Origin of the sequence: Sphingomonas sp. BK580 (assembly GCF_014194975.1) — a bacterium.
Lineage (GTDB): Bacteria > Pseudomonadota > Alphaproteobacteria > Sphingomonadales > Sphingomonadaceae > Sphingomonas.
Genome location: NZ_JACIAY010000015.1, coordinates 1 through 57,671 on the forward strand (window position 1 = coordinate 1; position 57,671 = coordinate 57,671).

The following is a 57,671-nucleotide window of genomic DNA, read 5'->3' on the forward strand; positions in this document are numbered from 1 at the left end:
CCAGCAAGGAGAGCGTGACGCGGGGTGGAGCAGCCCGGTAGCTCGTCAGGCTCATAACCTGAAGGTCACAGGTTCAAATCCTGTCCCCGCAACCACCACGGAACGCGACACGCCGCCCCTCGGGGCGGCGTTGTCGTTCCTGGCCCAGTTCACCAGATCCTCGACTCTGGCAATCACTTCTGCCTCGGCAGAACCGTGGGCGCCGGGATGGATCGTCACGCTCTCGCAGGGCATTCAGCCCAGATCGTTACTTAGGGAACGGTGTCCGAGGTCAGATGTCGGCCCGCCATGCCTCGCCGGCGAGTGGCCGAGAGGGAAGGGTGTGCTTGTCGGTCAGCCTCGCCGCCAAGCCCTGTTGGAACAGCCTCGACCGGTCGCCCAGTGCATCAACATCGAGATGTCGAGCGGTCGGAGTTGGGAGGCGGAAGCGCACCAGGAATCATCGGTGATGAGTCTTCGGCATCAGGTTGCTAGGTGGTGCTTACTCGTCGCGCTGCAGCCCGGCCACGAAGGCCGCGACGTTGTCCCCCAGCTCGGCAGTGGCATAGCCGCCTTCCATCACCGTCACGATCGTCAGTCCGGTCGCCGCGAGCCGCGCGGCCAGCGCGGCGAAGTCGTCGCGGGCGAAGGTGAAGTACGAGATCGGGTCGCTCGCGTAGAGATCCGCGCCCAGCGACAGCACCAGCAGCCGCGTCCCGTGGCGCGTGATCGCGTCGAGGGCGCGCTCCAGCGCGGGTTGGTACGTCGCCCAGCCGGTACCGCGCGGCAGCGGCAGGTTGAGCGTCGCGCCGCGGCCCGCGCCCGTGCCGGTCTCGTCGGCATGGCCCCAGTAGAAGGGATAGTCGGTCGCCGGGTCGGCGTGGATCGAGACGAACAGCATCTCGCCGTCGGCGTAGAAGATGTCCTGCGTGCCGTTGCCATGGTGATAGTCGACGTCGAGGATCGCGACCGGGTCCAGCCCGCGGCGCCGCGCTTCGGCCGCCACGATCGCGGCGTTGTTGAGGTAGCAATAGCCGCCGAGATAGTCGCGCCCGGCGTGGTGACCGGGCGGGCGGCACAGCGCGAAGGCCCGCCGCGTCGCCCCCGCGGCGACCTCGTCGAGCGCGGTCAGCGCGGTCTGCGCCGACCAATAGGCCGCCTGCCACGTCCCCGCCGCGATCGGCGTGCCCGCGTCGTAGCTGTAGCGCCCGAGCCGCGCGTCGATCCGCGCCAGGTCGAGCGCGCGCCGCCCGACCACCGGCCAGGTATAGCCGATCGCGTCGCCCCGCCGCCCCGCCGCGACCCAGTCGGCGTGCGCGACCCGGAGGAAGGTCAGATAATCGGCGTCGTGCACCGTCGCGAGCGGTGCCATGCCGAAGTCGCGCGCGCACGTCGCCACGCCGAGCGCCGCCACGATCGACTCCGCGCGTGCGGGACACTCATTGTAGGCGACCCAGTCGCCGTTGTGCATCTCGCGCGCGGGGGCGTGCGCCAGCTGGCGCGGGTCGAACACGATCGTCACGCGAGGCTCCCGTCGACGCAGCCCTGCGCGAAGGCGTAGAGCCGCGCCATCTTGTGGTTGACCGAGTCGCGCCCGGCACTGCCCTGGTGGCCCGCGGCGAGGTCGGTGAGCAGCAGCGCGGGCGCGCGCGCGGTCGAGGCGGCGCGGACCGCGGCGACCAGCTTGGCCGGCTCCCAGTAACCGACGCGATCGTCCTTGAGCCCGGCGGTGGTGAACAGCGGCGGGTAGGGCGCCCGTCGCACGTTCTCATAGGGCGAGATGCCCAGCATGTAATCATAGTCGGCCGCGCTCGACAGCGGGTCGCCCCAGTCGGGGCGGAACAGCGGCACCAGCGGGTGGTCGGCGTCGCTCATCGTGTTGAGCATGTCGACGAAGGGCACGGTCGCGATCACCCCGGCCCAGAGCGTCGGCGCCAGGTTCATCGCACCGCCCACCAGCAGACCGCCCGCGGACAGGCCGTAGGACACGATCCGGTCGCGCGCCGCATGGCCGGTCACGGCGAGATGCTGCGCGCAGGCGACGAAGTCGGTGAAGCTGTTGCGCTTGCGGTGGCGCCGCCCGTCGAGGAACCAGCGCCGGCCCTTCTCCGCGCCGCCGCGCACGTGCGCGATCGCGTAGGTCCAGCCCTGCTCGACCAGGACGGTGGACGCGACGTCGAACAGCGCCTCGCTCGACACGCCGTAGGCGCCATAACCGTAGAGCAGCAGCGGGGCACGCCCGTCCGCGCGCGCGCCGCGGCGCGTCAGCAGCGTGATCGGCACGCGCTCGCCGTCGGGCGCGGTGGCGTAGAGCCGGCGCACGGTGAAGCGCGCGGGGTCGTAGCCGGCGAGCCGCTGCGTCGCGATCGTCGTCGCGCGCGCGCTCGCGAGGTCGACCGCGATCCAGCGCGGCGGCGCGGCGGGGGTCTCGATCGTGGCGCGGCAGGTCGCTGCGGCATAATCCTGCTCGCCCGGCACGGTCAGCGCGTAGGCGTCGCCGCCGAAGGCGACCTCGCGCGCGGCGCCGCCGGGGGCGAGCAGCATGAGCCGCGGCAACGTGTCGCGGCGCTCGACCCAGGCCAGCGCGCGACGGAATGGCACCAGCTGGAGGATCTGCGTGCCGGCGCGGTGCGGCACCAGCGTCCCGGTCTCGGCGAAGCTGCGGCGATCCAGCCGGGCGACGCGCCCGTCGATCGCCTGCTCGTCCTCGATCAGCGCGACCAGCGCGCCGTCCCACTCGTCGATCGCGTAGCGACGCCCGGGCGCGCGCGGGCGGACCAGCGCGGGGGCGCGCTCCTCCGCGTCGGCGGCGACGAGCCGCACCTCGCTCGTGTCCGGGCCCGAGAGCGTGATCGCGACGAACCCGTCCGCCGCGGTGCGCGCGATCGCCATGAAGATCGCGGGGTCGTGCTCCTCGTAGACCAGCACGCGCTCGCCGCCGGCCACGGGCGTGCGATACACCCGCGTCGGCCGGTTGCGCGCGTCGCGCCAGATCCAGAACAGCCACCGCGACGAGGGCGAGAACACCAGACCGCCATAGCCATAAGCGTCGGTGTCGACGACGACGCGGACCGCCCCGCCGGCGAGATCGCGCACGCACAGCCGGTGCCGGTCGTTGCCGCCGACGTCCTCCGCCCAGGCGTAGAGGCGCCCGTCCGGGCTGACCTGCTGCCCGGTGGTGCGGTAATAGGCCTGGCCGCGCGCGCGCTCGTTCTCGTCGAGCAGCAGCTCGACCGCCCCGGTGTCGGTGCGGCGGCGCGTGTAGCGCGGGTGCGCGCCCGCGCTCTCGTCGACGCTGTAGGTCCAGCCGCCGCGCGCCACGTCGGGCGCGCCGCCGCCCAGCGGCGCGCGCGCGTCGAGCGCGGCGAGGAAGCGGCGCTCCGCGGCGGCGACGCGGTCGAGCACGGCGCCGGCGTACGCGTTCTCGGCGAGAAGATGGTCGCGGATCGCGGCGGGCATCGTCGCGATGTCGCGCTGCCCCTGGGGCGGGACGTATTTGAGCCACGCATAGGGATCGTCGCGCGTCCGCCCGAGCTGGTGCCGCAGCAGCGGCACGCGCGGCGTGACCGGCGGCGTCGGCAGAGCGGCGCCCGCGCGCGCCGGACCTTCCGTCGCGACGAGCAACGCCGTCGCACCCGCGCCGACGAGGAAGCGCCGGCGCGCGCGATCGGTCAGGGGAGAGGGCATGACGGTCAAGGATCCTCGCGCGCTGCGTCGTCGCCGACGCTAGGGCCAGGCCGGCGCGTGCCGCAATGGCGCACGCGCGAATGGCCCGATCGCGACGGCGATCGGCCCTGTCCGCGCGGCCACGCCGCAAGAATCGGCGTCAACTACGATCTTCGACAGCATTGTTGAGAAGAATGGGGGCGGCGATGCGCACGATCGTTTCACAACTCGCGGGGGCGAGTATCCTGGCAGCGGCGGCGATGACGCTCGCGGGCGCCACCGCGGCGGCGCAGACCGCGCCCGCCGCGGCGAACACGGACGCCGACGCGAGCGGGGGCAGCGAGCGCGAGATCGTGGTCACCGCGACCAAGCGTGACGAGGCCGCGAGCGACGTCGCCGGCTCGGTCTCGGCGGTGACGCAGGAGAACCTGCAGCGGCTCAACGCGCAGAGCCTGTCGGACTATATCACGCGCGTGCCGGGCGTGGTCTTCAACGACTATCAGCCCGGCGTCTCCGAGGTGGTGATCCGCGGCGTCGCCTCGACCACCTACCACGAGGCCAATCAGGCGACGACGGGCTATTACATCAACCAGATCCCGCTGGTGGAGCCGGGCTTCCCGCTCGTCATCCCCGACATCGACGCGTTCGACGTCAAGCAGGTGGAGGTGCTGCGCGGGCCGCAGGGCACGCTGTTCGGCTCCTCCTCGCTGGGCGGCGCGGTCAATTACGTCGTCAACGAGGCCGATCCCACCCGGCTGGACGCCGGCGCCGAGGGGATCGTCTCCAGCACGCGGCGCGCGGGCGAGGCGAGCTACGCCGCCAAGGCGATGGTCAACGTGCCGCTGGTCGACGACAAATTGGCAGTGCGGCTGGTGGCGTTGCAGCGCTACGACGCGGGCTATCTCGACAATGTCGGCACCGGCGAGAAGGGCAGCAACGACCTGCGCGTGCGCGGGCTGCGCGGCTCGGTGGTGTGGCAGCCGGGCGCGACGACCAAGCTCGCCGCGCTCGCGATGTACCAGGAATATGACCTCGACGACCAGACCTACGTGCTGTTCGGCGACAATCCGAAGACGTTCGAGCGGAACACCAACGTGGACGAGTATCAGGACACCGAGATCCAGCTGTACAGCCTGCGACTCGACCAGGAGCTCGGCTTCGCCAACTTCACCGCGATCGGCAGCTACACGCAGAAGAAGGCCGATCTGGCCTTCGACGATTCGATCTTTCTCGGCATCGACGCGCGCACCGGCACGCCGCAGCTCTCCAGCTCGACCGGCAAGTCCACCACTTACTACGGCGAGATGCGGCTGGCCTCGAGCGGCACCGGACCGTTCACCTGGCTGATCGGCGCCAATTACACCAGGCTGCGGTCCGACTCGACCGACGGCGCGCGGCTCGACGGCATCGCCGATTATATCGATGCCAACCCCGGCGAGTTCGCCGATCAGCCGAGCAGCGTGATCGCGCCGGGTGACCTGCTGCGCCGCACCGTCAGCACCAACCGCGTGCGCGAGATCGCCGCCTTCGGCGAGCTGGCCTACACCTTCCTCGACCAGGTGACGCTGACGCTCGGCGGGCGCGTCTTCCAATATGAGTCGCGGCCGCGCTTGCAGTTCCTGCCCAACGCCGCGCTGATCGCGCCGTTCGACTATCAGCCCGGCTCGCAGAAACAGTCGGGCTTCGTCCCCAAGGTGTCGCTCGCCTACAAGCCGAGCGATCGCTTCACGCTCTACGGCCTCTATTCCGAGGGCTTCCGCATCGGCGGCGTCAACGTCTACAGCGCCGCCTCGGGCACGCCGCTGACGTTCGGCAGCGACAGCACGCAGAATTACGAGGTCGGCGCCAAGTTCGAGCTGGTGCCGGGCGCGATGTCGTTCGACATCGCCGCCTTCCACATCAAGTGGAACGACATCCAGTCGCGGCTGTTCACGCCCGTCACCTTCGACGCCTATACCGTCAACGGCGGCGGGGCCAAGATCGACGGCGTCGAGCTGTCGCTGGTCTTCCGCCCGACCGCCAATCTGACGTACAGCGCCAACGTCACCTACAACGACGCGCGGCTGTCCGGGCTGCTCCCCGACAGCAGCGCGCCGGGAGGCGGCTATGCCGCGGGCACGCAGCTGCCCGGCGCGTCGGACTGGATCATCGCCAACCAGCTCGACTGGGAGCTGCGGAGCTCGCCGCTGCGGCCACGCATCGGCATCGCGCACCGCTATCTGTCGGCGGCGCCGGTCGCCTTCGGCGCGACGCTGCAGAAGGGCGACTATAGCCTGATCGACCTCAACGCCGCGATCCGGCTCGGCGAAGGCATCGAGGCCGGCGTGTTCGCCAAGAACCTGTTCGACACCTACGGCATCCTCAACGCGCCCTTCTCCTTCGCGGGCAGCGTCACGCGGCCGCGCACGATCGGCGCCAACCTGCGCTTCGCGCTGCGGTGAGGGGCGGAGTGGCCGCCATCGCCGCGAGTCCGCGCTGCGGCCTTGTCCCGCCGCGGCGCGCGTGGCAGCCTCGCGACGATGGAGCAGCCAGCATCGTGACCGGGCCGGGCGGCCGCGCGGCACCGCCGGTGCGCGGGCTCACCGACGAATATGGCGCGGGCTTCGTCGATCCGATGCACGCGCACGACTGGATCCAGGTGCTGTACGCCTGCTCGGGCGTGATGTCGGTGGAGACGCCGTCGACCAGCTTCGTCGTGCCGCCGCAGCGCGCCTTGTGGCTGCCGGCAGGGCAGCGCCACGAGGTGTCCTGCCGCGGCCCGGTGTCGCTGCGCACGCTCTACGTCGACGCGGCGCTCTATCCCGATCCGCCGCCGTGTCGCGTGATCGAGGTGAGCGACTTCCTCAAGGCGCTGATCCTCAAGGTCGTGTCCTTCGGCGCCGAGTATGACGCGGACGGCCATGCCGGGCGCATCGTCGCGGTGCTGCTCGGCGAGATCGCCGCCATGCCGCTGGCGCCCTATGGCGCGGTGATGCCCGCCGACGCGCGCCTGCTGCGCGTCTGCCGCGCGATCCTGGCGCAGCCGGCGGACGACCGTGACGTCGACGACTGGGCGCGCGTCGCGGGGATGGGGCGGCGCACCTTCACGCGCGCGTTCAAGCGCGAGACCGGGATGGGGCTGGCGGTGTGGCGGCAGCAGGTGCGGCTGATGGAGGCGCTGTCGCTGTTGGCGGCGGGGCGCTCCGTCACGACGATCGCGTTCGACGTCGGCTATGACAGCCCCAGCGCCTTCACCGCGATGTTCCGCCGCGCCTATGGCGTACCGCCCAGCCTCTACGCGCTGCCGTGACTCGGCCCGCGCGCGCGCATGATCGGCCCGCGCGGATAGGGGCGGGAGGCAAGACGGTGTGCGAGAGCGGCGGGCGAGAACGGGACAGCGCGACTGGCCGCCAGCGCCCGCGCGAGGAGCAGGACGCATGACTCTCACCACCGAGGCGCTCGCCGCGCACGACGACGTCGACCCCGATATCCGCCGCTTCGTCGTCGCGCTCAACCACGGTTACGGCCAGTTCTCCGACTTCGCCGCGCTGCCGCTGCCCGAGCGCCGCGCCGCCGCCGAGGTGGTGCGCGCGCCGTGGCGCGCCGGCGGGCCGGTCATGGCCGAGACGCGCGACGGCACGCTCGCCGGCTGCCGCGCGCGCTTCCATTATCCCGGCACGAGCCGGACGCCGCGGCCGGCGCTGCTGTACGTGCATGGCGGCGGCTGGACGATGTTCAGCATCGACACGCACGACCGGCTGATGCGCGAATATGCCGCGCGCGCCGACGTGGTGGTGGTCGGGATCGACTACAGCCTGTCGCCCGAGGCGCGCTTCCCGGTCGCGCTCGACGAGGTGGTCGCCGCCTATCGTGAGCTGCGCGGCGCGGCGGCCGCGTACGGCATCGCCGCGGAGCGGATCGCGGTGGGCGGCGACTCCGCCGGCGGCAACCTCGCGGTGGCGATGAGCCTGCGGCTGCGCGAACTGGGCGAGCCGCTGCCCGCAGCGCTGCTGCTCAACTACGGCGCCTTCGATCCGGTACCGACGCCGAGCTACGCGCGCTACGACGGCCCCGCCTATATGCTGACGATCGCGGAGATGGACCAGTTCTGGCGCGACTATGCCGGGGAGCCCGCGACACTCGACGATCCCTTGGTGGTCCCCGTGCGCGCCGACCTGACCGGGCTGCCGCCCGCGTTCGTGACGATCCCCGAGTGCGACATCCTCGCCGACGCCAACCGCGCCATGGCGGAGCGGCTCCATGCCGCCGGGGTCGCGGTCGAGGCCTGCGTCTACCCCGGCGCGACGCACAGCTTCCTCGAGGCGGTGTCGGTCTCGCCGCTCGCCGACGCGGCGTTCGAGGACGCCGCGCGCTGGCTCGCGGCGGTGCTGGGGCACGCGCCGGCGTGAGCTTCGTCCCGCTCTCGCCGGCCGAGATCGGCGCGCTGATCCGCGATCACCCGCTCGCCTGGGTGGTGTCGGACGACCGCGACGCCACGCTGCTCCCGCTCATCGCCGAGTGCGACGCGGACGGCATACCGGTGGCGCTGGTCGGCCATTATCCCCGCCGCAACCCGCAGGTCGCCGCGTTCGAGCGCGACCCGCAGGCGCTCATCCTGTTCCGCGGTCCCGAGGGATATGTCTCGCCGCGGCTGGTGTCGAACCCGACCTGGGGCGCGACCTGGAACTATGCCGCGCTGCGGATCGTCGCCACGCTCGCCTTCGTGCCCGAGGAGACCGAGGACGCGCTGCGCCGCCTCGCCGCGCAGCTCGAGCCCGCCGGCGGGTGGCGACCCGAGCAGATGGGCGCGCGCTTCGACGAGCTCGCGCGCCACGTCGTCGCCTTCCGCGCGCGGATCGTCTCGTGCGAGCCGCAGTTCAAGCTGGGCCAGGACGAGCGCGCGGCGACCTTCGCCGAGATCGTCGCCGGGCACACCGACGCGGCGCTGGTCGCGGCCATGCGGAGGAACCGACCCGACGATGCGAGCTGACGGCACTCCTGCCCCATCGAACGCGATCACGCCCGCGTGCTGAGCGGCCCCTCGGCGCGGATCCTCGCCGGGCTGGTGCTCGGGCTGGTCGCGGGCGCGCTGCTCGCGGGCAGCGCGGCGGCGCCCGCGGTCGCCGGTGTTGCCAAGCCGGTCGGCCGCTTGTGGCTCGATTCACTCACGATGACGGTGGTGCCGCTGGTCTTCTCGCTGCTCGTCACCGGGGTGATGCGCGCCGCCGAGCAGGCCGCGGGCGGGCGGCTCGCGGCGCGCGCGCTCGGCTGGTTCGCGGTGCTGCTGCTCGCGGCGGCGCTGGTCGGCGCCGCGACCACCGCGCTGCTGCTCCAGCTCGCGCCGCTGCCCGCGGCCGCGGCAGCGCTGCCCGCCGCGGTGAGCGGGCCCGGTCCAGCGGTGCCCGCCGCGTCCGACTGGCTCGGCAGCATCGTGCCGACCAACCCCGTGCGCGCCGCGGCCGAGAGCGCGATGGTGCCGCTGGTCGTCTTCGCGCTGCTGTTCGGCCTCGCCGCCAACGGGATCGAGCCCGGCCCGCGCGCCGCACTCGCGCAGGTGTTCACCGGCGTGGCGCAGACGATGCTGCGGATCGTCGGCTGGGTGCTGTGGGTGGCGCCGCTCGGCGTCTTCGCGCTCGCGATCGCGGTCGGGCTGGTGCTCGGCGGGGGCGCGGCGGGGGTGCTGGCGCATTATGTCGCGGTGATCGTCGGCGCCGCGCTCGCCTCGATCGCGCTCGCCTACGCCGCGGCGGCGCTGCTCGGCCGGATCAGCCCGCTCGCCTTCGCGCGCGCCGCGCTGCCGGCGCAGGTCATCGCGGTGAGCACGCAGTCCTCGCTCGCCTCGCTGCCCGCGATGGTGGCGGCGGCGCCGGCGCTGCGGGTGCGCGACGAGGCCGCGGGCGTGGTGCTGCCGCTCGCGGTGTCGCTGTTCCGCGCCACGACCGCGGCCGCCAATGTCGCGGTCGCGACCTATCTCGCCGCGGTGCACGGCGTCGCGCTCGGTCCGGCGACGCTGGGGCTGGGCGCGGTGGTCGCGGCGGCGGTGAGCGTCGCCGCGGTCGGGTTGCCGGCGCAGGTGTCGTTCTTCGCGGTGATCGCGCCGGTCTGCCTCGCCATGGGCGTGCCCGCGACGCTGCTGCCGCTGCTGTTGGCGATCGAGACGGTGCCCGACATCTTCCGCACGCTCGGCAACGTCACCGCCGACCTGGCGGTGCTGCGCATCGTCGGCGTGCGCGACCTCGGCGCGAGATCGTCGCCCGAGACAATCGCCTGACATCCGAGGGGGCCATAAGGTGATAGCGACCCCAGCCACCTCACTAGCGGAGCGCCTAGAGCGACGCCGATAAGGGGGCGACCATCAGATGGATGAACGTCCGGAGATGGAGAGTGGTCGAGGTGGCGCTGTCAGAGCTAGTGCACCTGCGGCGCTCGCCGGGGTAGAGGAGCCGCATGCCCCGCCCGAGGCCAACGTTTATCGGTCCCGAGCGGGAAAGCTACCCTAAGCATCTTCAAGAGCTCACTCGCGTCACACTATCTTAAAGGGTCCCCGATAGCTGGGCGATTGATCCAGGATAAGGGCCTGGCGCTTGGTCGGGGGACATATGCCGAGGGTTCAGACCGGACTGCTGCGTCGTCTGGCACGCAGCCGACGCGGTAACGTGATGATCCTGTCGGCACTCAGCATCATGCTGCTGCTGGGCATGGGGGGCGGCGCTCTGGATCTCAGCCGGATCTACCTGGTAAAGACCCGGATGCAGCAGGGTTGCGACGCGGGGGTGCTCGCGTTCCGCAAGTCGATGCAGGGTACCAACGTCACGCCGACGACCTATTCGACCGCGCTCGCCTACTTCAACGCGAACTTCTCGCCGGGCCGCTACGGCTCCGAGAACACCCTTTTCCCCGCGCCGACCGTGGACGCCAACGTCGTGGTCCATGGAACGGCATCGACCTCTGTGCCGATGTCGCTGATGCGGATCTTCGGCTTCAGGCAGATCGCGCTGACCGCCAAGTGCGACGCGCAGCTCCAGCTGCCGAACACCGACGTCATGTTCGTGCTGGATACGACCGGGTCGATGACCTTATCGAATCCGGGCGACTCCACCAACCGCATCACCGGCCTGCGCAACGCGGTCCTCAACTTCTACAACACGCTGGAGCAGGCGAAGATCGCGGGCACGCAGGTACGCTACGGCTTCGTGCCTTATTCGAACACCGTCAACGTCGGCATGCTGTTGAAGCGCGATTGGATGGTGGACGACTGGACCTACCAGTCGCGTCAATTCGATCGTCAGGAAAAGGAGCAGACCGGCACGGAGAAAGCCGAAAGCGATAGCTACTCCGCTTGGTCGCCGTCCTCACCCACGATCTCGACGAGCTATGGCGACCCCGAAAATTGTGTGGCGCCTGCTAACAAAACGACGACGACGGGTGCGCGTGAAGACGCATGGAGCCCATCAGAAACTGCCGTCCCGCGCACTAAGGTTTACTATCGAACGTTCGGAGGCGACACCTACTCTGCAAGTTCGGACAGCAGCGGTCAGTGCATCATCACGAGAAACAACTATCCGACCACCAATCAGCAGCAGACGCGCACGATCAGCGCAAATCCGAAAGCGGGTCAACCGATCTACTCGACCAGGAATTTCTTCTGGTATCGTCCGACCAGCTACTCTGTCGCCGCCTTCAAGGGCACGGCCGCGAACGGCCTCATGGCGGGCGCATCCAACGTTGCCATGGCCAACGTCAATGCGCCGTCTGGTTCGAACACGACGGGAAGCGATCAGAAGGTCTCGTGGACGGCGTCGAACGCCTGCATCGAGGAACGCAAGACACTGCGCGCCAACGAGGCAGGCACGGCCTGGGACATGGACGTTGACACGGTGCCGACCCCTGGCAACCCGGATACGCAATGGCGGCCGGTGCTCCCGGCGCTGGTGTTCGCCAGGCAGGTCTCGAACCTTAACGCAAGTGCGCCAACCGGCTGGAACGCCGCGGCCGTCAACACGACCAGCGGCTATCCACAGCTCTCCGGCTCCGCCTACACCAACAACCGGGCCGCGTGCCCGAGTGTCGCCCGCAAGCTTCAAAGCAAGGAGGCCGGCCTCACGGCAGCGGCCGTGAAGACCTACCTCGATGCACTCGTCACGCGCGGGCAGACCTACCATGACATCGGCTTCCTCTGGGGTCTGCGTCTCATCTCCAAGGAAGGGCTGTTCAGCAGCGAGAACACGTCGGCGCCGGACGGCAGCTCGATCGCGCGCAACATCATCTTCATGACCGACGGCGATACCGAAACCCGCATCCAGGACTATGACGCCTACGGTCTGTCCGCTCTGGACCGTCGCCGGACCGATCAGGGCTCGCTGCCCACCAACGCCCAGCAGGACACGATCGTGGAGGACCGGCTGCAGCGCTACTGCTCGGTGGCGAAGAACCAGAAGGGCATCACCGTGTGGGTCATCGCCTTCGGCACGAATCTCACGCCCCTGCTGCGGGATTGCGCCTCGCAGGGACGCGCCTTCCAGGCGAACAACAGCCAGCAGCTCAACGAGACCTTCGCCGAGATCGCGGCCAAGATCGCGCAGCTGAGGCTCACGCGATGAGAGCGTCGACACTCGCACGGCTGCTGCGTTCGACGCGCGGTGCGACGATGATCGAGTTCGCCTTGGTCGCGCCGCTGCTGATCCTCATGCTCCTCGGCGGGCTCGAGGTCGCTCACACGATGTACGTGCGCTCGGCGCTGGTCGGAGCACTGCAGAAAGCTGCCCGCGACATCAGCCTCGAAGGGGCGAGCGCTGGGGCCCGTCAGGACGCGATCGCCGCCAGCGTCGCGGACGCGGTTCACCAGATCATCCCAGGCGCCAGCGTGACATTGGGCTCGAAGAGCTACCGTGATTACCGGAATGTGGCCGATCCAGCTGAGGAATATAACGACGCCAATCATAACGGCCGCTGCGACCATGGTGAAGCCTTCGTCGACAGCAACCGCAACGGCAAATGGGACCTCGATGGCTCGGTAAATGGCCGAGGAAACGCGCGGGATGTTGTCCTTCTCATAGCGACGGTCAGCTACACCCGACTCGGGTTGACCACCTTGCTTGCCGCTGCGCCGCGAACCGTACTCACGGCGAAAACGCTGATCCGAAATCAGCCGAACGATCAACAAGCCGATCCGCCGACGGGGACCTGCCCATGACGATTGCCGTCACGCTCGCGGGCAAGCTGAAGCGCGATAATCGCGGGATCGCGCTGCTCGAGTTCGGGCTGTGCCTGCCGCTGTTGCTCATCGTCACGCTGTGGACGTTCGAGTATGTTAATTATTGCATCGTCGTGCAGCAGATCAGCCAGCTCGCTCTGCAGGTCTCGGACAACGCAGCACGCATCGGCACGCAGAATTCTATTCAGACGCAGATCGACGAGAAGCAGATCAATGACCTGTTTCAAGGAGCCGGCCTGCAGAGCGGACCGCTGGCGCTTGCTCAGAACGGGCGCGTCATGCTGACCAGTCTCGAGGTCGATGCTGACCAGCCACACGGTCAATATCTGCATTGGCAGCGCTGCTACGGCGCCTTACACTATCAGTCGAGCTATGGCCGCCAAGGCGCCGGCAAGGGAAACAACGACGTCAACGGCATGGGGCCAGGGAATGCCCGTATCGTCGCGGCGCCGGGCTCACCCGCCATGTTCGTCGAGATCTTCTACCGCTACCAGCCCTTGATCTCCGCTCACTTCGCTCCAGCTGATACAATCCATGAGATTGCGGCGATGATGGTGCGCGACAACCGCGACACGTCTGATCCTGGCGTCAATCCCGTTGATGGCGTCCAAGCGTCGATGTGTTGACAAGAGAGACGTGTTCCCAGGCGCCATCGCGGCGACTGGTGAGGCTGAACTACAATGTCGATACTCGTCGACGCATGCTCCACGCCTACAGGCGTTCGGTGCGGCGAGCCGGTGAGGAGGTGCGCGCAGGGCTTGGCGCTCTTCGAACCCGAACGCTGAGTGCCGGGGCCCTCGCCGTCTCGGGTAACCGTCGATTAGGCGAATGGCAGAGCACTGGGAAGCTCGTTGAGCCTTCAGTTCGACGATGAACTAATGTCGCAAGGTGTCAGGCAGGAAGAAAGGCCTGGGCGACGAGCTCTGGATCTCCGCACAGGAGGGAAGGGGGCGTAAGCCCCTTGCTCCCTGGCGGGCGGCCTCGCGTGATGGCGTGCCTCGTCGTTCGTTCAGCCGGGCCGGCAACGGCGAGCGCGCGCACGCCGGTCAGATCAGGCTCGGGCCACGCTTCTGGCTTCTAGAAGCAGCGGCCGGGATGGCGATCACAAGATGGTCGCAGGGCTCACTTGCGCTAACGCTGGCGGAGGGTCACGGTCAGGCCGCCATCCGCCTTGATCGTCTTGGACGAACCCGCCTCGAGCGGAAAGGTCTCGTTGAACGACACCGTCCGAGACCCGCCGCGACAGTCGGTACTGTCAAGCTGGCGTTCCCATGTCACGCGGGCCGAGACAAGCGATGCGGGTCCATCGCGCATTGACAGGCTGATCGACAATAGCTGGCGATTGCTGTTGTCGTAGCCCCGTTCCGAGGCCGCACATTGAGCGGGCGGCGCATCGGACTGGCGGTGATCGAGCGAGGCGCCGTTTTGCGTCGACACCCGCATCGGTCCGGACCACAACAGTTGGTCGCCGCCGCGCACCTCGACGTCGAAAATTGCCGACCTGACCGGCTCGAGTGGGGAGGCGCTTCGCGAAGGATAGCCGTGAGACGGTGTGTACAATACAACCGGGGGTGGCGTCGTCACGCTGGCGGCTTGCGCCGCGACGATCCCTAACAGTGACGTCAACATCCGCTGTCCCCACAGATCTAAATATCACGGCGGCATCATGGAGCCCTGATGGATAAACAATCATTACCGTCGCCGTTCGCACGCAGGGCGCTCGGGAGCACTTGTAGCGCAGCCGACCTGCCCGCGCGGTTGATCCATTGTTAGAGGGCGATGCTCAAATAAGTGTGTGGTCGGATTAGCAAGCGGCCGGCACATCGATGATCAGACTTGTACTATCTTAAAAGATCACGCGTAGCCTCTATACGAAGCTCCGCAAAGTACGGCGTGCTCGTGCGCTTGTCGTCCTGTCCGGCCAGGAGACCAGCCATCCCCGTACTGTAGAGGCGATTCGTTGCTGACAAGACCGGTTTGCCATCCACAAGGCCAGTCAGGGTCTCGCCTTCCATCCACAGCGTCAGCCGTACCCAGTTATTACCTCCGATCGCAGCCTTGGCATTATCGAGAAGCAACTCACCTCCTTCACCCTCGGACTTGCCCGCAGCAATGAGCCTTCGTTGTTCTGCGTCACCGACCAGCTCTTTAGGATCTTTCTTGCCACGAATGGCTACCAGTCGACACTCGCCTGTATGATGAAGTTCGAGGTAATATCCCCTGGGGATTGAGCCATAGCCGGTGCCCACGTGGTTGATCCGGCCCATGACGCCGGCCGTGTCGCCGGGTTGAAGCCAAACGTCGGCACTGACTTCGTAATCTGACCAGTTGCTGTCACCGATGATTGTGTATGGCTGCCATTCGGGAGCCCAAGAGAGAGTGGGTCTGGGAACCACCTGCCGCAGGCATGTTCCCGGCTTCCCGTCCGGTCGCTTCGAGAGCTCGAAGGCGCCTAAGATGTCCGCCGTGAAGCGAGGAAGATATCCGCTCTCCGCCGGGTCCCTATACGAGCTGAAATCGTCGGAGTAGGGGAAAGGAAAGGGCTTTGAAGGAGGAATGTCGTCAAACTCCCCTCGACGCTGCCCCCTTGTTGTTGACAAAGTATAGATGGTGCCCGGCTCCAGTGTGAGCGTTGCACGCCCATCTTTTACAGTGAGGTCTGACTGTCGAACGAACTGCTCGGTGGCGTCACTCCTCCAAACGGACAAAGGGACGGTTGACAGGCCGCCAGCGATTTCGAGTCGGAATACCTGACGGGCCTTGGCCTCGCGCGTCTCAAGAACGACGCTGAAGTCACCATCACCCGACGCTAAGGTAACGTAGGTCCCGCCCTTATTCAGCTTTCCGCTGCCGCCATCGAGATAAGTCCAGCCAATCTCCGAAAACTGCCCGTAGTGAGCGTATCCCCAAATTGCCTCCCGCACCTTGTAGTGGCCGCTCCACGGCTCCCAAGCAAGCACGGCGGGCGGGTTCTCCGAATATGGTTCAAGAGGGTAGACGCCGCCGATATCATACCAATTGACTATCTTTGTCACGCCGCTTTCTATGAAGTTTCTATTGAAGCAGTTCACTATGCTTATGGCGCAGTCGAAGCCCTTCTTGTAGACATGATCCTCAGTGTTCCAGATCGGCTTGCCCATCCGCCTTGCGGCCTCAACAATGGCCGGGGAGGCGGGTATCTCGCTGAATGTATGGGCGCTTATGACGTCGATCGCGTCGCGCAACTCCTTGTCTTTGAGCATCGCTGAAACGAAGTTCAGCTTGTCAGGACCCCAGTTATCGAAAGCATGCAACTTCACCTTGTCAAAGTGGCGTGAGTTAAGCGCCGCCTTCAACGCTTTAGCGAAGCTGATGCTGGAACCCTTCTCATTGCGGCAGCCAATCGCGTCCAGTTCGAGGCCGTGGACGGAGCGCAGTCCCTCAAGCCACTTGATATAATAGTCCACGGCATCCTGCGACCAGAAATCGGAGTTGTTTCGCTGGCGGGTAGGACTGCCGTTGCTCTCCCCCGCACCGATCCACCCTGGTGCACTCCATGCCGTTGCGTCGAGAGACAGCTTTGGATTACGCTTCTTGGCTTCCTTGAGAACCCACCAGGTGTATCCACGATTGTAGTCGAGGTCGTCGCGGGTATGCATGTGGCTCGGCATCGATCCCTGTGTTGAATTGCCGTCGCCTGGTATCTCGACCAGCAGCGCGCTCACCGACGCGCTGAACTTGGGCCGGTAAAGGAGATCCATGATCTGACTGCGCTGGCGCTCGGGATAATCCTTCAGCAATACCGACGTCGCCCCACCGCCATTGACGACACCGATTCCATCAAACCTCTTCCCGCCCGCTGAGCCGTTGAGCTTCGCTACGTTGAGCGGCGCGGCCGGTGCGGCGACAGCACCGCTGAACGGACCGATCAAATACGCCGCCAGCGCACCACCTCCTAGAAGATAACCTCGCCTTGAGAGGAGAGGGGGCGATAGATCGTGCGCAGGCGATTCAAGTTGTAGGCTGGCAGGGTCACCATGATCCATCGTCGTGCTCCATGAGCTTAGCTAGAGCCTGACTTTACAAATCAAGTCATGGCAAGAAGGGGATTGTTGCCGCTGATGGCTCGCACGTCCGGTCATCGAGGCGAGCGCGAGGGGCGTTTATGGCTTTAGCCGGATCATGGTCACGCCGTGGGGCGCCACCTGACTGGCGAACTGGCGAGAGCTAGAGCCGAGATTCCGGTGGGCCCACAGGTCGCGAACCTTCAGCTTCACAGATGCGGGCAAACCGAGTGCCGCCCACTCGGCCGTGATGCGCGCCGGCGTCTCGCCTCGATTCCACAACGTCACCGCGCGACCGCCGTCCGCGAGCGGCTTCGACCAGACCTCTAGGTCGCCGTCGCGCCGAACACGATGCCCTTGCACCCCGAGTGGATCCTGGTCGACCGCGATCACCTCGCGATTGAGGAGGATGTCGCGGGTGGCCTGCGACATGGCCGCCACGTCGTTGCCCGCGATGAGGGGGGAGGCCATCATAGCCCAGAGCGAGAAGTGCGACCTGTACTCCTCGTCCGTCAGTCCGCCGTTACCGACTTCAAGCATGTCCGGGTCGTTCCAATGCCCGGGGCCGGCGTAGGGCCACATCGGTTCGTTCATGTCGACGATCGAGGAGACGCCCCAGCTGTAGCTGTGCTTGCCCTTCCACTTGTCGGTTATGTCACCGGTGGTGCGCCACATATTGCCGATGTTGGCGGCCCAGAGCCAAGGCTTCGAGTTGCCCCACTCGCACATCGAGAACAGGATCGCGCGACCGCTGGCACGAAGCGCGTCCGACATGAGAGCATACGCCTCCTCGGCGTTCCGCACGCCGGTCGAGCACCAGTCGTATTTCAGATAGTCTACGCCCCAGCGCGCATATTGGAGCGCGTCCTGGTACTCGTGCCCCTGGCTGCCCGGACGACCTCCGCAGGTCTTCGTGCCAGCATCTGAATAGATGCCAAACTTCAGGCCTTTGCCATGAACGTAGTCGGCGAGCGCTTTCAGCCCGGAGGGAAATCGGTCCCGATCCTCGGTGATGAAGCCGTCGGCATCACGTGTGCCATGCCAGCAGTCGTCGATGACGACGTACTCGTACCCGGCGGCCTTCATGCCGTTCGTGGCGATCGCGTCCGCAGTCGCGCGGATCGTCTGCTCGTTCACCTTGCAGGCGAACTTGTTCCAGCTGTTCCATCCCATCGGCGGTGTCTGCGCGAGGCCGTTGGGCCGCCGCTTCGGGTCTTTCGACGGCGCCAAGGTGTTCGGGTCCTGATCGAGAACCTCCTGCCCCAGGGCGGGCGACGTGGCCTGCAGCAGCAGGATGGTCGCTGCGATGACAGATGAGATCTTTCTTGGCATCTAACCCTCCAGCAGCGTCACGCGGGTACGGCTCGCGTGAGCATTCTCGCCGATGCCGCAACGACGTCCGCGGTCGGTCCTCATGATGTTCATTGTGCCTCCTCGGCGAACGACCTGCGTCGCCCGCCACTCGGGTGCGTGCATGAGGCACCTGCGTTGGGGATTGAGCAGGGGCGGCGCGACGTGTGCCGGACGCTGCCGGGATCCGAGATCATCAGCGCCTCGCCCGCGTCGGACTTCCAATGTCCGTATCGCCCATCGTTGGTCACGTCGTAGCGGTTCTCGGCGCGACAGTCGCCGTTGGGTACCATGCCCCAGGACCATGTAAGCCAGCCGATCTGCGCGCGCTGGAGCACCCGCATCGCCCAGCGATACGGCGATGCCCCGCAGTCCCATCCCGACGACGTCGGACCTTCGCCCAGGAGAAAGGGGATGTTCTCCCGCGTCACCCGCTTGACGATCGCGCGATAGGGCGCCTTGCGCTGCTGCTCGGTCCCGACCCAATAGCTATGCGCGGACACGAGGATGGCCCGGCGCGGGTCCGCAGCGTTCAGCGGGGTCCAGCTGTCTAGGAGCATCTCGTACTCCTTACCCCAGTCTGAGCCGTCAATCACAAGCGGCACATCGATGTCGGCCGCGCGGATGCGGGCGATCGCGACGCGGTAACCCGCGACGAACGCGCTTGCCGAGACCTCCGCGCCGGCCTCGTTGGCAATGTTAACTAGCACCCAGCGCCTGTGGCGTCGGACTACCGCGGCGATGTCGGGCCGAGTCCAATAGTCGACACAGTCGCCCAATTTCTCCCACTTGCCGGTAGCGGCGTGGCATTCCGCGATCGGTATCAGCCCGTTGTTGATCGCATTGCGCAGAACCGCATCGAGCGTCTCCGCCGCATAATCGGGTGTGGTCATGATTCTGACCGAGTTGGCGCCGGTCCGGGCGATCTCCGGGAGGGTCCACTGTCCCGTCGGGTCGGGCGAGTGGGCGAACATCTCGTTGACGCCGCGTAGCACCACCCGCTCGCCCGCTGCGGTATAGAGGAAGCGACCGCGGACCGTCATGGTGCCACCCGACTCCCCGGCGACGCCAGCGCCCGGTACGGCACAGGCCAGGGCGAACAAGACGAGGCGGTCGACCCAACGGGACATAGGCGGCGGCTCGCTCATGGTTCCGCCGCCATTCTCGACGGGTCGATCGCTGGCCAACGCACGTCCGGCGATGAGGCATCGACTGCCGAAGCGGCTGCACAGCAGCTGGAGATGTAGTCTTCGTGGAGCGCTAGTTGGTCGGCGGCTCGCCCGAGGGCACTGCGCATCGCGGCCATCTGTGTCGCCAACGAGAGCGCTGGAATCGCATCGGCGGCGGGGTCGTGCGCGTGCGGCATGATGCCCTGGCCTACCATCACGGCCAGCCAGCTGCTCTCGGAGAAGAGTTCGTCGCCCTCGCGGAAGATCCGTCCGGCGGCACGAAACAGATCGAGCCGCCGAGCCAGCGAGTCCGGCACGCGCATATCGCCGCAATATCGCCAGAAGGCGTCGTCGTCGCGCGTGCTTGCCTTGTAGTGAAGGATGAGGAAGTCACGTATTCGTTCATATTCGCTGACACTCTGTCGGTTGAACTCAGCGCGCTCGGCTTGCCAGCCCGCAGCGGTCGGGAAGAGCGTGAGCAGCCGTGTGATGGCCGTCTGGATGAGGTGGATGCTGGTCGACTCGAGTGGTTCAAGGAAGCCTCCCGACAAACCGATGGCGACGACGTTGCGGCTCCACAGCCTTCGTCGATGACCGGCGATGAAGCGGAGACGCCTCGGCTCGCCCACCGCTTCGCCGTCCAAGCCGGCGCGCAGATCCTTCAATGCAGCCTCGTCACTCAGATGCGCGCTGCTGTAGACGATCCCGCTGCCGGTCCGATGCTGCAGCGGAATGCGCCAGCGCCAGCCGCCGCGCACGGCCGTGGAGCGCGTGTAGGGCAGGACCGGGCCGGACCGCGCGGAGGGCAGTGCGATGGCGCGATCGCAGGGCAGCCAATGCGACCAATCCTCGAACGGCTCTGCCATCGCGCGACCGAGCAGCAGCGATGCGAAGCCGCTGCAATCGATGAAGAGGTCGCCGACGATCTCGGTCCCGTTCTCGAGCGCGATGGAGGCGACGGCGCCGTCTCGGTCGGAGCGGCGTACGTCCGTGATCCGGCCTTCGATCCGGCGCACGCCCTTCGCCTCGCTCCAGCGCCGCAACAGCATCGCATAGCGCCCTGCGTCGAAGTGATAGGCATAACTGATGGTCGAGAGCGGGTGGTTGGGATCGGACGAGGGCGTGCCGAAGCGGCCGCGGGAGGCGGCGAGCGCGGCCATGCTATAGTGTTCGAGGCGTTCCTGCTCGGACCTTCCGTCGTCGTGGTGGCGACGCAGCCACAGCTGGTGGAACCGCAACGTCCGGGTATCCCGCCCGAAGGTGCCGAAGGGATGGAAATAGCGGTTGCCGAGACGCCCCCAGTCGACGAATTCGATGCCCAACTTGAAGCTGCCGCCTGTCTCGCGGATGAACTGATGCTCGTCGATCCCCAGCAGGGCGTTGAAGTCCCTGATGGTCGGGATCGTCGCCTCGCCGACTCCCACCGTCCCGATCGCGTCCGACTCGACGAGCGTCACCTCAACGCCCGAGGGCATGAGCAGCCGAGCCATGGCCGCCGCGGTCATCCAGCCGGCGCTACCCCCGCCCACGATCACGACGCGCCGGACGAGGCCCTCGACCGTCATGTCAGGGCCACGGCCGGCATCGTTGCACCGAGTTGTTGTATCAGCGCGCGATGTGGCGGAAGCCGTCGAACCGCGTTGGCCTGTTGCGCGCGGATGTCGGCGAAGGTCCTGCGCGCGTCCTCGAAGAAGCGGTACGATCCAGCCTGGGCGGTCAGGTCTGTCCGGAAGTGCATGCCATATAGCACGTACTGCCAATTCTCGGCGAGGAACACGTCGTGGTTCAGATCCACGTCCATGAAGGCGGGGGCGCGATAGCGCCAGCGCTCCAAACGTTCCCTGAGGCTGTCCGAGATCGTCGAGGAGTCGCGGTTGTCGCGCCAGAACGGGTCGTCATCACGACGGCTGAGGCAGTAATGCAACTTAATGAAGTCGACCACGTGATCGTAGCGGCGCACCATGATCTCGTTGAACTGGCGTGCCGACACCTCCATCTGTCCGTTCCAAGGGAAAATATTGACCAGGTTCATGACCGCGATCTCGGCGAAGCCGATCCCGGTGGCTTCGAGCGGTTCGATGAAGCCGGCGGACAATCCGATTGCGACGCAGTTCTTGTGCCATTGTGCGGTACGATAGCCGGTCTCGAAGTCCAGCCTGCGTGCGTTCGATCGCTCCGCGTCAGGTCCGAGATAGTCGCGCAACGTGCGCTCGGCGTCATCGTCGCTGCAATGATCGGTGGAGTAGACGTAGCCAGTCCCGCGGCGCTCGTGCAGCCCGATGTCCCAGATCCATCCCGCGTGCTGTGCGGTAGCGAAGGTCTGCGAGGGCACGGGCGATTGCGTCGATCGATACGGCAGCTGGATCGCCACCGCCCGGTTGGTGAACAACTCGGCTCGACGCGATCGGAACGGGACGTCGAGAGCCTGACCGATCAGCTGCGCCCGGAAGCCGGTGCAGTCGACGTACAGGCCGGCGCGATGGGTGCCGCTGTCACGACACGCGAGTTCGGCGATGGCGCCGTCATCTGCAAGCTGCACCGAGGTGACCGTGTCGACCACGTGCGTGACCCCCAGCTCCAAAGCTCGCCGCCGCAGGAGTCGGCCAAGTAGAGCGGCATCGAAGTGGTACGCGTAGGCTAGAGGGCCGCGATACGGCGGGTGCTGTGCCAGCTTGGGCGCGAGGCAGGCATCGGCCGCGACCTGTTGCACGGTGTTGGCGCTCGCCCATGCAACCTCGCCGGCGGCACCGAGCAGCCAGTACGGCAACAGATCGAGCCCGTCGTGATCATCGCTGAGCTGGAAAGGGTGGAAGTAATGGTGCCGGGCCGTGGCCGACGGCGCGATCAACCAGTCGTTGAACCGAATGCCCTGCTTGAACGTAGCGGAGCACTCGCGGATCAGCTCGGCCTCGTCGATATCGATGGCCTCCAGCGTCTTGCGCAGGCTGGGGAAGCTGCCCTCGCCGACGCCGATGGGCGGAATGTCGGGTGCCTCGATGACGGTGACACGGACTCCGTCGGGGGAGGCTGAGTTCAGGCGTTTGGCCAGGTAGGCGGCGGCGATCCAGCCCGCCGTGCCGCCTCCCACGATGATGATGTCCCTGACCAGCGCCAACCGACCCTCTCCTACTACGAACCGATCAGAAGCTGAAGTTTATACCCCCTTCCACCCGACGATCCGAGATGAACCAGCTACGCGTCAGCAGGGCGCCGCCCGGATAGCCGCCCATCAGCGTCTTGGTGGTGGAGTTGGTGAGGTTGGTTCCCTGGATGTAGACGCGAAGGTTCTTGATCAGCTCGATGGTCACGCCGGCGTCCAACTGGCCATAGGCCGCGGCGTAGACGGGAAGCGAGGCGCTGACCGTTCTGCTGGCGCCCGATGCATCCACCAGCGAGTAGTTCGGCGTGGTACCGTTGCCATTGGTCGTCTGCAGATACCGGCTGCGCCACGAGTAAGCGACGCGGAGCGAGAGCGGATTACGCTCGTATAGCAGCTGCGCATTCACGTTGTGCTTCGAGAGGCCGACGAGCGGTATGCCGCTCAGCTCCTCGCCGCTGATCCCCCTTGCAAGTGCGCTCGGCGACTTGCTGTCGATGAAGGTGTAGTTTGCCTCCACGCCGATGCCATCGAAGGGCGCGGGCAGTTCACTGAAAAACTTTCGGCCGCCGATCTCGGTCCCAGTGACGAACGACTTCTTGGAGGCGTTGTAGACCTCATTGGCCTGGATGAAGCTGGTGGCGTTGAAGGTCGTGCCGTCCGCTCGCGTGAAGGTCTGCGAGTAGGGTCGAAGTGTTGTTCCATATAGGATCTGGTCGGTCAACGCCTTGTGGAAGACAGCGATATGTAGATTGAGGTCGTTGCCTCTGTAATATTCGGCGCTCAGGTCGAGGTTGGTCGACATGGTCGGCTTGAGTGCGACGTTCCCGCGGTTCGCAGTGAAGCCGTTGAAGATCGGGTTGAACGAGTTGCCACCCGTGTTGTTGGCATTCGTCGCCGTGTTGAGGCCGATGATCTGCGTGGCTCTCGTCGAGATGAAGTCAGGCATCGACAGCGTGCGCGTCGCCGCCAGCCGAACGGCCAGATTCTCGGTTGGGTGAAGATTGATGTTCAGGGACGGCAGGAAGCGGGTCACGTTGAAGCGACCGCTGACCACCGAGGCGCTGCTGGCCTGCTGCACGAAGTTGTTCGCGACGCCGTCGGCAAGATCCGCGTCTGCGTCGGCCTGCGAGAAGTAGAAGCTCGGGGTCGTGATCACGCTGTTGCCCGAACCGTCACGCTCCAGTCGGACGACGCGAAGGCCGACGTTGCCATCGACGCGCAGGTCGGTGCCCCCGGCGAAGCGGGCTTGAACGTAGGCCGCCTTGTTGCGCAGGCGGGTGACGATCAGCCCAGCGCGATCCTGCAGGCCTACAGGGTTGGGTCCGTTGGGATTGGCTGCCGTGTCGTAGCCGTACAGTTGCTGGATCAGGATGGGGTCGTAGGTGCCGAGCAGCGACTGACTCGGCGTGTAGACGCCGGCGGGGACATCGAGATCGCCCTTGAAGAAGTTGCTGAAGCCCTCGAAGTTCGCGTCACCAGGCCGTCCGTCGGCGAGAGTGCGCTGCGGCGAGCCGTTCCAGTCACGCCCGAGAGCGGCCCAATACGTGCCGATCTGATTGTCCCGCTCCCGGCGGTTGGCATAGCGCGCACCCGCCTGGATCTGGCGCACGAAGCCGGTGCCGTCGCCCACGTTCCAGGAGAGATCGAGGTTGACCGCGGTCTCGTTTGCCCGGTTCCGATCCGGATTGAAGGCGAAGCTCTGCCATTGGTAGGCTGAACGATCGCCGAAGGAAGTTGCAGGAGTGGCGGTGAAGAGCGGCAGGTCGCCCGTGGCGTCGAAGCCGAACGAGCCCAGCGTCGTGCCGATCGACGAACTTTCGGCGTCCAGGTTCGAGAAGGAATGGATGAACTGCACCGCGCCGGACAACCGCAGCTTCGAGCTCACGTCCCAGGTGAAGCCCTGGCTGAAGTCACGCGTCTCGTTCTCCTGGCGGCTGGCGGTGCCCGACGTCGAAAGCGAGCCTTGCGTGAAGTTGGCCTGTGAAGCGGGAGTCAGGCTGCTGGCGCTCACCAGGATCCCGTTCGAGTCGTAGGCTGCGTCCGCGGAAGGATTGGGGAAGAGCGTGGCATCGGTGTTGCTCGGCACCGCGAACACGACGCGTTCGGTCCGATCGCTTCGATAATTGGATATGAAGCTGGTGTGGAAGAAGCGCAGCCCCTCGGTCGGCTCCCACTGGACCGCGCCGTAGAAGCCCTGACGACGCCGCTCGAAATCCTCCTGGCCGAAATCGAAACCGCCGGGGATATAGCGCTGCTCGCCGGCGACGATGCGGGGGTAATAGGGCTCGGCGCGCGCGAACGAGCTGCGGCTCCGCAGCTTGTTGTACGCGACGTCAACCAGCACGCCCAGTCGGCCGATGCCGGTGTCCCAGGTGTTCGCCACCAGGAGCGAGCCGCCGTACGAGCCCTTCTTGGAGGAGTCGCCGTAACCTCCCTGCGCGTTGCCTGAGACGGTGAACGACTTGAAGTCGAAAGGCATTTTGGTCCGGAGATCGATCGCTCCGCCGATCCCACCCTCGATGCGGTCCGCGGTGCTTGCCTTGTAGACGTCAACCGCGGCCATGAGCTCGGGCGTGACCTCGCCCCAGCTGATCCCGCCACCGCCATTGGCGCCGACGATCTCACGGCCGTTCAGCGTCGCCAGGACGCCCGACAGTCCGCGCACCTGGATGCCAGACCCTTCCACCGAGAAGCGGTCCGGATCACCGAGCGACGCGAAGCGGACGATCGAAACGCCGGGCACGCGCTGCAGCACTTCGGTGATCGAATTGTCCGGGAGCTTGCCGGCATCGTCAGCGACCACCGAGTCGATGATCGTGTCGGAGTTCCGCTTGCGCTCCGTGGCGCTCTGGAGCGCTTGGCGGCGGGCGGTGACGAGCACTTCGCCCGAGCCTGCCTCCTCGTTGGCGGCGGCGCCGACGTCTGCCTGATCCACCGCCCGGTCTGGCGCCGTGAACGTTCCCAAATCTGGGCTCGACGAGTTCGTCGCGGTTCCTGCGGGTCCGGTCGGAGTGGGCGTTGTCTGCGCCACAGCCAAGCCGGAGGATGCCAATCCGATCGAGACGATCGCTGCGCCCCCCAGCAACGAAGCCTTCCGATTCATCTTAACCCTCTCCGAGAACACGCTTGTTAGCGTTCTCCGCAGATCCGCCAGATTAATCTGACTTTGTCAACCGGTGGTCGAACAGATGTAGATTAACGACCGAGCCCGAGCGATGCGCTGGGCCCATAGTTGCGCTGTCGATATCGGGCAGGCGCAGGTCCCTGGAGAGCCGCGACCACCGCACGCATGATCGCAGCTAAGCCCACGCAAGGTGGCACTGCGTAGCCTTGCGAAGCGGCTCCGGCGCCTTCGAGATCAACCTGCGGACGGAGCGGGGAACTAAGCAGAAGCCCCTGAGTGACCGCTGTTGGGTCTGGCCTTCAGGGCTCCAAAGTCTCAACGCGCGACAAGCTAGGCGCGTACGACCCGCGCGGCGTAGCATCCCCGCTCCGCGTAATGCGGGTACAGATAGGCGACGGCGGGAATGCTGAAGAAGCGCTCGACAAGCGGGACGGGTGCGTCGCCGTCGACGAGGTCGGCGTCGACCATCCCGCCACCTTCGCTCAAACCCTGGGCGAGATGGGGTGAATGCCAATCGCGTCCGGTACGACATACGAGACATCCAGCGCTCGGCTGGCATCTTCGCGAACGAAGATCGCGTGCCGGCAGCGGTAAGGCGTGTCCGCCTGGCCGATGTTCGTAGTTGAGAACGCGCCCGGTGACGCACGTCGAGCTCGCGAACGTGGACGCGGTCGGGTAGCCCTGCGTGGCGAGATCTCGCTCTGCTCCGGCAACAGCGAGGTGGGCGTCTGATGAAGCGGAGAGGAAGCTGAACTGGTCGGGATGAAAGCCCAGAACACGAAAGGTCATCAGTGATTTACCCTATGCTTCCGTCTAGCGCCGGGAGCACGCGGACTGCATCGCGATACTTGCCTTCAGATACCAACTTGCCCAATCTGCCTGCCCCTCGTGGCAGGCCCGAGCGGCGAGATGAACAAGCGTTCGACGTTGGGAAGGCGTCAGGTTGGCCTGAGTGACCGGTATTTGGGTCTCGGCACGCGAGGGCAGGGGAAGCGCGAGCGCCCGATCGCGGACGGCAGCATCGATATGCGGCACACCCATCATGCGGAAGGTGTTGATGATCAGCGCGGCCGGTCTCGGGATCGTCGCGTGCAAGCAAGGGACGCAAGTGGTTAAGGCAGGCAAGTGTTGACCAACGACGGCCGGCGAGCACGTCTCCGGCAAGGCGATATCGTTTGCCGCCGACGACGCTGAGTGTGTCGCTGACTCAGAAGCCCTCGGGCAGGTCGATCGCTCCCACCACTTCGCGGTAGCGCGCGATCGCGTAGCGATCGGTCATGCCGGCGATGAAGTCGGCGATGTGACGCGAGATCGCGGGCTCCGCCGCGGGCAAGCGCGCGCGCCACTCCTCCGGCAGCCGCGCCGGATCGTCGCGATAGGCCGCGAACAGCCCCGCCACCACCTGCGCGGCCGCTCCCGCGGCGGCGAGCTGACGCGGGTGATGGTACAGGTTGGCGTACATGAAGCGTTTGAGGTCGCGCTCGGCGGTCGCCATCGCCGGCGAGAAGGCGATCAGCGGTTGTCCCGCGGCGCGAACCTCCTCGACGCTCGTCACCCCGGCCGCGGCGATCCGGCGGCGCGACTCGGCGATCAGGTCGTTCACCATGGCCCCGATCTGGCTGCGGATCAGCTCGCCCGCGAGCCGCGCGCGCGGCACGTCGGCGAAGCGCGCCGCGACCCGCTGCCAACCCTCCGCGACCAGCGGCACCGCCATGATCTGGTCGAGCGTCAGCAGCCCGGCGCGAAGCCCGTCGTCGATGTCGTGATTGTCATAGGCGATATCGTCGGCGAGCGCGGCGACCTGCGCCTCGAGCGAGGCGTGCGTGTCGAGCGCGAGCGCGGCCTCCGCGTCCGCCTCGGCCAGCGCCCAGCCGGGGTGGCGTACCGGGCCATTGTGCTTGGCCAGCCCCTCGAGCGTCTCCCAGGTCAGGTTGAGACCGGGCCAGCGCGGATAAGGGCGCTCGATCCGCATCAGCGTGCGCAGCGTATGGCCATTATGGTCGAAGCCGCCGTGGGCTCGCGTCGCGGCGCGCAGCGCGTCCTCGCCGGCGTGGCCGAAAGGCGGGTGGCCGATATCGTGCGCGAGGCACAGCGCCTCGGTGAGATCCTCGTTGAGCTCGAGCGTTCGCGCGATCGCGCGCCCGATCTGCGCCACCTCCAGGCTATGCGTCAGCCGAACGCGGAAATGGTCGCCGTCCGGCGCGAGGAAGACCTGGGTCTTGTGGCGCAGCCGGCGGAAGCTGATCGAGTGGATGATCCGGTCGCGGTCGCGCTGGAAGGCGTCGCGCGGGCCGCGGTCCCCCTCCTCCTCGGGGTGAAGGCGACCGCGGCTGCGCGCCGGATCGGACGCCCAGGGCGCGCGGTGCGGCAACATGCTCACTGGTCGTCGAGCCGCGAGACCTTCTGACCCGCCTCGCTGGTGAAGGTGAAGGCGGAGAGTCCTTGCTTGGCGAGCGTGTTGACCATCGCGCGCGCTTCGGCCTGGGTCTTGAACGGACCGGTGACGACGCGATGGGTGGCGCGCAGCGGCGTCGTATAGGCACGCTTGCCCGCCAGCGCCGGCGCCTTGCCCTGCGCCGACTTCCACGCCTTGCCGAGATCGCCGGGGTTGGCGCCGCCGGCGACCTGGACCCAGATCCGCGCCGGCTCCTCGCGCTCGGCCTTGACCGCCACCTTGGCCGAGCCCGTGTTGCCGCCCTTGCCGCTTCTGCCGTTCTTGCCGCCCTTGCCGGTCGGGGCGTCGTCCTCGTCGCCGTCCTTCTCGGTGGCGAGCTTCCTGTCGCTCGCTGCCTTCCTGGCGGCTGACTTGGCGGCGGTGCCCTTGGCGGCCGGCTCGTCGTCGGTCGCGACCCGGCCGCGCGCGCCCCTTCTGCCGACGGGTGCCTCTTCCTCCGCAACGGTGCGCGGCGTGCGCTTGTCCGCGGCGGCGAGCTGCCGGCCGCGTGCGCGCGCCGGCTCGACCGGCTCGTCGGCAGCGACGTCGCGTGTGGTGACCCGCTTCGCCGCCGCGAGCCGCTGGCGCTTCTGCTCGTCGGCGGCGGCGTTGCGCTCGGCCGCCTGCGCTGCCTCGTCGAGCGAGGCGCCGGTCGGCGCGGGCGGTGCGGCGACCGCGACGACTCGCTGCGTGCCCGGCATCGGCGCCACGCCGAGCTCGGCACCGGGCACCGAGATCCCCGCGACGATCCGCGCGAGGATCGAGTCCTCGCCCAGTCGCGGCGGGGTCGGGCGTGCCGCGACGGTCGCCGGCGCGGGCGCGGCGGCGACGGGGCGCGCGCCGGCCGGTGAGGGGCTCGGTGGCGATGCCGATGGCGGTGTTGCTCGCGCGTACGTCGGCGTCGCCGCGGCGACCTGTGTGCCGGCGGCCTGTGCGCCGGCGCTCGATGGCGCGGCGGCAGCAGGGCGGGTCGCCGGCGGCACAGCGCCGGCGGCGCTGAGCGGTGTCGCTGACGCGGCGGTGACCGGCGCCCGCGCGACGCTGGCGGGCGCGGCGGCGGCCGGCGGGCGAGCGACGCTGACGGGCGGGGCCGAGGCGAGCTGCGTCGGGCTGATGCTCGCGGCCGCGCTCGTCGGCGGGGGTACGGCGGCAGCGACCTGCGGCGCTGCGGCGGGCGTCGGCGTCGGCGGCGACACCGGGCGCGCCGCCAGCTGGCGATCAGCGGCCGCGCCCCGCGCGGCGAGCTGGCGCTGGCGCTCGGCCTCCTTGAGGCGGCGGCGCTGCTCGCCCCGGGCCAGCGGCTTCTCTGCCACCGGAGTCGGCGTCACCGCCGCGACCTCGACACGGCGCGGCGCGTACGGATCGGCGCCGAGCACGGGCAGCACCGGCACCATGCGCGCGTCCGCGAGCCGCGCCGCGGTCGGCGTCACCTCGCCGAAATGCACCGCGAAGGCGCGGTCGGCCGCGTTGAGCGTCGGCAGCCGCTGGAAGAAAGCGGCGAGCCCCTGCGCCATGCCCGGTGGCATCATGCCCGTGGCGATGCGGTTCGCGCCCGGGACGTCTCCGCCCATCGCCAGGATGAAGGCGCGCGCGCGCCACGCGCCGCGGTCGGAGCGGCGCAGCAGCGTGTCGATCTCCGCCAGAGCCTCCTGCTGCCGCCCCGAGATGCCGAGCGACAGCGCGTAACGGCGGCGGACCTCGTCGAGCTCGTCGCCGGTCGCGCCGCCCTGCGCCAGCGCCAGCCGATAGTCCCGCTGGGCGCGCTCCTGCTCGCCGATCAGGTCATACGCGAGGCCGCGGTCGTCGGCGTAGCGCGCCATCACCGCGCCGTAGCGCTGCGCCTCGTCGAAATAGCGCAGCGCCTCGCCGGGGCGCTCGCCGTTGACCAGGATCCGCGCGATGCCGCCCTTCACGCGCGCGTTGCGCGGGTCGATCGCCTCGGCGCGCTTGTACAGCGCCGCCGCGGCGGTCGCGTCGCCCAGCTTGAACGACAGCTCGCCGGCCTCGACCAGCGCGGCGAGGTCACGCGGCGACGCGCCGATGCGCCGTACCAGTTCGGCGAGCCGATCGGCCTCGGGGTTGGCCGCGGGCACGATCGCCTGCGCGCGGGCCGCCGGCGGGGTAGGAGCGGCGGCCAACGCCGCGGCGAGCGCCAGCGGCGCGAGCGCGGTCGCGAACGTGCGTCCCGGTCGCGGGCGAGGGACGTCGGTCATGCGATACTTCTCCCCGCCCGCGGCGCGACGGGCGGAATGGCTGAGGGCCCGTCGCCGGGCCGGGGCGCCGTCTAGACCGGCTCCCGGCTGAACCGGCAATGACGCCGCCCGCGCTGCTGCGGTGAAGCGCGCCGACCCGGCGACGAGCCGTGTCGGGCGCTCAGATCTTCTCCGCGGCGGCGAGATACTCCCACATCTGCTTGTTGCCCGCGCTGGTCAGCCGCAGCAGCACGCGACGGCGGTCCACCGGATCGGCCTCGCGGCACACCAGCCCGCGTTCCACCAGCATCGTGATCTGGCGCAGCGCGGTGGTGAGCGGCGCCCCCGAGGCGACCGCGGCGCTCGTCGTATAGGTCTGACGATGCGACAGTTCCTGGACGAACAGGTCGAGCAGCAGGTCGAACGCGGGCTCTCCGAACATCTCGCCCTCGAAATAGAGCGAGCGCAGCCGCCGTTTCGCCAGGATCCGCTCGGCCGCGACGCGGAGCAGCCGGCGCTGGTCCTCGACGCGGGGGGTCTCCAACACCTCCACCGTGGCGAGCTGGCGCCGGTTGGTGCCGGTGTGGAACAGGCTGACGTGGTTGGTCACCCAGATGGCGCTACCGTCGGCGGCGATATAGCGTTTGGTGATCGAGAAGGGATCGCCGCCGGCGAGCAGCGCTTCCGAGCGCTGACGGTTCACGGTGCGATCATCCTGGTGCGTGAACTCGAGCACGCTGCGGCCGATCAAGCGCTCGCGGCCATACCCCAGCATGGCAACGTAATCGTCATCGGCGTCGACGACTCGCATCTGCTCGTCGGTGAGGCAACTCATCAGGCTGCGCGACGCCACGCGATCCATCGCCTCCATCCCCGTGCTCGTGCCGCGATCGCGGTTTGTGATGCACATCGCTAACATGGACTGCACGGAAATGGAGCGAAGAAGATTTACTATGGATCAAATACAGATGCTTAGCTTCTGTTAGCGGCACCTGTGCGGCGCATCACAGCCGCCGTTGCCCGGGATAGGCGAACAGCAGATCGGCGTCGTTCGACGCGTGCAGCTGCTCGTGGCCGGTGACGGTGACGCACTCGCCCGCCTTCCACTCGACGCCAGCGACCACGCCCTCGCCGCGGATCGGGACGAGCCAGCCGGTCGTGCCCTCCGGCAGCGCGATCTCGCGCGCGCCACCGGTCCAGCGCTCCAGCACGAACTTCGGCCCCTCGACCAGGATGGTGCGCCCGGGCGCGACCTCGCCGGGCGAGACGTAGGGGCGGTACGGCTCGAGATGCGCGACGGCGACGCCATCGTCCAGGTGCAGCTCGCGCGGGCGGCCATAGTCGAACAGGCGGTAGGTCGTGTCGGAGTTCTGCTGCACCTCGATCACCGTCAGCCCCGCGCCGATGGCGTGGATGACGCCCGATTCGGAATAGAGGAAGTCGCCCGCCGCAACCGGCTTCCAGAACAATTTGTTCGCGAGGCTGCCGTCCTCCGCGCTGGTGCGCAGCTCCTCGCGCGTGATCGGCTGTAGCGGGCCGAGCGCGATCGTCGAGTCGGGCTCGGCGGCGAGGATGGTCCAGCATTCGTCCTTCCCGCGCGGGAGGCCGCGCTTGTGCGCTTCCTCATCCGACGGGTGGTTCTGCACCGACAATTTCTCGCTGGTAAACAGGTACTTGATCAGCAGCTCCGACTGTTCCGGGTGCGGCGACTGGAACCAGATCTCACCGATCGGCTCGGCATCGGGTGCTGGATCGGGGAAGCCGGGAAACAGGTGATGCCGCCCCCAGGGCTTCTCGACGCGCTTGGTGGCGAGCAGGGTGGCAGGCATGCGGACTCCTTGGGTGCGAGCGGATCGAACGGCGACAACATGCCGTGCGCGCGGCGCGTTGCGTCCGCGTGAAAGCCGTTGTTCGTCGCGACCTCCTTAAGCTAAGAGCCGGGTCGATGCGTACCCCCCTTTTCCGCTCCCCCTCCGTCCGGCCGCTCGCGCTCGGGCTCGTCGCCGCGCTTGCGCTTCCGGTCGCCGGCTGCGCGGGCAAGTCCAATCGTGCCGATCTGCCCTATGTCGCGCGCGACGTCGGCACGCTCTACTCGGCCGCCAAGCAGCGGCTCGACCAGGGGCGCTACAAGGAGGCGGCGGCGCTGTTCGACGAGGTCGAGCGCCAGCACCCCTATTCGGTCTGGGCGCGGCGCGCGCAGTTGATGGGCGCGTTCAGTTACTATCTCAACCGCGACTATACGCAGGCGATCCAGGGCGCGCAGCGCTTCCTCTCGGTCCACCCCGGCAACCGCGACGCGCCCTACGCTTACTACCTCGTCGCGCTGAGCTATTACGAGCAGATCAACGACGTCACGCGCGACCAGAAGATCACCTCGCAGGCGCAGGACGCGCTCGGCGAGCTGACCCGGCGCTATCCCAACACGCGCTACGCCGCCGACGCCCGCCTCAAGATCGACCTGGTGCGTGACCATCTGGCCGGCAAGGAGATGGAGATCGGCCGCTTCTACGAGCGACGCCGGCAGTGGCTGTCCGCCACGCTGCGCTTCCGCCGCGTCGTCGACGAGTATCAGACCACCACCCACGCGCCCGAGGCGCTGATGCGGCTGACCGAGACCTATCTCGCGCTCGGCGTCCGTCCCGAGGCGGAGAAGGCCGCCGCGGTGCTCGGCGCCAATTATCCCGGCAGCGAGTGGTACCAGCGTGCCTACAAGCTGATGCAGGAGTATCCGGCGAAGCCGATCGCGCCGCTCGCTCCCGGCGAACTGGTCGTGCCGGTGGCGACTCGGCCCGGCGTGCCCGGTGAGGCGACCGCGGCGCCACCCCGCGCCGAGGCGCCCGCGCCGACGACGCCTGCCACCACCGGCGGCGACAATCCCTCGGGCAGCACCGCCCCCGGTGCGGTCACCGACACGCCCGCGACGACGCCCAGCGCGCCACAATAAGCGCCGCCTGCGGAACAGAAGGGGTAAACAGGCGCGCGATTCGCCGCTAAGGAGCGCAGGCCGATGCTGACCGCGCTATCCATCCGTGACGTCGTGCTGATCGAGGCGCTCGAGCTGGAGTTCGGCGCCGGCCTCGGTGTGCTGACCGGCGAGACCGGCGCGGGAAAGTCGATCCTGCTCGACGCGCTCGGGCTGGCGCTCGGCCGTCGCGGCGAGAGCGGGCTGGTCCGCAGCGGCGCGACTCAGGCGGTGGTGACCGCCAGTTTCGACGCGCCGCCCGCCGCGGCGGCGCTGCTCGCCGACAACGGGCTCGACCTCGACCCCGGCGAGCCGCTGATCATCCGCCGCCTCGTGAGGGCGGACGGCGGCAGCCGCGCTTTCGTCAATGACCAGCCCGCGTCGGCGGCGCTGCTGCGCGAACTCGGCGCGCTGCTGGTCGAGATCCACGGCCAGCACGACGATCGCGGGCTGCTCGCCGCGGCGGGTCACCGCGCGCTGCTCGACGCGTACGCCCGCGGCAACACCCGTGCGGTGGCGGAGGCGCATGCGACGTGGCGCGCTGCCGAGCGCGCACTGGACGAGGCGCGCGACGGCATCGCCGCGGCCCAGCGCGACCGCGAGTGGCTCGAACATTCCGTCGCCGAGCTCGTCGCGCTCGCGCCCGAGCCGGGCGAGGAGGAGGCGCTGGCGGAGCGCCGCCGCGCGATGCAGCGTGCCGAGAAGGTCGCGGACGATCTGGGCGCGGTGACCGATCATCTCGACGGCGGTGACGGCGCGCTGACCCATCTGCGCCAGGCCGCGCGCGTGCTGGAGCGGATCGCGGAGGACCATCCCGCGCTCGCCGACGCGCTGGCGGCGGTCGATCGCGCGCTGATCGAGGGCGGCGCGGCCGAGGAGCGGCTGCGCGACGCCGCCGCGGCGCTGCTGTACGACCCGCGTCAGCTCGAGGACGACGAGGCGCGGCTGTTCGAGCTTCGCGCGATGGCGCGCAAGCATCGCGTCCAGCCCGACGAGCTCGCCGCGCTGGCGGGCCACCTGACCGCGCAGCTCGAGCGCCTCAACGCCGGCGAGGAAGGGCTGACCGGCCTCGAGCGCGCGGTAGCCGAGGCGCGCACGCGCTACGAGCGTGCCGCGGCCGAGCTGACCGCCACGCGCACCGCCGCGGCGACCCGGCTCGATACCGCGGTGGCCGGCGAGCTGGCGCCGCTGAAGCTCGACGCCGCGCGCTTCCGCACCGTGGTCGCGCCGCTGGCGGAGAGCGACTGGTCGGCGGCGGGGCGCGACCGCGTCGAGTTCGAGATCGCGACGAACCCGGGCGCACCCTTCGCCGCGCTCGCCAAGATCGCCTCGGGCGGCGAGCTGTCGCGCTTCATCCTCGCGCTCAAGGTGGCGTTGGCGCAGGAGGGCGGCGCGACCACGATGATCTTCGACGAGATCGATCGCGGCGTCGGCGGTGCGGTGGCGAGCGCGATCGGTGAGCGGTTGGCGCGGTTGGCGCAAGCGACCCAGCTGCTCGTGGTGACGCACAGCCCGCAGGTGGCGGCGCGCGGCGCGACTCATTGGCTGATCGCCAAGTCGAGCGACGGTGTGGTGACGCGCACCGGCGTGCGCCCGCTCGACGCGGCCGAGCGCCGCGAGGAAATCGCGCGCATGCTGTCGGGCGCGACCGTGACCGACGAGGCGCGCGCGCAGGCGGAGCGGCTGCTCGAGACGGCGTGAGGGCAAGTGCAAAGATCCTCCGCGCGAGCGGGGAGGGGGACCCGCGGACGCAGTCGGGGGGTGGAGGAGGGGGCGCGAACGCTGCGCACGGTGGGGAGCCTTCTCCACCACCGGCTTCGCCGGCGTTCCTCCTCCGCGCGAGCGGGGAGGATCTGGTCGCTTAACCATGTCGGGTCGCTCCGCCGGGACCCACCGCGCCGCTGGCGCGCGCTGCCCTCGCGGTGGTAGACGCACCCGCATGGGCCACGGTCACCATCACGCGCACGCGCATCACCACCACGATCACGAGTCGCACGGCCACCATCACCACGCCCCGCCGGAGCGCTGGGACCGTGCGTTCGCGATCGGGATCGGGCTCAACCTCGCCTATGTCGTCGCCGAGGGTGGTGCCGGGCTGATCCTCGGATCGATGGCGCTGCTCGCCGACGCGGGGCACAATCTCTCCGACGTGCTCGGCCTCGCGGTGGCCTGGGGAGGCGCGACGCTGGCGCGGGCGGCACCGTCGAAGCGATTCACCTACGGGCTGAAGGGTTCGACCATCCTCGCCGCGCTCGCCAACGCGCTGCTGCTGCTGGTGGCGATCGGCGCGATCGCGCTGGAGGCGGTGCACCGGTTCGGCGAACCGCAGCCGGTGCCGGGGCTGACCGTCTCGCTCGTCGCGGGCGCGGGGATCGCCGTGAACGCGGTCACCGCCTGGCTGTTCGCGCGCGGGCGCGAGGGCGACGTCAACATCAGGGGCGCCTATCTCCACATGCTCGCCGACGCGGTGGTGTCGGCGGGCGTGGTCGCCGCGGGGATCGCGCTCTATCTCACGGGCTTCGGCTGGATCGACCCGGCGGTGAGCCTCGTCATCGCCGCGGTGATCTTCTGGCAGACCTGGGGGCTGCTGCGCGAGACGGTGGAGATGGCGCTGGCGGCGGTGCCGCGCGGGATCGACTATGACGGCGTCAGCGGCGCGCTCGCCGGGCTTCCGGGGGTGGCCGCGATCCACGACCTGCATATCTGGCCGATGTCGACGACCGAGCCGAGCCTCACCGCGCATCTCTGCATGCCGGGCGGCCACCCGGGCGACGGCTTCCTTCAGTCCGCGCAGGAGATGCTGCACGCGCGCTTCGGCATCGGGCACGCGACGCTGCAGGTGGAGACCGGGGCGCCGTGCGGGTTGGCGGACGAACGGACGGTGTGAGCGGGCGCGGCGCGCTCAGCGAAGAGCGCGCCGCGCCGCTGTCGAGGTCGACAGCTCGAGGTCTCGCTCAGCCCCGAGGGCGAGCGGCCCGCCGCTCAGTTGGCGGCGCCGGCGACGTTCGTCGGCAGCGGCTGGGCGGCGCGGAACGAGACCGGCACGCCGTTCGCCTGGCCCGACACGCGATCGCCGTTCACGACGAGGCGGAAGCGACCGCCGCGCCCGACCTCGCGGCCCTCGATCACGGTGCGCTGCGAGTCGAGCGCGCTGGTGGTGTACACATAGGTGTGACCGTCGCGGGTGAAGCTGCGCTCGGCCGGGGCGGCGGTCGCGGCGGTGGCGGTCAGCGCGGCGGCGGCAGCGGCGAGGATCGTGGCGGTGCGCATGAACGTTGCTCCAGCTGAGGGGGCGAGTGCCCGATTGATGCGTCGCAGCATGGATGGTGCGCCGCAACATGCGCAACTGAGTGATTCGCAAACGTGATTGCAGCGATTGCACCTGCGGGTCCGACCTACCGCGCGCCCTTTTGCGTCACCCCCGCGCATCGGCTAAGGCGCCGCCCCTATGACGCTCTTCACTCGCTTCGCCGCTCACCTCGACGCCGCGCTCGACGCGCTCACCGCCGCCGGCACGCTGCCGGCCGGGCTCGACCGCCGCAACGTCACGGTGGAGCCGCCGCGTGATCCGAGCCACGGCGACCTCGCCACCAACGCCGCGATGGTCCTCGCCAAGCCGGCCGCGACCAACCCGCGCGCGCTCGCCGAGGCGCTGGCGGGCGAGCTGCGCGCGTTGACCGATGTGGCGGAAGTGAGCGTCGCCGGCCCCGGCTTCATCAACCTGCGGCTGCGCGATGACGTGTGGCGCGGCGAGATCGAGGCGATCCATGCGGCGGCGGCGGATTATGGTCGCTCGTCCGGCGGCGCCGGCGTCACGGTCAACATCGAGTATGTCTCGGCCAACCCGACCGGTCCGATGCACATGGGCCACTGCCGCGGCGCGGTGGTCGGCGACGCGCTGGCCAGCCTGCTCGAGTTCGCCGGGCACAAGGTGGTGCGCGAATATTACGTCAACGACGCTGGCGGGCAGGTCGACGTGCTCGCGCGGTCGGCGCACCTGCGCTACCGCGAGGCGCTCGGCGAGGATGTGGGCACGGTGCCCGAGGGGCTGTACCCCGGCGACTATCTCATCCCGGTCGGGCGCGCGCTGGCCGAGGAGTTCGGCGACCGTTACGCCGCCGCGCCCGAAGGCGAGTGGCTCGCGCTGTTCCGCGCGCGCGCGGTGGCGGCGATGCTGGTGCTGATCCGCGACGATTTGGCGCTGCTCGGCATCCACCACGACCTGTTCTCGTCCGAGGCGGAGCTGCAGGCGGCGGGCAAGCCCGAGGCGGCCGAGGCGTGGCTGCGCGCGCGCGACCTCGTTTACGACGGCGTGCTCGAGGCACCCAAGGGCGAGACGCCCGAGGACTGGGAGCCGGTCGAGCTGCCGCTGTTCCGCTCGAGCCGCTTCGGCGACGATCAGGACCGGCCGATCAAGAAGTCGAACGGCAGCTGGACCTATTTCGGCGCCGACCTCGCCTATCACTTCCAGAAGGCGCAGGGCGCGGACGAGCTGATCGACATCTGGGGCGCGGACCATGCCGGCACCGTCAAGCGCATCCAGGCCGCGGTCGCGGCGCTGACCGAGGGGAAGACCCGCTTCGACGTCAAGCTGGTGCAGATGGTGCGGCTGCTGCGCGGCGGCGAGCCGGTGAAGATGTCGAAGCGCGCGGGCAATTTCGTCACGCTCGCCGACGTGGTGCGCGAGGTCGGCAAGGACGTGGTGCGCTTCACGATGCTCACCCGCCGCTCCGACGCGCAGATGGACTTCGACTTCGCCAAGGTGGTCGAGGCGTCGAAGGAGAACCCGGTATTCTACGTGCAGTACGCGCACGCGCGGGTGCACTCGCTCCACCGCCGCGCGGCCGAGGCGGGGATCAGCGCCGAGGCGGCCGACCTGTCCCGGCTTGATACGGAGGAGCTGGCGCTGGTGAAGCGCGCGGCACAGTTCCCGCGCGTGGTCGAGACCGCCGCCGCGGCGCGCGAGCCGCACCGCATTGCCTTCTATCTCTATGATCTGGCGGCGGAGTTCCACGCGCTGTGGAATGTCGGCAACGATCGGCCGGAGCGTCGCTTCCTCGTCCCGGAGGACGCTCAGGTCACCGCCGCGCGCTTGTCCTTGGCCGCCGCGATCGGCCAGATTATCCGCAACGGTCTCGCCATCATGGGCGTGGAGGCGGTCACGGAGATGCACTGATGTCGAGGTCTGGGTCGTTCGCGCGCGGCGACGAGGACCGGCTGCCCTGGCTCGAGACGGTCGAGCCGGACGAGCCCGAGGGCGCGCCAGTCGGCCGCGTGGTGCTGCTCGTGCTGCTGGGACTAGCGGTGCTCGGCGCGGTGCTGTTCGGACTGTATCACTATCAGCGCGGCGCGAGCGGCGAGGGTGGGCTGATCGCGGCGCCCGCAGGCGATTACAAGGTCCGTCCCGAGGAGCCCGGCGGGCTCAAGGTGGAGGGCGAGGGCGACTCCGCGATCGCCGCGAGCGCGGGCAGCAACGGCGCGGCGGCGATCGATCTCTCGGCGGTGCCCGAGGCGCCGATCGCGCGCCCGAGTCCGGTGTCGAGCGCGACGCCGAGGCCGGGCGGCGGTGCGCCCTCGGTGAGCGCGGCGGTACCGCAGGCCGCGGCGCCGCTGCGCGCCGCGCGCCCCGTCGCCGCGCCGGTGCCGCGCGTGCCAGGAGCAGGGACGGGCGGAGCGCTGGTGCAGCTCGGCGCCTTCCCGACCGAGGCCGCGGCGAACGTCGCCTGGAGCGCGATCGCCAAGCGGTTCGGCTATGTCGCCGCGCTGGGCAAGGTGGTCCAGCCGGCGACGGTGAACGGGCGCAACGTTTACCGGCTGCGGGTCAACGCCGGTAGCGCGGGCGCGGCGGCGGACCTGTGCGGGCGGCTCAAGGTGGCGGGCGAGGCCTGTTTCGTCACGGGGTGAGGGAGCGCCGAGGGCGGTCTCGCGCCTAGTCTCCCCGTCATCGCGGCCTTTGGCGGGGACCCACATCTCCGCGAAGGCGGCGGCCGTTCGCGGCACCATGGATCCCGGCTCAAGGCCGGGATGACGATGTTCCTGGCGGGATGAGCTTAGACAATCTCACCTCTTCCCGAACTTGCGCTGCGTCTTGCCGAAGCGGGTCTTGCGCGTGCCCGGCTTGCCCTCGTTCGAGCGGCCCATCAGCGGCGCCTTCTGCTGCTCGACCGGCAGCCCCAGCTCCTCCTGCTCGAGCTGGCGGATCTCGTCGCGCAGTCGGCCGGCCTCCTCGAACTCGAGGTCCGAGGCGGCCTTGCGCATCTTCTTCTCGAGCTCCTCGATGTAGGCGCGCAGGTTGTGGCCGACCATGTGCGGCCGCTCGTCGTCGATCTCGACGGTGACCTGGTCCTTCGAGGCGACGTGGGCGATGATATCGCCGATATTGCGGCGGATCGTCGTCGGCGTGATGCCGTGCTCGCGATTGTACGCCTCCTGCTTCTCGCGGCGGCGCGCGGTCTCGTTCATCGCGCGCTCCATGCTGCCGGTGATCCGGTCGGCGTAGAGGATCACGCGCCCGTCGACGTTGCGCGCGGCGCGACCGATCGTCTGGATCAGCGACGTCTCGGAGCGCAGGAACCCCTCCTTGTCGGCGTCGAGGATCGCGACCAGCCCGCACTCGGGAATGTCGAGCCCCTCGCGCAACAGGTTGATGCCGATGAGCACGTCGTACACGCCCAGCCGCAGGTCGCGGATCAGCTCGATGCGCTCCAGCGTCTCGACGTCGGAGTGCATGTAGCGGACCTTGATCCCCGCCTCGTGCATGTACTCGGTGAGGTCCTCGGCCATCCGCTTGGTCAGCGTGGTGACGAGCGTGCGATAGCCTTTCTCCGTCGTGGCCCGGCACTCCTGGATAAGGTCCTGCACCTGCTCCTCGACCGGCCTGATCTCGACCGGCGGGTCGATCAGCCCCGTCGGGCGGATCACCTGCTCGGCGAAGACGCCGCTGGACTGTTCCATCTCCCAGCTGCCCGGCGTCGCCGAGACGCACACCGTCTGCGGGCGCATCGCGTCCCACTCGTTGAAGCGGAGCGGGCGGTTGTCGATCGCCGAGGGCAGGCGGAAGCCGTATTCGGCGAGCGTGATCTTGCGCCGGTGGTCGCCGCGCGACATGCCGTTGATCTGGCCGATCGTCTGATGGCTCTCGTCGACGAAGAGCAGCGCATTCTCGGGCAGATACTCGAACAAAGTGGGCGGCGGCTCGCCGGGTAGGCGGCCGGTGAGGAAGCGGCTGTAATTCTCGATGCCGTTGCAGCTGCCCGTCGCCGCGATCATCTCCAGGTCGAAGTTGGTGCGCTGCTCCAGCCGCTGGCGCTCCAGCAGCTTGCCCTCGATCTCCAGCTCCTTCAACCGCTCGCTGAGCTCATGGCGGATCGCCTCCGCCGCCTGCTTCATCGTCGGGCCAGGGGTGACATAGTGCGAGTTGGCGTAGATCCGCACCGTGTTGAGCGACGCGCTCTTCTTGCCGGTGAGCGGGTCGAACTCGACGATCTCCTCGATCTCGTCGCCGAAGAAGGACACGCGCCAGGCGCTGTCCTCATAGTGCGACGGGAAGATCTCGAGCGTGTCGCCCTTCACGCGAAAGTTGCCGCGCTGGAAGGCGGCGTCGTTGCGCTTGTACTGCAGCGCGACCAGCTTGCGCACGATCTCGCGCTGGTCGACGCTCTGGCCTTTCTTCAGGTCGAAGATCATCGCCGAATAGGTCTCGACCGAGCCGATGCCGTAGAGGCACGAGACCGAGGCGACGATGATGACGTCGTCGCGCTCGAGCAGGGAGCGCGTGGCCGAGTGGCGCATCCGGTCAATCGACTCGTTCACCGAGCTCTCTTTCTCGATGTACGTGTCGGAGCGCGGGACATAGGCCTCGGGCTGATAATAATCGTAGTAGCTGACGAAATACTCGACCGCGTTGTCGGGGAAGAAGCTCTTGAACTCGCCGTAGAGCTGTGCGGCGAGGATCTTGTTGGGGGCGAGGATCAGCGCGGGGCGCTGCATCTCCTCGATGACCTTGGCCATGGTAAAGGTCTTGCCCGAGCCGGTGACGCCGAGCAGCACCTGGTCGCGCTCGCCTGCCTTGGCGGCGTCGACCAGCTCGCGGATCGCGGTCGGCTGGTCGCCGGAGGGCTGATACTCGCTGACGAGCTTGAACGGGCGGCCGCCCTCGACCTTCTGCGGGCGGTTGGGACGGTGCGGGACGAAATCGGTGCCGGTCTCCGGCTCGGCAAGGGACGTGCGGATCTGGATCGCCATCCCGCTGATATGGGCGCGGGATGGGGCGGGGGGAAGGGTGTGGGGGCGGGGGAAGATGCTCGCCGCTGGCGGGAGGGAACCCCCGGACGCGGGGCGGTGTGGAAGGGGGCTCGCCCCGGCGGGCGGCTCGGATGCGGACCCGTCCCTCGGCCACTCGCTCCCGCATGCGGTTCCCTTTCCCGTGCCGGGACGATCTTCCTGCCCTCTTGCTCACGGACCGTTGCCACGCTACTGCGAGGCAGTCGCAATCTCGTGAGGTGACGATGTACCGCTTCCTCGACCGGCCGCTCGATCAGCTCGACGAGCATCTCCATTTCCTCGTCAGCGCGATGCGCCACTGGACGATGGCAACGCGCAGCGGCCGCTGCGCCTGCCGCGCGCTCGCCCCGGCGTTCGCCTGGCGCGGGGTGAGCGCCGCGCTGCCCGATTTCGCCGCGGCGATGGGGGCCTTCGACCGTGAGGGGAAGCGCTGGCTCCGCTTCGGTGCCGCGACCGCGCGCACGGTGAGCGACGACGAGGCGGTGCTGCTCGCGCTGATCGAGTCGGCGATGCGCGGCGAGCGCGGCGCGGCGCGGCGGATCGCGGCGACGCTCGTCACCGAACCCGCGCTCGCGCGCACCGTCACCGCGATCGAGTGGGTAGCATTGCGCTTCCTCCAGGCGCCGCTGGCGCAGCGCGACGGCGTGCCGAGACAAGCCTGACCCCGCGCACCCCAAGCCGACCTATGGTTGACCCTGCGCGCCCCGCGCCATAATGCGCCCCATTCGCCCGACATTCCCCGTTCTCAGACCGGATCGCCGATGACCGACCTCCGCGCGCCAGTGCTCATTCCCGACTCCACCGCGTTTCACAGCGTGGCGGTCACCTGGGTGCGTCACTGGAACGAGCATCTGTTCAGCTTCGCGGTCGAGCGTCCCGCCTCGTTCCGCTTCCGCTCGGGCGAGTTCGTGATGATCGGCCTGCCCGGCGTCGAGGGAGAGGACGGCAAGGCCGCCAAGCCGATTATGCGCGCCTATTCGATCGCCAGTCCGGCCTGGGCCGAGGAGCTGGAGTTCCTCTCGATCAAGGTGCCGGGCGGCCCGCTGACCGGGCGGCTGCAGCAGATCGAGCCCGGCGACCAGGTCTATCTCGGCAAGAAGCCGACCGGTACGTTGGTGCTCGACGCGTTGCTCGGCGGCAGGCGGCTGTTCCTGCTCTCGACCGGCACGGGGCTGGCGCCCTTCCTCAGCGTCGCGCGCGATCCCGACGTGTACGAGCGGTTCGACGAGATAGTGGTGGTCCACGGCGTCCGCCGCGTCGACGATCTCGCCTGGCGCGAGATGCTCGAGGCGCGGCTGGCGGAGGATCCGCTGGTGTCGGAGCAGGCGGCGGCGCAGTTCCGCTACCTGCCGACGGTGACTCGCGAGGACTTCCCGGTGCAGGCGCGCATCCCCGCGCTGATCGAGGACGGTCGCCTGTTCGACGGGCTGGGCGGCGAGGCCAAGTTCGACCCGGAGAACGATCGGGTAATGCTGTGCGGCTCCACCGCGATGATCCGCGAGGTGGCGGGCATGCTCGAGCACCGGGGGCTGGTCGAGGGATCGAACGCCAACCCGGGCCAGTTCGTGATCGAGCGCGCCTTCGTCGACTGAGTGGGCGGGGGGCCGGCTCTCCGCCTCGCGGTCCCCCCGTTCTTCCGTCATCCTGAGCCCTGCGACAAGGCCAGGAGAGCCTTGGCCCAGGATGCACCGTTTCCGCGCACCGCCGGCCTGTGGACCCGCGAACGAGTGGACCCCCATCGCCGCCGGGGTGACGGCAGAGAGCAGCGGTAACTGGTCCGTCGGACTGCCGGTCGTTCGCCTGCTCGCCACCGCCCGCTGGCGACTCCGCCGCGCTTGCTCTACGCTGGCGCGAAAACGGAGGAGAGAGGCGATGGCGACGCTCGCGTCGGTGGACACCGCGGCCTATGCGCCCGGCGAGTGGGAGGCGCGCGTCGATCTCGCCGCCGCTTATCGGTTGGTCGCGCTATACGGCTGGGATGACCTGATCTTCACCCATCTGTCAGCGCGCGTGCCCGGGCCCGAGCATCACTTCCTGATCAACCCGTACGACATGATGTTCGAGGAGATCACCGCCTCGGCGCTGGTCAAGATCGACGTCGACGGGCAGCCGGTCGGCCGCTCCGACCATCCGGTCAACCCGGCGGGCTTCACCATCCACTCCGCGATCCATATGGCGCGCGACGATGCGCGCGCGGTGATGCACCTGCACACGCCGCACGGCCAGGCGGTGTCGGCGATGGCGTGCGGGCTGCTGCCGCACACCCAGACCGCGATGATCGCCAGCCACGACGTCGCCTATCACGACTATGAGGGCATCGCGACCGACCTCGCCGAGCGCGAGCGGCTGGTCGCGGACCTCGGTGCCAAGAACGCGATGATCCTGCGCAACCATGGTACGCTGGCGGTCGGCAGCTCGGTCGCGGCCTGTTTCCTGCGGCTCTACTTCCTCGAGCGCGCGTGCCAGGCGCAGGTGCACATGCTCGCGGCGGGGCGCGACGGGCTCAACCCGCCGCCCGACGGGGTCGAGGAGAAGGTCGCGCATCAGGCTAGCCCGGCGGGGATGGGCATGGTGGCGCAGGCGCTCGCCTGGCCCGCGCTGCTGCGCAAGCTCGATCGGGCGAGTCCGGGATACCGGGATTGACCTTCAGTTCCCCGGCGACGGCCGGGGTCTAGCTGGGCAGGCGGAGGTGAGTCTCACGAACCTCCCCCGACGGGGCCGCGGCCTTCGCCGGGAAACGAGGAGGAGTCACACCTCGCCCTCGTCCACGTCGGGCGCCTCGTCCGCCGCCGCGCCGCCGCTCTCCAGCGCGGCCTCGTCGGCGGCGAGCGCGTCGGCGTCGGCCGCGGTGATGCCGAAGCGCGCCGCCACGTCGGGGGCGTAGCGCAGCAGGTCGGGGCGCAGCTTGAGCAGGCTGACGTCCTTGGCCTTGCCTTCCATCATCACGTCGAAGACCAGCCCCTCGGCCATGCGCATGAAGGTGGCGAACTCGAACGGGTTGGTGAAGTCGGCGTGCCCGGTCCACACCGGTGGGCGCAGCACCGTCTTCACGCGCGCGCCGGCCTTGACCGGCGCCTTGACCAACTCGCCCTTGCGCACCGTCTTGCCGCTGGCGCGCTGCTTGGCGGTGATCTTCTGCTTCACCTCGCGCATCTCGGTGCGCGGCGAGGAGAAGTGGATCTTGGGGCGCACGCCGGTCGGCCAGGTCGCCAGGAAGCGCTCCAGCGTCTCGCGCATGTCCAGCCCCTCGGGATTGAGACACCAGAAATGCTGGTAGTCGAAGATCAGCCGCACGCCGCAGCGCTCGTTGATCCACAGAGCGTCGGCGGCGGAGAAGCGCAGGTCGTCGTTCTCGAGCACCAGCCGCCGGCGCACGTGCTCCGGACAGCGCTCCCAGCCGCGCAGCCAGCGCTCGCGGCTGGCGTCATGATCGTCGTAGACGCCCCCGACGTGCGTCACCATCACCGCTTCCTCGTCCAGCCCCATGCGGTCGAGCATCTCGGCCTGCGACGACAGGTCCCAGATCGACTTGGCGGTGAGCGCGTCGTCGGGGCTGTTGAGCAGGACATATTGCGACGGATGGAACGACAGGCGGATGCCGAGCCCGCGCGCCTTGGCACCGAAAGCGGCGAGCTCGGCGTCGCTCTCGCGCACCATGTCGTGGAACTGCGGCATGTCCGGATGCGTGGCGTAGGGCGCCAGGTCGGACGAGAGCCGGTACATGTCGAGCCGCTCACTGGCGAGGTAGTCGAGCACCTTGTCGACCTGCTCGAGCGAGCATCTCAGATGCGGATTGGCCTGCCAGCGGCGCGTGTCGCCGCTCTTCAGGCCGGGCTTGCCCATCACCTTGACCGGGAAACCGAGGCGGAGCGGGTGATCGGGGGGCGTGGGCATGGCAGGGTAACGCGGCGGGGCGCGCGCGGGTGCCGCGCCTTCACAATCACTTGCCGCTCACGGCTGGCCGTATGCCGGCGAGGTTGACGGCGGCGCGCGCAGCGACCAATCGGGCGGCGACCGGCGGACAGCAGGGCTCGAGGCGCGCGGCCATCGGGTGCGCCGCCGCAACGCGAACGGGACGATGACGATGACGCCTCACCCCTGCCTCCTCGTGGCGGACGAGCGGGAGCGTCGCGCGTGACCGCGCTGCTGCCCGAGGGGCTGCGCGACCGCCTGCCGCCCGTCGCCGACGCCGCCGCGGCGCTGGAGGCGCGCGTGCTCGGCGCGATCCACGCGCACGGCTATGAGCGGGTCGACCCGCCGCTCGCCGAGTTCGCCGAGGGGCTGGGGTCGCGGCTCAAGGCGGGCGCGCTGCAGGACGCGGTGCGCTTCGTCGACCCGGTGTCGCAGCGGACCCTCGCGATCCGGCCGGACCTCACCGCGCAGGTGGCGCGGATCGCGGCGACGCGGATGGGCCACCATCCGCGCCCGGTGCGGCTGAGCTACGCGGGCGCGGTGCTCAAGCTGCGCGCCAGCCAGCTCGCCCCCGCGCGCGAGACGCGGCAGATCGGCGCCGAGCTGTTCGGGCTCGACACCGTCGCGGCGGCGCAGGAGGTGGTGACCGTCGCGATCGAGGCCGTGGTGGCCGCGGGCGTCGCGCGCCCCTCGATCGACTTCACCTTGCCGGATCTGGTCGACACGCTCGCGGCGGGTGCGCTGCCGGTCGCGCCCGAGAAGCTCGACGCGCTGCGCCAGCGGCTCGACGCCAAAGACGCGGGCGCGGTCGCCGAGCTGGCGCCCGGTTACCTGCCGCTGGTCGCCGCGGCGGGGCCGTTCGATCAGGCGCTGGCACGGCTGCGCGCATTCGACCGCGACGGCGCGCTGGGATCGAGGCTCGACGCGCTCGCCGCGATCGCGCGCGCGGTGGACGGGCGCGCGGTGCTGACGCTCGACCCGACCGAGCGCCACGGCTTCGAATATCAGAGCTGGCTCGGCTTCTCCCTGTTCGCGGGCACGTCGCCGGCGGAGGTCGGCCGCGGCGGCACCTATACCGTCGTGCATGAGGGCGGCGCGGAGGAAGCAGCGACCGGTTTCTCCCTGTTCGCCGACCGGTTGATCGGCGACCAGCCCGCAGGCGAGCGCCGCCGGCTGTTCCTGCCGTACGGTACGGCATCGGCGGACGGCGCGGCGATGCGCGCGCAGGGTTGGGTCACTGTCGCGGCGCTCGAGCCGGGCGACACACCCGAGGCGCAGGTCTGTACCCACCTCTACGCCGAGGGTGAGGCCCGGCCGCTCGACTAGAGCGTGATCCACCTGGCTGCGGTCACCGCGCTCCTGCGGACGCAGGAGCCCAGAGCGGCGGGCGGCGGCGTTGGTGGCTCTCGGCTCCAGCGTGCGCCGGAGCACGCTTCGGAGTCGATGGATCGGGATCTGAGCGCGCCGGCCCCGCGACGGCGCCTCACTGCGCCGCCATCGGGCCCTTGAACAACAGGCCGAAATAATCGCCCTTGTTCCAGCGCGGCCGGTCGGCAGCGTCCGCGATCTCGCGCGCGATGCGGTAGTTGGCATCGACGAAGCGGACACCCTGGTCCCACAGGATCGGCTGGGACAGATCGTCGCACGGCTTGTGGTAGCAATTGCCCATGAAGTCGGCGACCGCGGCCTTGCCCGGCCCCTTCTGTCCCGGCCACAGGAAGACCGAGGGCACGCCCTTCTGCACGAAGCGGAAATGGTCCGAGCGGACGAAGATCGCCTCCTCCGGCATCGGATCGGGCGAGAGCCCGACGCCGATCGCGCCGACCGCGCGCGCGATGATCGGCCCGAGCGACGACCGGTCGCCGCCGAACGCCACCATGTCCTCGAACCTGTAGGTGAGGATCGGCATGTCGAGGTTCACGTCGGCGACGATGTCGGTGATCGGCACGGTCGGGTGGTTGGTAAAATAGTCGCTGCCGACCAGCCCCTTTTCCTCGGCGGTGACGGCGAGGAACAGCACCGACCGCTTCGGCGGCGGCGCCTGCTTGAAGCGGTTGGCCGCCTCGATCAGGCTGGCGATGCCGACCGCGTCGTCGAGTGCGCCGTTGTAGATCGTGTCGCCCTTTACCGCCTTGCCGACGCCGACGTGATCGAGGTGGGCGGAGAGCACCACCGTCTCGCGCCCGACGCTCGGGTCGGTGCCGGGGATCATGCCGATGACGTTGCTGCTGGGCAGCGCGCGGAAGCCGGTCGCGCTCTGCACGGTGAGCGTGCCGGCGGCCGTGACCGGGCGGGTGCGCAGCACCTTCTTCTTCGCGGCCCGCGCCATCGTCGCCCAGTCGCGCCCGAAGAGCTTGGCCGCGCCCGCGGTGGAGAGCGTGCCGAGCAGCGGGACCGAGGGCGTCGCGGTGCTGCCGGCACCGTCGGGCAGCGCCCAGGTCACCTTCTCCGAATCATAGCCCTTCTTGACCGTGTCGAACCCTGGCGCGCCGCGCCCCGGCGAGCGCAGATCGGCGATCGCGACCGCTCCGACGGCGCCGTGCGCCGCGGCGGCGGCGAGCCGCGCGGGCGCGCCGCTCAGCGTCGCCGCGACCTCGCTCGGCAGCCCCGCCGGCACCCCGCCAACGTAAGCGACGATCTTGCCGCGCACGTCGGCGCCGGCATAATCGTCGATGCCATAGGCGCTCGCTGACAGGCCGTAGCCGACATAGACCACGGGTGCGGACACGCGCGTCGTCTTGGCGGCGGGGTTGGCGGCGGGCACGTAATCGGTGCCGAACGTGAACGCGTGCGGCGCGCCAACCGCCGGCGCCCAGCTGAACGCGCCCTGGTCCGCGATCTTGTAGGCGGTCAGCGGCACCTTCTGGAGATAGCCGCCCTCGTCTCCCATCGGCCTGAGACCGGCGGCGTAGAACTGCGACGCGACGTATTGCGCGGCGATGTCATACTCGCCGCTGCCCGCCTCGCGCCCGCGCATCGCGTCCGCGGCGAGGAACATCACGTGCGCCTTCATCGCTGCCTGATCGGCGGGCAGCGGGGCGGTGAGCGCGGCATTGCGCGCGGCCGGCGTCGGGGCGGGGGCCTGGGCGGTGGCGACGGTGGCGCAGGCGAGCAGCAGCGGGGTGACGATACGACGGTACATCGGCGACCTTCGGCAATTGGAAGAAATCGCCGTAGCTTAGCTTTTCACGTCGCGCACCTGTCGAATGGCTCGGTGCGGCGGGACATAGGCCGCTTTCCCATGGAACCGGGACGATGCCTGATTATAGTCAGAGCATGGACGTACGCCTCACCGCCGCCGCACCGCTCGTCACCTATCGTCGCGACTATCAGGCGCCCGCCTGGCTCGTCCCCGAGGTCGCGCTCGATTTCGCGCTGGACCCGACGCTCACGCGCGTCCGCGCGCGGCTGAGCGTCGTGCGCAACGGCGCGCACGACCTGCCGCTGCGGCTCGATGGGGCGGGGCAGGTGCCGCTCGCCGTGACGGTCGACGGCGCACCGGCCGAGGGCTGGACGATCGAGGGCGAGCAACTCGTGGTGCCACTCGTCGGTCAGGGCCATGTGATCGAGACGGAGGTCGAGATCGCGCCCGATCGCAACACCCAGCTGATGGGGCTGTACGCCTCGGGCGGGATCCTCTGCACGCAGTGCGAGGCCGAGGGCTTTCGCCGCATCACGTATTTCCCCGACCGGCCCGACGTGCTCGCCACCTATCGCGTGCGGATGAGCGCCGACCGTCGGCGCTTCCCGGTGCTGCTCGCCAACGGCGACCCCGTCGCGCAGGGCGAGGGCGCCGATGGAACGCACTGGGCCGAGTGGCACGATCCCTATCCCAAGCCCTCCTATCTCTTCGCGCTGGTGGCGGGCGACCTGGCGGTGAACCGCGACACCTTCACCACGCGCTCGGGGCGCGAGGTGGCGCTCGGCATCTGGGTCCGCGCCGCCGATCTGCCCAAGACCGCTCACGCGCTCGATGCGCTCAAGCTCTCGATGGCGTGGGACGAGCGAGTCTACGGCCGCGAGTATGACCTGGACGTGTTCAACATCGTCGCGGTCGACGACTTCAACTTCGGTGCGATGGAGAACAAGGGGCTGAACATCTTCAACAGCCGCTACATCCTCGCCGATCCCGACACCGCGACCGACTATGACTACGACGCCATCGCCGCGGTGGTGGCGCACGAGTACTTTCACAACTGGTCGGGCAATCGAGTCACCTGCCGCGACTGGTTCCAGCTGAGCCTCAAGGAAGGCTTCACCGTCTACCGCGACCAGTCGTTCAGCGCCGACCAGGGCTCGGCCGCGGTCAAGCGGATCGAGGACGTCCGCGGGCTGCGCGCGGCGCAGTTCCCCGAGGACGCCGGCCCGCTCGCGCACCCCGTACGTCCGGAGAGCTATATCGAGATCAGCAACTTCTATACCGCGACGATCTACAACAAGGGCGCCGAGCTGATCCGCATGATGGCGACGATGCTGGGCGACGCCGCGTTCCGCGCCGGCGCCGACCTGTACTTCGACCGCCACGACGGGACGGCCGCGACCTGCGAGAACTTCGTCCGCTGCATGGAGGAGGCGAGCGGCGCCGATCTGACGCAGTTCCGCCTGTGGTACAGCCAGGCGGGCACGCCGCGCGTCTCCGCCTCCGTCGAGCACGAGCCGGGCAGCGGCCGCGCGCTGCTCCACCTCGCGCAGAGGGTGCCGGACACGCCGGGGCAGAGCGGCAAGGCGCCGCAGGTACTGCCGCTGCGGGTGCGGCTGTTCGGCAGCGCCACCGGCCAGCCGCTCGGCGCGGAGCAGCTGGTGGTTGTGCGCGACGCCGCCGAGAGCATCGCCGTCGAGGGCGTGACAGAACGGCCCATCGTGTCGCTCAACCGCGGCTTCTCCGCGCCGGTGATCATCGAGAGCGACCGCACCGCGGCCGACCTCGCCTTTCTCGCGCGCCACGACGACGATCCCTTCGCGCGCTACGAAGCGATGCAGCAGCTGATGCTCGACACGCTGGTGGCGGCGACGGTCGAGGGCGAGGCCGACCATCGCGCCGTCGTCGCGGCGGTGGCGGACACGCTCGACGACGCCGAGCTCGACCGCGCCTTCGTCGCCGAGGCGGTGCTGCTGCCGTCGGAGAATTTCATCGGCGACCAACTCGCCACGGTCGACCCGGACGCCGTCTTCGCCGCGCGCGAGGCGCTGCGGCGCGACCTCGCGCGCTCGCTCGACGAGCGCTGGCGCGCCGCCTGCGACCCCGCCGACCGCTCGCCCTACGCTTACACGCCCGCGGGCAAGGGCGTGCGGCGCCTGCGGAACGTTGCGCTCCACTACCTCCAGGCGGGTGGCGCCACGGACGCGCCGGCGCTGGCCTGGGCGCAGTTCGAGGCGGCGGACAATATGACCGACCGCCAGGGCGCGCTCACCGCGCTGGCGAGCGGCCGCTCGCACGAGCGCGACGCGGCGCTGGCGGCGTTCTACGCGCGCTACGCCGATAACCCCCTGGTGCTCGACAAATGGTTCCAGACGCAGGCGCTGGCGTCGCGCGACGACACGCCGGCGCTGGTCGCCGAGCTGGCGCGCCACCCCGATTTCTCGCTCGCCAACCCGAACCGCGCGCGCGCGCTGATCGGTGCCTTCGCGGTCAACCAGCGCGCCTTCCACGTCGCCGGGGGAGCAGGCTATCGCTGGCTGGCGAACCAGCTGCTCGCGCTCGACCCGCTCAACCCGCAGACGTCGGCGCGGCTGCTGCCCCCGCTCGGCCGCTGGCGCCGCTTCGACCCGGCGCGCGCGGCGCTGATGCGCGCCGAGCTGGAACGGATCGTCGCGACGCCGGGGATCAGCAAGGACCTGTTCGAGCAGGCGTCGAAGAGCCTGGAGGGTCAGTGAATGGGAGGAGACTCGGCGAGGTCTCCGCTCGGCGGGTGCGTCAGACCTGGCAGCAGGTATCCGTGACGGGCGAGAGGGGTCATGGACCTTCTGATCGATCCCGTCGCCCGTCATACCCGCGACGGCGCGGATCCAGACGCGCGGAGCTGCGATGAGGTCGCCCCGTCAGCCTATGACGAGCCCCGCCCGCGCGGGGATGCGGCAAGAGGGCCGCGAGGAGGCACGATCAGCGGAACGGCCGGTGCCGTTCGCGCCACGCGCCGCTCGCCGCCCGCCCCTTCTCAGCCCGAGTTGCGCAGCGCCGTCGCGATCGCGTTGATCGACAGCAGGATGCCCTGGCGCACGCGCGCGTCGGCCTCGCCCGCGCGGTGGCGCTTCATCAGCTCGATCTGGAGCAGGTTGAGCGGCTCGATATAGGGCAGCCGGAGCCGGATCGAGGCGTCGAGCGCGGGGTGCTTCTCGAGCAGGTGCGACTGCGCGGTGACGTCGAGCAGCCCGTCGTGGGTCTGCTGCCAGCCGTCGCGGATGCGCCCGAACACCGTGTCGCGCAGGCCGGCGTCCTCGACCAGCCCGGCATAGCGCTCGGCGATCCCCATGTCCGACTTGGCGAGCACCATCTCCATGTTGGCCAGTGTCGCGGCGAACAGCGGCCATCCCTGCGCCATCTCGCGCAGCAGCGCGCGGTCCTCGAACGCGGCGATCGCCTGGCCGACGCCGTACCAGCCCGGCAGCATCACGCGCGCCTGTGCCCAGCTGAACACCCAGGGGATGGCGCGCAGGTCCTCGATCGCGTCCGACTGTTTGCGGCTGGCGGGGCGGCTGCCGATCTTGAGCCCGGCGATCTCGGCGATCGGCGTCATCTGGCGGAAGAAGGTGCGGAACCCCTCGGTCTCGTAGACCAGCCCGCGATAGGCGCGGAAGGCCGCGTCGGAGAGCCGGTCCATCGCCGCGGCGAAGCTGGCATTGTCGCTGTTCGACAGCTGCTCGGGCTCGAGGCTGGCGAGCAGGGTCGCCGAGGCCATCGCCTCCAGGTTGGTGGAGGCGCTCTCCCGCGTGCCGTACTTGCCCGCGATCACCTCGCCCTGCTCGGTGATGCGGATGCGCCCCTGCACCGTGCCCGCGGGCTGCGCGCGGATCGCGGCGAAGCTGGAGCCGCCGCCGCGCCCGACCGCGCCACCGCGGCCGTGGAAGAGCTGCATGCCGACGCCCGCGGCGTCGAACACCGGCTTCAGCGCGGTCGAGGCGCGCGACAGTTGCCAGGTCGAGGTCAGGTAGCCGCCGTCCTTGTTGCTGTCCGAATAGCCGATCATCACCTCCTGGTGGCCGCGCGCGCGCGCGATGTCGCGCACCTCGGGGATGGCGAACCACTCGGTCATGATCGCGGGCGCGGCCTCGAGGTCCTCGATCGTCTCGAACAAGGGCACCGCCATCACCGCGGCACTGGCGGGCGCGTCGTCGGTCGCGGGGCGGTACAGCCCGACCTCCTTGAGCAGCAGGTGCACCTCGAGCAGGTCGGACACCGACTTGGTCATCGAGACGATATACTGCCGAATGCACGCCGCACCGTAGGTAGCGTGCGCCTCGGCCGCGGCCTGGACGATCGCCAGCTCGGACGCGGTCTCGTCCGAATAAGCGGTGAAGCGGCTGGTCAGCGGGCGCGGCGTGGCCAGCTCCTGGCGCAACAGCATCACGCGCGCGTCCTCGTCGAGCGCGGCATAGTCGGCGCAGACCCCTGCGCCGCGCAGCATCTCGGCGACGACCTTCTCGTGCACCGCGCTGTTCTGCCGCAGGTCGAGCGTGGCGAGGTGGAAGCCGAACACCTCCACCGCGCGGATCAGCCGCCCGATCGCGCCGCCCGAGCCGAGCAGTCCCGCCCCCTCGGCCGAGAGCGGGCGTGCGATCGTCTTGAGGTCGGCGCGCAGCGCGGCGGGGTCGGGGTAGGGTTCGCCGCGCAGCGTGCCGGGGCGCGGCGCCGGCTCGCCGGTCAGCTTGCGGTAGGTCGCCGCGGTCCGCGCGTAGATGCCGCTGATCGCGCGGCGGTAGGGCTCGTCGCTGCGCGTCTCCGAGGTGTCGCCGCTGGCCTCGGCCAGCGCGAGGACGCCCTCGTCGACCGTGCCGTGATCGGAGGAGATCGACAGCTCGGCGCCCATCGCGTGGAGCTGGTCGAGATAATAGCCCAGCACCGCGCGCGACGCCCGCGCGAGCGCGGCGCGCAGGCTGTCCGCGGTGACGAAGGGATTGCCGTCGCGATCGCCGCCGATCCAGCTGCCCGGGCGCAGGAAGGCGGGCACGCGCGCGCCGAGCGCGCGGTCCCAGCGCTGGTAGAGTGCGGGGATCACGGGCAGGAACACGTCGCGCAGATAGCTGAGCGCGGTCTCCACCTCGTCGGTGACGTACAGTCGCTCGCGCCGCAGCACGCGCGTCTGCCACAGCAGCGCGACCTGGCGCACGATCGCCTCGTCGACCTGGTCGCCCTCGGGCGTGGTGTCGATCCCGCGGTCGCGCAGCGCCATCAGCTGCGCGATGCGATTGCGATGGTCGATCATGCTCTTGCGCCGCACCTCGGTGGGGTGCGCGGTGAGCACCGGCGCGATCAGCGCGCGATCGAGCAGGGCGAGCACCTCGTCGCGGTCGACGCCGGCGTCGGCGAGGCGCTGGAGCGCGGCGGCGACGTCCGCGCCCTCCTCGGCGGCGATCCCCTGGCGGTCCTCGGCGAGATTGGCGAGCATCGAGAACAGCATGAAGCCGCGCACGAAATCGAGCGTCTCGTCGAGGTCGAGCGCGCCCAGCCCGACGTCGGGCGAGCCCTGGCCGTTGCCGCGGTGGCGCTCGACCGAGGCGGAGCGGATCGCCTCGGTGCGCTCGTAGAGCGTCTCGCCCCCATAAGCGCGGATGACGTCGCCCAGCACGCGGCCGAGATAGCGGACGTCGGGATTGTTGGTGATCGGGGGGAGTGTGGCCATGGCGCGATGCTGCGTCGCGGCAGGCGCGGGGTCAACCGGTTAGGGACGGATTAGGGGAGGTGGGGAGCGACCACCATGATCCTCTTCCTCCGTCATCCCGGACTTGGTCCGGGATCCACCCTTCCACTCGTTCAAAGGTTTTCGCTTCCGCGGCACCGTGGATCCCTGACCAAGTCAGGGACGACGGAAGAGAGAGGAGCGTCAGTGTACCGGTCTGTCTTGCTCCGTGCTCACAGACACGCTTCCAGATACGCCTGATCGAAGCCGAACTGCTTGGCCTTGTCGAACGTGTACGGGCGCAGCCCCATCGAGCGATACTCGCCGATGATCTTGCCGTCGGCGCTCTCGTCGAGATATTCGAACTTGAACAGCTCCTGCGTCACGATCACCGGACCCTCCATCCCGATCACCTCGGTGATGTTGGTGACGCGGCGCGAGCCGTCGCGCAGGCGCTTGACCTGGATGATCATGTCGACCGAGTCGGCGATCTGGCGGCTGATCGCCTCCTTGGGCACCTTGATGTCCGACATCATCACCATGTTCTCCATGCGCGCCAGCGCCTCGCGCGGCGAGTTGGAGTGGAGCGTGCACATCGACCCGTCATGGCCGGTGTTCATCGCGGCGAGCATGTCGAAACACTCGCTGCCGCGAATCTCGCCCAGGATGATGCGGTCGGGGCGCATGCGGAGCGCGTTCTTGACGAGGTCGCGGATCGAGATCTCGCCCTGACCCTCGAGGTTGGCGGGGCGGGTCTCGAGCGGCAGCCAGTGCGGCTGCTGGAGCCGCAGCTCGGCGGCGTCCTCGATCGTCAGCACGCGCTCGCCCGGGTCGATCATCTTCGACAAGGCATTGAGCATCGTGGTCTTGCCCGAGCCGGTGCCGCCCGAGATCACGACGTTGAACCGGCACGCCCCCGCGATCTTGAGCGCGGTCGCCATCTTCTGCGACATGCTGCCGAAACCCGCCATCATGTCGAGCGTGATCGGCTTGGCGGAGAACTTACGGATCGAGATGGCGGTGCCGCGCAGGCTCAGCGGCGGGACGATCACGTTGACGCGGCTGCCGTCCTTGAGGCGCGCGTCGGCGAGGGGCGTGGTCTGGTCGACGCGGCGGCCGACCGAGTTGCAGATCCGCTGCGCGATCTGGAACAAATGCTCCTCGTCGCGAAACTGGATGTTGGCCAGCTCGAGCTTGCCCTTGCGCTCGACGAAGGTCTGGTCGGGACCGTTGACCATGATGTCGCTGATGTCGGCGTCGGCGAGCAGCTCCTCGAGCGGCCCGAGACCGAGCAGCTCGTCGACCAGCACCTTCTCCAGCGCGAACTGCTCGCGGCGGTTGAGCGTCAGCTTGAGCTCGGCGAGCACCTCGCCGATGATCGGGCGGAACTCCTCGGCCAGCTCGTCCTTGCCGAGCGTCGCGGCGGCCTCGGGGTCGACGCGCTCGAGCAGGCGCGGCAGCACCTGCTCCTTGATGCGGTGGATCGAGGCCTCGAAGCCTTCCATCCGGCTCGCGCCGGCGTCGCCGCTGGCGTTCTGCCGGTCGGCGAGACGCTGCATCGCGTCGACGGTGCCCTGCGGTACCAGCGCCGGGTCGCCCTCGCCGGGCAGTGCCAGCGCCTCGGCGACGGGGAAGGGCTCGGGCTCGGGGCGCGCGAGCGGGTTCGCCTGCATCGGCCGCGCCACGCCGAAGCCGCCGCGCGTGCCTGTCGTCCCCATCCCGCCGTTGCGGCGTCCGAACGCGTTCATCGACCCGGTCATCCTTGAAAGTGCGGTGATCGGGCTAAGCGAGAAGGCTTTATAATCGACTAACCACGGACCCAGGGTCGCGCACACCAGAAGGCACTCTTTCGCTTGGCTCTGGAGGGCGGCTTCCGCCGAGACGGGGTGACGCAGCGCGAAATCTGGGCATGTCGCGCCGATCTCCGGCGAGAGCCGGCCCTCCTGGCCCTGGGCTCCTACGTGCGTGGCAGCACCGGAGTAGATTACACCGTTGCCCGTGCCGCGGCCCGCACCGCCGCGAGGAACAATGCCCGCCGTTGTGCCCCGGTCAGCGCGGCATTCAGCGGCACCGCTGCCGCCTCCACCCAACGCAGCGCGCGCGCGCGCTCGCCGTGGTCGGCGTCCACCAGCGTCGCCGCCGGCAGCAACACCGCGAGCACGTCCGCCGACACGTCGAGGCCGACGTGGCACAAGCCGCGCCCGGTCTGCGCCACCAGGAGCGGGCCGAGCGGCGTCGGCACGTCGCACCGGGCGACTCGCTCGCCCGCGCCGCCGCTCGCCCAGGCGGCGGGCGCCATGCCGAGCGCGGCAGCGTCGGCGTAGAAGCGGCTCGGCGCGGCATAGCCCGCGGCGTAGATCGCGGCGGTGACGTTGCGCTCGCCGCACAGCGCCGCGACGGCACGCGCCGCGCGACGGTCACGGGCGTAGGCGGCGGGGGAGAGGCCGGTGGCGCGCGTGAACAGCCGCTGGAAGTGATGCGGCGCGTAGCCGACCGACGCGGCCAGCTCGGCGAGCGACAGAGGCCGTTCGGCGTCGTCGAGCAGCGTGAGCGCAAGCGTCACCGCGGTCGCGTCGCGCGTGACGTCGTCGGGCAGGCAGCGGCGGCAGGCGCGATACCCCGCCGCGCGCGCGGCGGCACCGTCGGCCAGGAAGCCGACGTGCTCGCGCCGCGGCCGCCGCGCCGCGCAGCTCGGCCGACAATAGATCCGGGTCGAGCTGACCGTGACGACGAAGCGGCCGTCATAGGCGCGGTCGCGGCGGACGAAGGCGGCCCAGGCGGCGTCCGGGTCGATGGGAGTGGTGGCGTCGAGGCGACCGCCAACACGCCTGCCGTCATCCTGGACTTGGTTCGGGGTCCACGGTGCCGCACGCTCTTCGCCCGCAGGATGCGCCGGCGGGTGGATCCTGGACCGGGTCAGCCCCGACGAGAGGGCGTGGGGGAAGGAAGCCGTGTACGTCATCGGGCGTCTCGCTTGCCTCGGCGTCGCGCCGGTCTCTGCACGTACCGGGTCGCGACCATCACGCACGACCTATACGCCACCGCATCCCTCATCGCATCCCGCGGCTTGCGCCCGAACCCGTCGCCGCCTCGCACGCCGTTGATCACGTTGAACATCGCCGCGCCCGCTCCGGTTGCATCCCCGGCAACCCTTTGCTACGCGCGCCGCTACCCAAGCGAAGGCGCCACCGCGCGCCACCCGGTCGCATGGGTTCGACACCCTTGGGTTTATGCGAGGAAAGTGGATCGCGTGGAGAGTTCCAGCGGTAATCAGGGCAGCAGCATCCAGGCCAGCCTCGGCGGGCGCTACGCGAGCGCGCTGTTCGATCTGGCGGTGGAGGCCACGGCGGTCGACCAGGTCGAGCGCAGCCTCGCCGCGGTGCGCGACGCGCTGGCCGAATCGGCCGACTTCCGCGCGCTGATCGCCTCG

Annotated in this window: 40 protein-coding genes and 1 tRNA gene (1 of these 41 running past the window's edge); 20 read left to right on the forward strand and 21 right to left on the reverse strand. The window is 69.2% G+C overall.

The genetic code is table 11. The features are described from left to right. The first annotated feature begins 18 nt into the window (after positions 1–18). Positions 19–95: transfer RNA gene (locus FHY05_RS19850), tRNA-Met, on the forward strand. Positions 96–481: 386 nt separating this feature from the next. Here the strand turns inward: FHY05_RS19850 and FHY05_RS19855 are convergent. Continuing rightward, positions 482–1,501 carry a histone deacetylase family protein gene (locus FHY05_RS19855; RefSeq protein WP_183946174.1) on the reverse strand — a complete coding sequence of 340 codons (1,020 nt, stop codon included), beginning with the start codon at positions 1,499–1,501 and terminating at the stop codon, positions 482–484. Further along, positions 1,498–3,666, reverse strand: a complete 2,169-nt coding sequence (locus FHY05_RS19860; protein WP_183946175.1) for a prolyl oligopeptidase family serine peptidase — start codon at positions 3,664–3,666, stop codon at positions 1,498–1,500. The genes FHY05_RS19855 and FHY05_RS19860 overlap by 4 nt, the downstream gene beginning before the upstream one ends. Before the next feature lie 185 nt (positions 3,667–3,851). On the opposite strand from FHY05_RS19860, the gene FHY05_RS19865 reads away from it, so the two are divergent. From FHY05_RS19865 to FHY05_RS19900, 8 genes are all read left to right on the forward strand, one after another. Then, on the forward strand, positions 3,852–6,086 hold the full coding sequence (locus FHY05_RS19865; protein WP_183946176.1) for a TonB-dependent receptor: 2,235 nt from the start codon (positions 3,852–3,854) through the stop codon (positions 6,084–6,086). A 95-nt stretch (positions 6,087–6,181) separates the two neighbouring features. Then, entirely contained in the window at positions 6,182–6,934 is a 753-nt protein-coding gene (locus tag FHY05_RS19870; RefSeq protein ID WP_311732541.1) for a helix-turn-helix transcriptional regulator, read from the forward strand. Positions 6,935–7,061: 127 nt separating this feature from the next. Next, positions 7,062–8,033 (forward strand): alpha/beta hydrolase, encoded by a 972-nt coding sequence (locus FHY05_RS19875; protein ID WP_183946177.1) that lies wholly within the window; start codon positions 7,062–7,064, stop codon positions 8,031–8,033. Further along, positions 8,030–8,614, forward strand: coding sequence for an FMN-binding negative transcriptional regulator (locus FHY05_RS19880; protein ID WP_183946178.1), 585 nt, complete (start codon positions 8,030–8,032; stop codon positions 8,612–8,614). The genes FHY05_RS19875 and FHY05_RS19880 overlap by 4 nt, the downstream gene beginning before the upstream one ends. Before the next feature lie 36 nt (positions 8,615–8,650). After that, positions 8,651–9,895 (forward strand): cation:dicarboxylate symporter family transporter, encoded by a 1,245-nt coding sequence (locus tag FHY05_RS19885; protein ID WP_311732542.1) that lies wholly within the window; start codon positions 8,651–8,653, stop codon positions 9,893–9,895. Between the two features lie 388 nt (positions 9,896–10,283). Continuing rightward, positions 10,284–12,224: a vWA domain-containing protein gene (locus FHY05_RS19890; protein WP_260181743.1), complete on the forward strand. Its 1,941-nt coding sequence runs from the start codon at positions 10,284–10,286 to the stop codon at positions 12,222–12,224. Between the two features lie 47 nt (positions 12,225–12,271). Beyond that, positions 12,272–12,817: a TadE/TadG family type IV pilus assembly protein gene (locus FHY05_RS19895; protein WP_183946180.1), complete on the forward strand. Its 546-nt coding sequence runs from the start codon at positions 12,272–12,274 to the stop codon at positions 12,815–12,817. Then, positions 12,814–13,464: a TadE/TadG family type IV pilus assembly protein gene (locus FHY05_RS19900; RefSeq protein ID WP_183946181.1), complete on the forward strand. Its 651-nt coding sequence runs from the start codon at positions 12,814–12,816 to the stop codon at positions 13,462–13,464. Before FHY05_RS19895 ends, FHY05_RS19900 begins: the two co-directional genes overlap by 4 nt. A 505-nt stretch (positions 13,465–13,969) precedes the next feature. Here the strand turns inward: FHY05_RS19900 and FHY05_RS19905 are convergent. From FHY05_RS19905 to FHY05_RS19960, 12 genes are all read right to left on the reverse strand, one after another. Continuing rightward, positions 13,970–14,467, reverse strand: coding sequence for a hypothetical protein (locus tag FHY05_RS19905; RefSeq protein WP_183946182.1), 498 nt, complete (start codon positions 14,465–14,467; stop codon positions 13,970–13,972). Between the two features lie 212 nt (positions 14,468–14,679). Beyond that, complete coding sequence (locus FHY05_RS19910) at positions 14,680–16,863, reverse strand: galactosylceramidase (protein ID WP_183946183.1); 2,184 nt, start codon at positions 16,861–16,863, stop codon at positions 14,680–14,682. 117 nt (positions 16,864–16,980) lie between these two features. After that, positions 16,981–18,213 carry an alpha-galactosidase gene (locus FHY05_RS19915; RefSeq protein ID WP_183946184.1) on the reverse strand — a complete coding sequence of 411 codons (1,233 nt, stop codon included), beginning with the start codon at positions 18,211–18,213 and terminating at the stop codon, positions 16,981–16,983. 89 nt (positions 18,214–18,302) lie between these two features. After that, positions 18,303–19,379, reverse strand: coding sequence for a cellulase family glycosylhydrolase (locus FHY05_RS19920; protein WP_183946185.1), 1,077 nt, complete (start codon positions 19,377–19,379; stop codon positions 18,303–18,305). Continuing rightward, the gene (locus tag FHY05_RS19925) at positions 19,376–20,965 is read right to left on the reverse strand and encodes a tryptophan halogenase family protein (protein ID WP_183946186.1); all 1,590 of its coding nucleotides are present in this window, start codon (positions 20,963–20,965) and stop codon (positions 19,376–19,378) included. Before FHY05_RS19925 ends, FHY05_RS19920 begins: the two co-directional genes overlap by 4 nt. Beyond that, on the reverse strand, positions 20,962–22,515 hold the full coding sequence (locus FHY05_RS19930) for a tryptophan halogenase family protein (protein WP_221191332.1): 1,554 nt from the start codon (positions 22,513–22,515) through the stop codon (positions 20,962–20,964). Before FHY05_RS19930 ends, FHY05_RS19925 begins: the two co-directional genes overlap by 4 nt. A gap of 25 nt (positions 22,516–22,540) precedes the next feature. Then, positions 22,541–25,603: a TonB-dependent receptor gene (locus FHY05_RS19935; protein ID WP_183946187.1), complete on the reverse strand. Its 3,063-nt coding sequence runs from the start codon at positions 25,601–25,603 to the stop codon at positions 22,541–22,543. A gap of 351 nt (positions 25,604–25,954) precedes the next feature. Continuing rightward, positions 25,955–26,413: a DUF1203 domain-containing protein gene (locus FHY05_RS22710; RefSeq protein WP_260181730.1), complete on the reverse strand. Its 459-nt coding sequence runs from the start codon at positions 26,411–26,413 to the stop codon at positions 25,955–25,957. A gap of 418 nt (positions 26,414–26,831) precedes the next feature. Further along, on the reverse strand, positions 26,832–27,998 hold the full coding sequence (locus FHY05_RS19945; protein WP_409321849.1) for a deoxyguanosinetriphosphate triphosphohydrolase: 1,167 nt from the start codon (positions 27,996–27,998) through the stop codon (positions 26,832–26,834). A 2-nt stretch (positions 27,999–28,000) separates the two neighbouring features. Further along, the gene (locus tag FHY05_RS19950; protein ID WP_183946189.1) at positions 28,001–30,271 is read right to left on the reverse strand and encodes an SPOR domain-containing protein; all 2,271 of its coding nucleotides are present in this window, start codon (positions 30,269–30,271) and stop codon (positions 28,001–28,003) included. 160 nt (positions 30,272–30,431) lie between these two features. Beyond that, the gene (locus FHY05_RS19955) at positions 30,432–31,112 is read right to left on the reverse strand and encodes a PAS domain S-box protein (protein WP_183946190.1); all 681 of its coding nucleotides are present in this window, start codon (positions 31,110–31,112) and stop codon (positions 30,432–30,434) included. Between the two features lie 142 nt (positions 31,113–31,254). After that, a complete protein-coding gene (locus tag FHY05_RS19960; RefSeq protein WP_183946191.1) occupies positions 31,255–32,079 on the reverse strand; it encodes a class I mannose-6-phosphate isomerase in 825 nt (274 codons plus the stop codon). 116 nt (positions 32,080–32,195) lie between these two features. On the opposite strand from FHY05_RS19960, the gene FHY05_RS19965 reads away from it, so the two are divergent. The 3 genes from FHY05_RS19965 to FHY05_RS19975 all read left to right on the forward strand — a co-directional run bounded on the left by FHY05_RS19965 (position 32,196) and on the right by FHY05_RS19975 (position 36,099). Next, the gene (locus FHY05_RS19965; protein ID WP_183946192.1) at positions 32,196–33,194 is read left to right on the forward strand and encodes an outer membrane protein assembly factor BamD; all 999 of its coding nucleotides are present in this window, start codon (positions 32,196–32,198) and stop codon (positions 33,192–33,194) included. Between the two features lie 63 nt (positions 33,195–33,257). After that, entirely contained in the window at positions 33,258–34,913 is a 1,656-nt protein-coding gene (recN, locus tag FHY05_RS19970) for a DNA repair protein RecN (RefSeq protein WP_183946193.1), read from the forward strand. A gap of 238 nt (positions 34,914–35,151) precedes the next feature. Continuing rightward, the gene (locus tag FHY05_RS19975; protein ID WP_183946194.1) at positions 35,152–36,099 is read left to right on the forward strand and encodes a cation diffusion facilitator family transporter; all 948 of its coding nucleotides are present in this window, start codon (positions 35,152–35,154) and stop codon (positions 36,097–36,099) included. A gap of 95 nt (positions 36,100–36,194) precedes the next feature. Here FHY05_RS19975 and FHY05_RS19980 read toward each other — a convergent pair whose 3' ends face one another. Next, a complete protein-coding gene (locus FHY05_RS19980) occupies positions 36,195–36,482 on the reverse strand; it encodes a hypothetical protein (RefSeq protein WP_183946195.1) in 288 nt (95 codons plus the stop codon). Positions 36,483–36,660: 178 nt separating this feature from the next. Here FHY05_RS19980 and argS point away from each other — a divergent pair, with 178 nt between their 5' ends. Then, complete coding sequence (argS, locus tag FHY05_RS19985) at positions 36,661–38,388, forward strand: arginine--tRNA ligase (protein ID WP_183946196.1); 1,728 nt, start codon at positions 36,661–36,663, stop codon at positions 38,386–38,388. Beyond that, complete coding sequence (locus FHY05_RS19990) at positions 38,388–39,116, forward strand: SPOR domain-containing protein (protein WP_183946197.1); 729 nt, start codon at positions 38,388–38,390, stop codon at positions 39,114–39,116. The genes argS and FHY05_RS19990 overlap by 1 nt, the downstream gene beginning before the upstream one ends. Positions 39,117–39,272: 156 nt before the next feature. Here the strand turns inward: FHY05_RS19990 and uvrB are convergent, their stop codons facing one another. Further along, positions 39,273–41,456: an excinuclease ABC subunit UvrB gene (uvrB, locus tag FHY05_RS19995; protein ID WP_183946198.1), complete on the reverse strand. Its 2,184-nt coding sequence runs from the start codon at positions 41,454–41,456 to the stop codon at positions 39,273–39,275. Positions 41,457–41,719: 263 nt separating this feature from the next. On the opposite strand from uvrB, the gene FHY05_RS20000 reads away from it, so the two are divergent. From FHY05_RS20000 to FHY05_RS20010, 3 genes are all read left to right on the forward strand, one after another. Then, a complete protein-coding gene (locus FHY05_RS20000) occupies positions 41,720–42,157 on the forward strand; it encodes a hypothetical protein (RefSeq protein ID WP_183946199.1) in 438 nt (145 codons plus the stop codon). Between the two features lie 99 nt (positions 42,158–42,256). Next, positions 42,257–43,087 (forward strand): ferredoxin--NADP reductase, encoded by an 831-nt coding sequence (locus FHY05_RS20005; protein ID WP_183946200.1) that lies wholly within the window; start codon positions 42,257–42,259, stop codon positions 43,085–43,087. A 280-nt stretch (positions 43,088–43,367) separates the two neighbouring features. Next, positions 43,368–44,138: a class II aldolase/adducin family protein gene (locus tag FHY05_RS20010; protein WP_183946201.1), complete on the forward strand. Its 771-nt coding sequence runs from the start codon at positions 43,368–43,370 to the stop codon at positions 44,136–44,138. 105 nt (positions 44,139–44,243) lie between these two features. Here FHY05_RS20010 and uvsE read toward each other — a convergent pair whose 3' ends face one another. Next, on the reverse strand, positions 44,244–45,389 hold the full coding sequence (gene uvsE / locus FHY05_RS20015) for a UV DNA damage repair endonuclease UvsE (RefSeq protein WP_183946202.1): 1,146 nt from the start codon (positions 45,387–45,389) through the stop codon (positions 44,244–44,246). Positions 45,390–45,629: 240 nt separating this feature from the next. Between uvsE and FHY05_RS20020 the strand changes: the two genes are divergently transcribed. Next, positions 45,630–46,733, forward strand: a complete 1,104-nt coding sequence (locus tag FHY05_RS20020) for an ATP phosphoribosyltransferase regulatory subunit (RefSeq protein ID WP_183946203.1) — start codon at positions 45,630–45,632, stop codon at positions 46,731–46,733. Positions 46,734–46,890: 157 nt separating this feature from the next. Here the strand turns inward: FHY05_RS20020 and FHY05_RS20025 are convergent, their stop codons facing one another. Continuing rightward, positions 46,891–48,549, reverse strand: a complete 1,659-nt coding sequence (locus FHY05_RS20025) for a M28 family peptidase (RefSeq protein ID WP_183946204.1) — start codon at positions 48,547–48,549, stop codon at positions 46,891–46,893. A 113-nt stretch (positions 48,550–48,662) separates the two neighbouring features. Between FHY05_RS20025 and pepN the strand changes: the two genes are divergently transcribed. Further along, entirely contained in the window at positions 48,663–51,281 is a 2,619-nt protein-coding gene (gene pepN, locus FHY05_RS20030) for an aminopeptidase N (RefSeq protein ID WP_409321850.1), read from the forward strand. Positions 51,282–51,562: 281 nt separating this feature from the next. On the opposite strand, the gene ppc is transcribed toward pepN, so the two are convergent. The 3 genes from ppc to FHY05_RS20045 all read right to left on the reverse strand — a co-directional run bounded on the left by ppc (position 51,563) and on the right by FHY05_RS20045 (position 57,203). Continuing rightward, a complete protein-coding gene (ppc, locus tag FHY05_RS20035; protein WP_183946206.1) occupies positions 51,563–54,244 on the reverse strand; it encodes a phosphoenolpyruvate carboxylase in 2,682 nt (893 codons plus the stop codon). A 230-nt stretch (positions 54,245–54,474) separates the two neighbouring features. Then, positions 54,475–55,989 (reverse strand): CpaF family protein, encoded by a 1,515-nt coding sequence (locus FHY05_RS20040; protein WP_183946207.1) that lies wholly within the window; start codon positions 55,987–55,989, stop codon positions 54,475–54,477. A gap of 236 nt (positions 55,990–56,225) precedes the next feature. Beyond that, the gene (locus tag FHY05_RS20045) at positions 56,226–57,203 is read right to left on the reverse strand and encodes an Ada metal-binding domain-containing protein (RefSeq protein ID WP_183946208.1); all 978 of its coding nucleotides are present in this window, start codon (positions 57,201–57,203) and stop codon (positions 56,226–56,228) included. 288 nt (positions 57,204–57,491) lie between these two features. Here FHY05_RS20045 and FHY05_RS22715 point away from each other — a divergent pair, with 288 nt between their 5' ends. Next, positions 57,492–57,671, forward strand: the start of a protein-coding gene (locus tag FHY05_RS22715) for a F0F1 ATP synthase subunit delta (RefSeq protein WP_311732543.1). Its footprint extends 390 nt past the window's final position; only the first 180 of its 570 coding nucleotides appear in the window; the start codon lies at positions 57,492–57,494; its stop codon lies off the right edge, out of view.

Coding starts and splice junctions, on each gene's coding strand:
- FHY05_RS19915 (WP_183946184.1), bottom strand. CDS start 18,213: ATGCCAAGAAAGATCTCATCTGTCATCGCAGCGACCATCCTGCTGCTG.
- FHY05_RS19900 (WP_183946181.1), top strand. CDS start 12,814: ATGACGATTGCCGTCACGCTCGCGGGCAAGCTGAAGCGCGATAATCGC.
- FHY05_RS19895 (WP_183946180.1), top strand. CDS start 12,272: ATGATCGAGTTCGCCTTGGTCGCGCCGCTGCTGATCCTCATGCTCCTC.
- uvrB (WP_183946198.1), bottom strand. CDS start 41,456: ATGGCGATCCAGATCCGCACGTCCCTTGCCGAGCCGGAGACCGGCACC.
- FHY05_RS19990 (WP_183946197.1), top strand. CDS start 38,388: ATGTCGAGGTCTGGGTCGTTCGCGCGCGGCGACGAGGACCGGCTGCCC.
- argS (WP_183946196.1), top strand. CDS start 36,661: ATGACGCTCTTCACTCGCTTCGCCGCTCACCTCGACGCCGCGCTCGAC.
- FHY05_RS22710 (WP_260181730.1), bottom strand. CDS start 26,413: ATGACCTTTCGTGTTCTGGGCTTTCATCCCGACCAGTTCAGCTTCCTC.
- FHY05_RS20040 (WP_183946207.1), bottom strand. CDS start 55,989: ATGAACGCGTTCGGACGCCGCAACGGCGGGATGGGGACGACAGGCACG.
- FHY05_RS19950 (WP_183946189.1), bottom strand. CDS start 30,271: ATGACCGACGTCCCTCGCCCGCGACCGGGACGCACGTTCGCGACCGCG.
- FHY05_RS19960 (WP_183946191.1), bottom strand. CDS start 32,079: ATGCCTGCCACCCTGCTCGCCACCAAGCGCGTCGAGAAGCCCTGGGGG.
- ppc (WP_183946206.1), bottom strand. CDS start 54,244: ATGGCCACACTCCCCCCGATCACCAACAATCCCGACGTCCGCTATCTC.
- FHY05_RS19925 (WP_183946186.1), bottom strand. CDS start 20,965: ATGACGGTCGAGGGCCTCGTCCGGCGCGTCGTGATCGTGGGCGGGGGT.
- FHY05_RS20000 (WP_183946199.1), top strand. CDS start 41,720: ATGTACCGCTTCCTCGACCGGCCGCTCGATCAGCTCGACGAGCATCTC.
- FHY05_RS19965 (WP_183946192.1), top strand. CDS start 32,196: ATGCGTACCCCCCTTTTCCGCTCCCCCTCCGTCCGGCCGCTCGCGCTC.
- FHY05_RS19860 (WP_183946175.1), bottom strand. CDS start 3,666: ATGCCCTCTCCCCTGACCGATCGCGCGCGCCGGCGCTTCCTCGTCGGC.
- FHY05_RS19955 (WP_183946190.1), bottom strand. CDS start 31,112: ATGGATCGCGTGGCGTCGCGCAGCCTGATGAGTTGCCTCACCGACGAG.
- FHY05_RS19975 (WP_183946194.1), top strand. CDS start 35,152: ATGGGCCACGGTCACCATCACGCGCACGCGCATCACCACCACGATCAC.
- FHY05_RS20005 (WP_183946200.1), top strand. CDS start 42,257: ATGACCGACCTCCGCGCGCCAGTGCTCATTCCCGACTCCACCGCGTTT.
- pepN (WP_409321850.1), top strand. CDS start 48,663: ATGCCTGATTATAGTCAGAGCATGGACGTACGCCTCACCGCCGCCGCA.
- FHY05_RS20045 (WP_183946208.1), bottom strand. CDS start 57,203: ATGACGTACACGGCTTCCTTCCCCCACGCCCTCTCGTCGGGGCTGACC.
- FHY05_RS19935 (WP_183946187.1), bottom strand. CDS start 25,603: ATGAATCGGAAGGCTTCGTTGCTGGGGGGCGCAGCGATCGTCTCGATC.
- FHY05_RS19910 (WP_183946183.1), bottom strand. CDS start 16,863: ATGGATCATGGTGACCCTGCCAGCCTACAACTTGAATCGCCTGCGCAC.
- FHY05_RS19980 (WP_183946195.1), bottom strand. CDS start 36,482: ATGCGCACCGCCACGATCCTCGCCGCTGCCGCCGCCGCGCTGACCGCC.
- FHY05_RS19890 (WP_260181743.1), top strand. CDS start 10,284: ATGATCCTGTCGGCACTCAGCATCATGCTGCTGCTGGGCATGGGGGGC.
- FHY05_RS20025 (WP_183946204.1), bottom strand. CDS start 48,549: ATGTACCGTCGTATCGTCACCCCGCTGCTGCTCGCCTGCGCCACCGTC.
- FHY05_RS19905 (WP_183946182.1), bottom strand. CDS start 14,467: ATGTTGACGTCACTGTTAGGGATCGTCGCGGCGCAAGCCGCCAGCGTG.
- FHY05_RS19920 (WP_183946185.1), bottom strand. CDS start 19,379: ATGAGCGAGCCGCCGCCTATGTCCCGTTGGGTCGACCGCCTCGTCTTG.
- FHY05_RS19865 (WP_183946176.1), top strand. CDS start 3,852: ATGCGCACGATCGTTTCACAACTCGCGGGGGCGAGTATCCTGGCAGCG.
- uvsE (WP_183946202.1), bottom strand. CDS start 45,389: ATGCCCACGCCCCCCGATCACCCGCTCCGCCTCGGTTTCCCGGTCAAG.
- recN (WP_183946193.1), top strand. CDS start 33,258: ATGCTGACCGCGCTATCCATCCGTGACGTCGTGCTGATCGAGGCGCTC.
- FHY05_RS19875 (WP_183946177.1), top strand. CDS start 7,062: ATGACTCTCACCACCGAGGCGCTCGCCGCGCACGACGACGTCGACCCC.
- FHY05_RS20010 (WP_183946201.1), top strand. CDS start 43,368: ATGGCGACGCTCGCGTCGGTGGACACCGCGGCCTATGCGCCCGGCGAG.
- FHY05_RS19945 (WP_409321849.1), bottom strand. CDS start 27,998: ATGTTGCCGCACCGCGCGCCCTGGGCGTCCGATCCGGCGCGCAGCCGC.